Source organism: Paenibacillus solani (genome assembly GCF_050475945.1).
GTDB classification, from domain to species: domain Bacteria; phylum Bacillota; class Bacilli; order Paenibacillales; family Paenibacillaceae; genus Paenibacillus_AQ; species Paenibacillus_AQ solani_A.
In genome coordinates, this window is the sequence record NZ_JBCMXJ010000007.1 from 173,015 (window position 1) to 230,685 (window position 57,671).

Annotated in this window: 42 protein-coding genes (2 of these 42 running past the window's edge); 33 read left to right on the top strand and 9 right to left on the bottom strand. The window is 48.2% G+C overall.

The window, feature by feature from the left end; translation table 11 throughout:
* From ABEQ74_RS08995 to ABEQ74_RS09010, 4 genes are all read left to right on the top strand, one after another.
* A protein-coding gene (locus ABEQ74_RS08995) for a glycosyltransferase family 2 protein (RefSeq protein WP_430121603.1) crosses the window boundary here: on the top strand, positions 1-1,055 show its 3' end. Its footprint begins 1,237 nt before the window's first position; the window shows 1,055 of its 2,292 coding nt (coding positions 1,238-2,292); its start codon lies off the left edge, out of view; it ends in the stop codon at positions 1,053-1,055.
* 11 nt (positions 1,056-1,066) lie between these two features.
* Positions 1,067-2,920: a hypothetical protein gene (locus ABEQ74_RS09000; RefSeq protein ID WP_430121605.1), complete on the top strand. Its 1,854-nt coding sequence runs from the start codon at positions 1,067-1,069 to the stop codon at positions 2,918-2,920.
* 436 nt (positions 2,921-3,356) lie between these two features.
* On the top strand, positions 3,357-5,441 hold the full coding sequence (locus ABEQ74_RS09005; protein WP_430121607.1) for a S8 family serine peptidase: 2,085 nt from the start codon (positions 3,357-3,359) through the stop codon (positions 5,439-5,441).
* A 313-nt stretch (positions 5,442-5,754) separates the two neighbouring features.
* The gene (locus ABEQ74_RS09010; RefSeq protein WP_430122146.1) at positions 5,755-6,792 is read left to right on the top strand and encodes an alpha/beta hydrolase; all 1,038 of its coding nucleotides are present in this window, start codon (positions 5,755-5,757) and stop codon (positions 6,790-6,792) included.
* 119 nt (positions 6,793-6,911) lie between these two features.
* Here the strand turns inward: ABEQ74_RS09010 and ABEQ74_RS09015 are convergent, their stop codons facing one another.
* The gene (locus ABEQ74_RS09015) at positions 6,912-9,542 is read right to left on the bottom strand and encodes a family 16 glycosylhydrolase (protein WP_430121609.1); all 2,631 of its coding nucleotides are present in this window, start codon (positions 9,540-9,542) and stop codon (positions 6,912-6,914) included.
* A 252-nt stretch (positions 9,543-9,794) separates the two neighbouring features.
* Here ABEQ74_RS09015 and ABEQ74_RS09020 point away from each other — a divergent pair, with 252 nt between their 5' ends.
* The 4 genes from ABEQ74_RS09020 (at position 9,795) to ABEQ74_RS09035 (ending at position 19,000) form a co-directional block, all read left to right on the top strand.
* Entirely contained in the window at positions 9,795-10,403 is a 609-nt protein-coding gene (locus ABEQ74_RS09020; RefSeq protein WP_430121611.1) for a hypothetical protein, read from the top strand.
* Between the two features lie 198 nt (positions 10,404-10,601).
* A complete protein-coding gene (locus ABEQ74_RS09025; RefSeq protein WP_430121613.1) occupies positions 10,602-11,459 on the top strand; it encodes an MBL fold metallo-hydrolase in 858 nt (285 codons plus the stop codon).
* A 330-nt stretch (positions 11,460-11,789) separates the two neighbouring features.
* Positions 11,790-13,085: an Nramp family divalent metal transporter gene (locus tag ABEQ74_RS09030; protein WP_430121615.1), complete on the top strand. Its 1,296-nt coding sequence runs from the start codon at positions 11,790-11,792 to the stop codon at positions 13,083-13,085.
* A gap of 272 nt (positions 13,086-13,357) precedes the next feature.
* Positions 13,358-19,000: an S-layer homology domain-containing protein gene (locus tag ABEQ74_RS09035; RefSeq protein ID WP_430121617.1), complete on the top strand. Its 5,643-nt coding sequence runs from the start codon at positions 13,358-13,360 to the stop codon at positions 18,998-19,000.
* Positions 19,001-19,275: 275 nt separating this feature from the next.
* Here ABEQ74_RS09035 and ABEQ74_RS09040 read toward each other — a convergent pair whose 3' ends face one another.
* The gene (locus ABEQ74_RS09040) at positions 19,276-19,827 is read right to left on the bottom strand and encodes a TetR-like C-terminal domain-containing protein (protein WP_430121619.1); all 552 of its coding nucleotides are present in this window, start codon (positions 19,825-19,827) and stop codon (positions 19,276-19,278) included.
* A 154-nt stretch (positions 19,828-19,981) separates the two neighbouring features.
* Between ABEQ74_RS09040 and ABEQ74_RS09045 the strand changes: the two genes are divergently transcribed.
* The 15 genes from ABEQ74_RS09045 to ABEQ74_RS09115 all read left to right on the top strand — a co-directional run bounded on the left by ABEQ74_RS09045 (position 19,982) and on the right by ABEQ74_RS09115 (position 38,944).
* Positions 19,982-20,740: an SDR family oxidoreductase gene (locus ABEQ74_RS09045; RefSeq protein ID WP_430121621.1), complete on the top strand. Its 759-nt coding sequence runs from the start codon at positions 19,982-19,984 to the stop codon at positions 20,738-20,740.
* 220 nt (positions 20,741-20,960) lie between these two features.
* Positions 20,961-21,704 carry a GntR family transcriptional regulator gene (locus ABEQ74_RS09050; RefSeq protein ID WP_430121623.1) on the top strand — a complete coding sequence of 248 codons (744 nt, stop codon included), beginning with the start codon at positions 20,961-20,963 and terminating at the stop codon, positions 21,702-21,704.
* Positions 21,705-21,970: 266 nt separating this feature from the next.
* The gene (deoD, locus tag ABEQ74_RS09055) at positions 21,971-22,678 is read left to right on the top strand and encodes a purine-nucleoside phosphorylase (protein WP_053490859.1); all 708 of its coding nucleotides are present in this window, start codon (positions 21,971-21,973) and stop codon (positions 22,676-22,678) included.
* Between the two features lie 55 nt (positions 22,679-22,733).
* Complete coding sequence (locus ABEQ74_RS09060) at positions 22,734-24,047, top strand: MFS transporter (RefSeq protein WP_430122147.1); 1,314 nt, start codon at positions 22,734-22,736, stop codon at positions 24,045-24,047.
* A 58-nt stretch (positions 24,048-24,105) separates the two neighbouring features.
* Positions 24,106-26,142 carry a sensor histidine kinase gene (locus ABEQ74_RS09065; protein WP_430121626.1) on the top strand — a complete coding sequence of 679 codons (2,037 nt, stop codon included), beginning with the start codon at positions 24,106-24,108 and terminating at the stop codon, positions 26,140-26,142.
* Positions 26,139-27,689 carry a response regulator gene (locus tag ABEQ74_RS09070; RefSeq protein ID WP_430121628.1) on the top strand — a complete coding sequence of 517 codons (1,551 nt, stop codon included), beginning with the start codon at positions 26,139-26,141 and terminating at the stop codon, positions 27,687-27,689. The genes ABEQ74_RS09065 and ABEQ74_RS09070 overlap by 4 nt, the downstream gene beginning before the upstream one ends.
* A gap of 217 nt (positions 27,690-27,906) precedes the next feature.
* Positions 27,907-28,836, top strand: a complete 930-nt coding sequence (locus tag ABEQ74_RS09075; protein ID WP_053490863.1) for an ABC transporter permease — start codon at positions 27,907-27,909, stop codon at positions 28,834-28,836.
* Positions 28,837-28,856: 20 nt separating this feature from the next.
* The gene (locus ABEQ74_RS09080) at positions 28,857-29,804 is read left to right on the top strand and encodes a carbohydrate ABC transporter permease (protein ID WP_430121631.1); all 948 of its coding nucleotides are present in this window, start codon (positions 28,857-28,859) and stop codon (positions 29,802-29,804) included.
* A 117-nt stretch (positions 29,805-29,921) separates the two neighbouring features.
* Positions 29,922-31,445, top strand: a complete 1,524-nt coding sequence (locus ABEQ74_RS09085; protein WP_430121633.1) for an ABC transporter substrate-binding protein — start codon at positions 29,922-29,924, stop codon at positions 31,443-31,445.
* A 129-nt stretch (positions 31,446-31,574) separates the two neighbouring features.
* A complete protein-coding gene (locus tag ABEQ74_RS09090; protein ID WP_430121635.1) occupies positions 31,575-34,355 on the top strand; it encodes an endo-beta-N-acetylglucosaminidase in 2,781 nt (926 codons plus the stop codon).
* A gap of 166 nt (positions 34,356-34,521) precedes the next feature.
* Positions 34,522-35,052, top strand: coding sequence for a DinB family protein (locus tag ABEQ74_RS09095; protein WP_430121637.1), 531 nt, complete (start codon positions 34,522-34,524; stop codon positions 35,050-35,052).
* A gap of 370 nt (positions 35,053-35,422) precedes the next feature.
* A complete protein-coding gene (locus ABEQ74_RS09100) occupies positions 35,423-36,232 on the top strand; it encodes an SDR family NAD(P)-dependent oxidoreductase (protein WP_430121639.1) in 810 nt (269 codons plus the stop codon).
* Positions 36,233-36,280: 48 nt separating this feature from the next.
* Positions 36,281-37,543: an MFS transporter gene (locus tag ABEQ74_RS09105; RefSeq protein ID WP_430121641.1), complete on the top strand. Its 1,263-nt coding sequence runs from the start codon at positions 36,281-36,283 to the stop codon at positions 37,541-37,543.
* A 143-nt stretch (positions 37,544-37,686) separates the two neighbouring features.
* On the top strand, positions 37,687-38,421 hold the full coding sequence (locus tag ABEQ74_RS09110) for an SDR family NAD(P)-dependent oxidoreductase (RefSeq protein WP_430121643.1): 735 nt from the start codon (positions 37,687-37,689) through the stop codon (positions 38,419-38,421).
* 70 nt (positions 38,422-38,491) lie between these two features.
* Positions 38,492-38,944 (top strand): MarR family winged helix-turn-helix transcriptional regulator, encoded by a 453-nt coding sequence (locus ABEQ74_RS09115; protein ID WP_430121645.1) that lies wholly within the window; start codon positions 38,492-38,494, stop codon positions 38,942-38,944.
* Positions 38,945-39,096: 152 nt separating this feature from the next.
* On the opposite strand, the gene ABEQ74_RS09120 is transcribed toward ABEQ74_RS09115, so the two are convergent.
* Positions 39,097-40,266 (bottom strand): ROK family transcriptional regulator, encoded by a 1,170-nt coding sequence (locus ABEQ74_RS09120; RefSeq protein ID WP_430121647.1) that lies wholly within the window; start codon positions 40,264-40,266, stop codon positions 39,097-39,099.
* Positions 40,267-40,474: 208 nt separating this feature from the next.
* On the opposite strand from ABEQ74_RS09120, the gene uxaC reads away from it, so the two are divergent.
* The 3 genes from uxaC to gndA are packed head-to-tail and all read left to right on the top strand — an operon-like array spanning position 40,475 to position 45,176.
* Positions 40,475-41,881, top strand: coding sequence for a glucuronate isomerase (gene uxaC / locus ABEQ74_RS09125; RefSeq protein ID WP_430121649.1), 1,407 nt, complete (start codon positions 40,475-40,477; stop codon positions 41,879-41,881).
* Positions 41,882-41,930: 49 nt separating this feature from the next.
* Positions 41,931-43,730: a beta-glucuronidase gene (uidA, locus tag ABEQ74_RS09130; protein ID WP_430121651.1), complete on the top strand. Its 1,800-nt coding sequence runs from the start codon at positions 41,931-41,933 to the stop codon at positions 43,728-43,730.
* A 33-nt stretch (positions 43,731-43,763) separates the two neighbouring features.
* Positions 43,764-45,176 (top strand): NADP-dependent phosphogluconate dehydrogenase, encoded by a 1,413-nt coding sequence (gene gndA / locus ABEQ74_RS09135; RefSeq protein ID WP_430121653.1) that lies wholly within the window; start codon positions 43,764-43,766, stop codon positions 45,174-45,176.
* A 103-nt stretch (positions 45,177-45,279) separates the two neighbouring features.
* Here gndA and ABEQ74_RS09140 read toward each other — a convergent pair whose 3' ends face one another.
* On the bottom strand, positions 45,280-46,443 hold the full coding sequence (locus ABEQ74_RS09140; protein WP_430121655.1) for an ROK family protein: 1,164 nt from the start codon (positions 46,441-46,443) through the stop codon (positions 45,280-45,282).
* Positions 46,444-46,677: 234 nt separating this feature from the next.
* Here ABEQ74_RS09140 and ABEQ74_RS09145 point away from each other — a divergent pair, with 234 nt between their 5' ends.
* The 7 genes from ABEQ74_RS09145 to larC (ABEQ74_RS09175) all read left to right on the top strand — a co-directional run bounded on the left by ABEQ74_RS09145 (position 46,678) and on the right by larC (ABEQ74_RS09175) (position 53,487).
* Positions 46,678-47,946: a lactate racemase domain-containing protein gene (locus tag ABEQ74_RS09145; RefSeq protein WP_430121657.1), complete on the top strand. Its 1,269-nt coding sequence runs from the start codon at positions 46,678-46,680 to the stop codon at positions 47,944-47,946.
* Positions 47,947-47,970: 24 nt separating this feature from the next.
* A complete protein-coding gene (locus ABEQ74_RS09150) occupies positions 47,971-48,741 on the top strand; it encodes an SDR family oxidoreductase (protein ID WP_430121659.1) in 771 nt (256 codons plus the stop codon).
* A 28-nt stretch (positions 48,742-48,769) separates the two neighbouring features.
* A complete protein-coding gene (gene larE / locus ABEQ74_RS09155; RefSeq protein WP_430121661.1) occupies positions 48,770-49,573 on the top strand; it encodes an ATP-dependent sacrificial sulfur transferase LarE in 804 nt (267 codons plus the stop codon).
* Between the two features lie 72 nt (positions 49,574-49,645).
* Entirely contained in the window at positions 49,646-51,118 is a 1,473-nt protein-coding gene (locus ABEQ74_RS09160) for a gluconokinase (RefSeq protein ID WP_430121663.1), read from the top strand.
* A 42-nt stretch (positions 51,119-51,160) separates the two neighbouring features.
* Positions 51,161-51,934, top strand: a complete 774-nt coding sequence (larB, locus tag ABEQ74_RS09165; RefSeq protein ID WP_430121665.1) for a nickel pincer cofactor biosynthesis protein LarB — start codon at positions 51,161-51,163, stop codon at positions 51,932-51,934.
* Positions 51,915-52,952, top strand: a complete 1,038-nt coding sequence (gene larC, locus ABEQ74_RS09170; protein ID WP_430121667.1) for a nickel insertion protein — start codon at positions 51,915-51,917, stop codon at positions 52,950-52,952. The genes larB and larC (ABEQ74_RS09170) overlap by 20 nt, the downstream gene beginning before the upstream one ends.
* Positions 52,953-53,016: 64 nt before the next feature.
* Complete coding sequence (larC, locus tag ABEQ74_RS09175; protein WP_430121669.1) at positions 53,017-53,487, top strand: nickel insertion protein; 471 nt, start codon at positions 53,017-53,019, stop codon at positions 53,485-53,487.
* A gap of 269 nt (positions 53,488-53,756) precedes the next feature.
* Here the strand turns inward: larC (ABEQ74_RS09175) and ABEQ74_RS09180 are convergent, their stop codons facing one another.
* From ABEQ74_RS09180 to ABEQ74_RS09200, 5 genes are all read right to left on the bottom strand, one after another.
* On the bottom strand, positions 53,757-54,431 hold the full coding sequence (locus tag ABEQ74_RS09180) for a DUF6518 family protein (protein WP_430121671.1): 675 nt from the start codon (positions 54,429-54,431) through the stop codon (positions 53,757-53,759).
* Between the two features lie 139 nt (positions 54,432-54,570).
* Complete coding sequence (locus tag ABEQ74_RS09185; RefSeq protein WP_430121673.1) at positions 54,571-55,281, bottom strand: hypothetical protein; 711 nt, start codon at positions 55,279-55,281, stop codon at positions 54,571-54,573.
* Positions 55,282-55,372: 91 nt separating this feature from the next.
* Positions 55,373-55,753, bottom strand: coding sequence for a VOC family protein (locus tag ABEQ74_RS09190; RefSeq protein ID WP_430121675.1), 381 nt, complete (start codon positions 55,751-55,753; stop codon positions 55,373-55,375).
* Positions 55,754-55,988: 235 nt separating this feature from the next.
* Positions 55,989-56,924 (bottom strand): nucleoside hydrolase, encoded by a 936-nt coding sequence (locus ABEQ74_RS09195; protein ID WP_430121677.1) that lies wholly within the window; start codon positions 56,922-56,924, stop codon positions 55,989-55,991.
* Positions 56,925-56,952: 28 nt separating this feature from the next.
* Positions 56,953-57,671, bottom strand: partial view of a nucleoside hydrolase gene (locus tag ABEQ74_RS09200; RefSeq protein ID WP_430121679.1) — the 3' portion only. The gene runs 229 nt beyond the window's last position; only the last 719 of its 948 coding nucleotides appear in the window; its start codon lies off the right edge, out of view — the gene reads right to left on this strand; the stop codon is at positions 56,953-56,955.

Genomic DNA, 57,671 nt, shown 5'->3' on the forward strand with positions numbered 1-57,671 from the left:
ATATTCGTAATCAGCGCTGGAGTCAAGTCATCGATACGATCTTTATGCCGTATTTGATTATGCCCGTCCTTCTTGAAACGCTCGGCATCCATGAAAGGAAATTCAAGGTTACCAATAAGAACAAGGGCACCGGCCGTCAGTGGATGTCCTCCTTATTGTATGCACTTCCGCATATTTTCCTCCTGGTGCTATCGGTTGCGGCAATTATCCGCTTTGTGGACGGCAAGTACGGCTTGGCATTGTTCTACAGCAGCATCATCATTTTCTGGTTGACCTATAACATGGTTGCATTATTTTACGCTTTATTCTTCATGGTCGGCCGCCGCGCATATCGTGAAACCGAGCGGATTCGGGCGCAGGAGGATGTAACCATCCACCACAAAGCCGGCAATATGCGCTATCAGGCCAAGACGGTTGATGTATCCGAGCAAGGCATTGCTCTGTATGTGTCATCTCCCATATATCTGCCCGAGCAGACGACGGTATCTTTGGTTGTGAAAACGGACCGCTACGAAGCGAATCTCGATGCAGTTATCGTCTATGTAAAAAAGGACGGAGAGGGCTGGCGCTATTCTGCGAAGGTTCAGCCGGTTACGGAAACGGATAAACGCCAATACATGCAGATCATTTATGATCGCAAACACTCTTTGCCAGAGCAGATGAATCTATGGGATACCGCCTATGACGATATGCTTCGCAACGTGAAGAAGCGTATCGTTCAGCCTAGATCGGATCAGCGCACAATGCCGCGTATTCCGCTCCAGCTTCCGGTTGTTTTCACAAACGGTGCCAGCTGTACGCTGTGCAGCTTTAATTATCGCTTCTTTTCCGCTACCGGCCTGCAAGGCGATATTTCAGCAGGAGCTGTGGTTACTTTTTATACAAAAAGTCAGATTGAACTGATATTGCAGCATACAGGAAAAACAGCGGCCGGTCGGGGCGAGGTGCTTCTCTCGGTTAAGAATATCGACGATATTGCTGAGCGGGGCCTGATCGATCAATTGTTGGATGATTTAAGCCATCCGCATTCTGAGAGTATCACTAGAGAGGGTTAGGAGAGATCGAGATGCTGATTATGCTTCAACTTGTGATGGGAATCTTATTGGTATTCTCCTTTCTGGGTTACTTGCTGTTTGTTCGGAAGGTACTCTCACTGCCGTGGGAGTTTACGCCTGTATTCGTGTTCTCATCGATTGCCTGTTTCGTCTTCTTTAGCGGTTTGGCAGGACAGCTCTATATAGGCAGCATGGTTGTTTTGATTCTGGGCTTGCTTGCGTTTGCTGCGATGGTGTTTCTATGGCTGCGTAAGGGAGCAGCCCTTCGTATTTCCTTATCCCTATACCATCTTTGTTTTCTGGCAGGAAGCATCATTTTTCTCTTGGTGCTGTTCCAGAACAAATTGACGCACTACGATAATTTTTCACACTGGGCGATCGTCTTGAAGCAGATGCTAAGCACGGATGCCTTTCCGACGCCGGATTCAAATCTGATTGATTTCAAGAATTATCCGCTGGGGATCTCGTCTTTTCTCTATTACGTTTGCCGGTTTGCAGGGCATTCTCAGTCCATGATGCTATTGGCGCAAGGGCTGCTGATCTTTTCCTGTTTCTATGCCATGTTTGGTGTCGTAACCGAAAAAAGGCGCTTTCTTCTGTTTGCTTTTCTCGGATTAGGCCTTTCTACGCTTTCATTTTTCAATATTACGATCCGCATCAACAATCTGTTGGTGGACTTCTTGCTCCCAATTTATGCGTTGGCGATCTTCGCAGTCGTCCATCGGTATCGAGATGATATGAAGCGGGCATGTATCGTGGTTCTCCCACTAGCCGGGCTGCTGACGATCATTAAGAGCACCGGTATTATTTTTGCGGCAATCGGCCTGATCTTCCTGGTGTATACCTGGTTGACCCATTGGAAGAAGCCCGGCTGGAAAGATGCACTCGCTGTTGTCTTGACGCTTTGCGGCGCATTGCTTCCATACTTCGGCTGGAGCTGGCGGATGAAGACGGTATTTCAGGGGATCGAGAACAAGTTCGATGTTTCAACCGCGGGTCTTCAGATGGAAAAGACTCCTGAGCAAATGCGTGAAATTATATCGTTGTTTCTAAAGTCCAGCATTGATCTTACAACACGGCCGGCGCTCGGGATTGTCATCTTCCAGGTCGTAGTGATTGCGGCTTCTGTATTTGTGGCCGTTGTGCTGAAGAAGAAATGGAATTTGTGGAAAGCGCTGATCGCCCTGGATGTCGTACTGGTGTTGTACTATGCAGGGATACTGGGGCTATATCTCTACTCCATGCCGCTGGATGAGGCGATTTGGCTGGCAGGCTTTGAGCGTTATGCATCGAGTATTGTGGTGCTTTTTGCCGGTGGGCTGGTGCTTTGCGCTGCTGTAGATTTGGAGCGTTCCTTCTATTACAGGATCGGTGAAGTGCCCGATTACCGCGCATTTAAGAGTGTCCAAACGAAAGGTTACTATCAAAAAGGAATTATAGCCTGCACCGCTATTGCCATCACCTTATTGTTGTCGGAATACAACGGCATTGTCTCTATTGCAAAAAGCTACAATACGACGCTACCGTATAAGATTCAGGCGGTTACCGGAGATCGGTGGTACAAAGGTGGCGAGGAGGATAACAGCAGGTATCTGTTCTACGCCTCGGACGCGGATATGCAGGTAACCAATTACTACATGCAATATGTGGGGAAATATTTATTGTATGCCCCGCAGGTGGACGGGATCGTTTTGTTCTATGAGGATAATATGGATAACCTCTTGAGCAGCTATGATTATCTGGTTGTGGTAGAGACCGATTCGGACGCAAAGCGCTTGTTGAAAAAGCATTATGACGTTGACATGCAGGAGGGTATCTACAAAATTACCCGTTCCGGGGATCAAATCAGTCTTTCGCTGCAATAGGGGATATAATAGCAGCCTGCCCCGGCAGGATGATTCATTTCGAAAATTTAAGTAACGATAAACAACCTCTCTGTAAGCATACAGAGAGGTTTGTTTGTTATGGGCAGATCAGCGTGCATATTGCTATGCAGTGAGGCCAGGCCTTGTTAGCGAGATATTAAGGAAAACGCCTGAATGAGCGTTCGTGTTTTACCAAAATAAGATATAAAAGTATGTGATAGGAAGAAAGTGTCATTTATTTACCATGTGTCCCATACTTATGATGATAAGAAGGGGGGATCAAGGGAAAAAAGGACCGCAGTGAAAAGTGGAGTAAGTCATTTGATTTTTTGTATTTCTGTATGCGCTTACTTGGCATCATGGCGAACTCCACTTCATCATGCAGTAAACAAGAGACCAGACAACTGGCTCAAATTTATGCTTGGAGGGGAATTTAATGATGAGGAAGTTGGCAAGTTCTTTATTGGTCGCTATTTTGTTAATGGCAAGTCTCTTTACAGGGGTATCATTTGGCAGTTCAACTCAAAGCTACTCAACGGATTATGTGGAAGGTCAACTCGTTGTGTCGATTGCGGAATCACTGGATGCCAATTCACTTCAAAGCGCTGATCATATCTTGATGAAATCAGCTCCCCTGACGAAGAACGGATTTGCGATTGCCGATTCACTGTTCGGACAAGATGTTGGTACCTTCTCTGTACAGCAGCTAGATTATGACGTCAGGGCTGCAGCGATAGAGAATATGGGATGGGTATACTTGATCGAGTACTCTGTAGATGAGTACAAGTCAATCGATTCGGCCAAAAAAGCGTTGAAGGCAACATTAGATAATCTCGGTCTCGAAGTTCGGTATATCTCTGAAAATCGCAAAATCTACGCGCTTGAAACCCCCGTCATGGATGATATATCAATCCAAGCTATTCACAATAATCAACGTTGGCATTATGACATGATAAAGGTACAGCAAGCCTGGGGGGTCACGACAGGATCAAGCTCCGTTCGAGTGGGCGTGCTGGACACGGGAATAGACAGCAATCATACGAGCTTGAGAAATCTGGTGAACACGAGCTTGGGGCGGAGCTTTGTAGACAATACCACCATAGATCGTCATGGGCACGGCACACATGTAGCGGGTACAATTGCCAGCTATGGATCCGTGTCAGGTGTCATGCAGAACGCGACCTTGGTTCCGATTAAAGTGCTTGGCGACAGCGGTACAGGCTCAATGTACAGCATTCAACAAGGGATCCTTCACGCCGCTAATATAAGAGCCGATGTGATCAACATGTCGCTGGGTGGCGGAGGATATGACCGCGGAATGGAGGAGGCAATTCAAACAGCGGTTAGCCTTGGCACAATCGTAGTGGCGGCCACCGGTAACGAAGGACGCTCAAGCATCTCTTATCCGGCAGCTTACAGCGGCTCGATTGCAGTGGGATCTGTTACATCGAGCAGAACGCGTTCCAGTTTCTCCAATTATGGCCCAGGTCTGGAGGTCATGGCTCCGGGATCGAACATATACAGCACGGCTCCTAACGGTCAATACGCAACGATGTCAGGCACCTCGATGGCGACTCCTCATGTGGCCGGTGTAGTAGGACTCATGAAATCGGTCAATCCGAGTCTTACTCCTGCTGCGGCAAGAGATATTCTCAGAAATACGGCGCAGCCTGCCGGCAACGCTAATCAGTATGGTTATGGCATTGTTGATGCGCATGCGGCTGTACTGGCAGCAGGAGGCGGTGGAGGTACGCCTCAGCCGGGTCGAGAAACCAGAACAACGGTTCAAACGGATAAAACCGTGTACCAGCGTGGGGATAATATTAATATCACGGCAAGAGTTACAGATCAGCAGGGCAATGTGCTGCAAGGGGCTTCCGTAAACTTCACCTTGACTCGTCCCAACGGTACAGTTGTCACCAATACGGCTTCAACGAACAGTTCGGGAATAGCGACCTGGTCGGTAACCTCCAACATGCAAACCGCACTTGGCAGTTATCAGATTGCAGCTGAGACTACACTGTCTGGCTATCAGCCGAGCTCAGCCAATGCATCGATTCTATTCAGCGATGGTGGCGGTGGCGGCGATACGCAAGCCCCGAGCACACCTGGTAATTTAAGGGCTACAGGAAAAACTGCTACCAGCGTTTCACTCAGCTGGAGCGCTTCGACTGACAATGTGGGCGTAACAGCTTATGAAGTATACCAAGGAAGCACATTAGCTGCGACCGTTACGAATACCTCGGCAACAATCACCGGTTTGACGCCCAATACCACCTATACATTTACTGTTAAGGCGAGCGATGCTGCAGGCAATCGGTCTGGAGCAAGCAATGCCGTAACGATTACGACCGATACGGATTCATCACAACCGTCTCCGGCCCCTTGGGCCCAGGGGGTATCCTATAAGATTGGAGATGAAGTAACGTACGGCGGATCAACGTATCGGTGCCTCCAAGCACATACTTCAATGGTAGGGTGGGAACCGCCCGTTGTACCGGCATTATGGTCAAAGAAATAAGATGGATGAATTGAAGTTGACGGCTCATATTTGAGTCCGGTTCATAGGGAGATGGATGTTGAGCATAGACCAGCTATCCTGCTGGGCTGCATCCATGCTCCCATTTCTCTTTTTAACTAAAATCCATTGAATAGGAAGCGGCTTCGTGAACGATAAGATATTGATCTGATCATACACGAGTTGTCACTTTTGGGCTGTGAGAAGGAAGGAGAGGCAATCATTCGCTGGGCTTACGGCGTATGGCCGATGTTAACCTTTGATTATAAGAGTATGATTGTATAAAGAAAAACTGCTCTTATACGGGGGTGAGACTATCAAAAAGATAAAAAAGACTTTGCTATATTCGGGGGCGGCTATTATATTGCTTGTTGGGTTAGCATTCATTTTTCCCACCTGGACTCCCAAAATAGAGGGTCCAAACAGCATAAGCGTACTTGAGCAAGTCGAGATTAATGGCACGGGTCATGAACTGATGATACGAGGCCAGGATAAGAGCAATCCGGTTGTCATTTTTGTACACGGAGGTCCCGGCGTTTCAGAAATCCCCTATGCCACCAAGTACCAAGACCTGTTGGAGAAGGACTTTACGGTTGTCCGTTATGACCAACGAGCAAGCGGAAAATCCTATCACTTTGGAGAGGACTATTCCAATCTTTCGACAGATCTATTAGTGGAGGATTTATTGGCTTTGACGGATTATATATCGGCTCGTTTTGATCAGCAGAAGGTCATACTCGTCGGCCATTCCTTCGGAACGTATATTGGCATACAGGCGGCACAGCAAGCTCCTGACAAATACGAAGCCTATATTGGCATCGGGCAGATGTCTAATATTGTGGATAGCGAATGGGATGGTTTGAATTATGTGATCGATCAAGCCAAACAGAGCGGGAATACGACCGACGTCCAATATTTGCAAGAGTTAACCGAAAAGGTCCAAAACGGCGATATGTTAACACCTCGCCAATATGTCCGCAAATATGACGGCGCCGCAAGACTGATCGATCCTAACGCGGATATGGAAAAGGGTCTATGGTTTGGACCAGAGTATAACTTATTAGATCGTATCCGTTATAACCTTGGCGCAGCTTATTCACAAGATATTTTAATTCAGCAAGCCATTGCCGAACCTCTGCCTACAATCGTCACTGAACTAGATGTACCGGTGTATTTTATTATGGGGCAATATGATTACATGACTTCTGCGAAATCGGCCAAAGCATACTTAGATCAAATTGATGCACGTTCAAAGGAATTTATAACATACGATCAATCCGCTCATTATCCGCAGTTTGAAGAGAAGGAAACGTTCTCCAAGTGGATGGTGGATTCATTCGCTAAAGTCCATTAACCTACATAAAATCAGGGCCCTCTTGGAAACGAGAGGGCCCTGATTTATGGATATGGTATATCATTCGTTCCTGCAATCGGGTGCTGACACCTGATAGGTCCATCAAGGATGGCTTTCGCTTATTCCGGTGTTCCTTGTGTCACCCCATGAACATAGGTCTGCCAAGGGGTGTCCAGCGCTCCTTGGCCCGGATTATAGGTGAAGAAGTATTCGATCGTATCCCCATTCTTTACATTATTGACAGGGTAAGTATAGTTGCCGTTCCCAATCGGGTTCATGGCAACGTTCAGCTGCCCCCCGTTGTTAATCTTATAGTGCAAATCGGCAAAGGTCGCGCCATTGACATAGAACTGCAAATTATTGCCGGACTTCTTCAATCCCTTCACCTCATCGCCGATGACGATCACGGTGGATGGCGCCGGTACCACAGTGATGTTGGCGATGGCGGTTTTATTCCCGTCGGCGGTCTTTGCCGTGACGGTAGTCGTACCTGGAGCGATTCCAGTCACGACACCATTTGGACTAACGGATGCAATGCTGCTGCTTGCAACCGACCAGGTGACCTGTTTATTCGTTGCATTAGACGGTGCCACGCTGGCATTGACTTGCACATTCTGTCCAACTTCCACTTGAGCTGTGACTGGATTTACGGTTACGCCGGTAACAGGCACGTTTCCTGGGTTTTGGCCGCCGCCATTCCCTTCTTTATACACGCGTACATAATCCACCTGCATCGTTGCAGGAATATCGGACGGATCCGGGGTCCGGCCGCCATCAAAGGTGCCGCCGAGCGCCAGGTTCATGATGAGGTAAAACGGCTGATCGAACGGAGCATTCGGATTGTTTGGCGCTGCTGCCGAATACCATTGGTCCCGTGTTACCTTGAAGAAGAATTTGCCGTCGACATACCATTTAATGTTGTCCTCTTCCCAGACAACCGAATAGACATGATAGTCATTGGCAAAGGTCTGCCCTGCCGGGAAGTGATATTCACCGGAAAGATGCCGGTTTGCCGGCCATTGTCCGCCAAAATGCAGGGCGCCGCTCGTTGTGCCAGGCAAGCGTCCTCTTGCTTCCATCACATCGATCTCACCGGTGGATGCCCATACGCCGTATCGATCATCTTTCGGAAGCATCCAGAGTGCAGGCCAGATGCCGTTGCCTGTTGGCAGCTTGGCACGGAAGTCCACTCTACCGTACGTGAGAGAAAAGTGATTTTTGGTCGTAATTTTCCCGGAGGAGTACGGTGCAGACCGATTCGGATCCTGCGGGAACGATTTAGGATCGTTTAAAGCTCTGATATTTAATTTTCCATCCTGTACAAACACATTCTGTGCACTATCTGTATAGTGCTGCAGTTCCGAATTACCCCAGCCCCAGGTGTTAGGATCGTCATTGAGATAATAGCCAAGATCATAATCCCATTTGCTTCGATCAAGCGAAGTTCCGTTAAATTCATCCTGCCAGATAAGATTCATGCCCTCTATGGCCGGATTGCTCGGTGTTCCAATCGGAATATCCTCCTGATCAGTGACATCCGGACGAGGAGCATTCGGGTTGCCAATGAAGGTATAGTTTACGAAGTTGCTGCCCACATTTCCACCTGCCTGACCGTTTAATGGATAACCGATACGGATCTGCATATCCTCTTGGATCGGTTGGAACCACAGACCATAGATATGGTCCGCCCAATATCCCCACTGATTGGCCGCCGACATATTATTGTAGCCACTTGCCGAGTACATAAATCCGCTCTGACTGGAATTATCCAGATCAATCCACTGCCCGTTGATGTTAATCTGGTATACAAAATTGCCAAGCTCCTTAGCGATTGGAGCACTACCATCGATTTTAGGCAGTGGAATACCAATCGCGCCGCTCGGATCAGCCGTAAAGGTTGTTCCTTCATATGGCGTAAGTACATAGGAATTTCTTACAGGCTCATTAAAGGTAATGGTATACACAATGTTAGCTGAAGAGGTCTTGGATTCCAATTTAACGTTGATCGACTCCGTGACGTTAAACCAGTAGCCACCGCCGCCATCGGTGAATTGACCGAAGTTCTGGTCATAAATCCAGCCGCTGGCCGCATTATTGTCGATATCGATCCACTGACTGCTGTTTACAGGCTTTACATACACCTTCAGATCATCGGCAACAGCTGCATAGGTAATGGCTGGATCCTGATTGAATATCGGGTAGGTAAACCCGGCACCGCCTGTGAAGCCTGCCGTGATTTGCGGACCTTGCGTCGGGGTCATCGCAGTGATGGTCGTTTTATTGATGTTTTGAAATACAAGGGTGTAATCCAGCGTCACCCCGTTTGCTTTGGAGAATAGCTGAATTTCAGTCGTTTTGGAGAGGGTGAACCAATAGCCATTAAAGCCGCCATCATTCCAGTGCCCCCAGTTCTGGTTATAGACAAAGCTGCTAACACTGTCGATATCGACCCAGCTGCCGCTCACTTTCACCTTTACACCCAAGTCCTGAACAACATCATTCCAGGTGGCAGAGCCTCCGTTGAAGATCGGCATGACAAAACCATAGCTGGCCTGGCCAACCCCGGACTTTGTAATGACTGGCCCATCCGCTGCCGAAAAATAAGACATCGACGTTATGGTGTCTCCTGCCGCGGCAGCCTGGACCGTTGGCGTTGGCAATAAGCTGATGCCAGCCAGCATGACGATCGCCAGGTACAAGCTTATTACTTTTTGGCCATATCTCCTTTTTAAAATTTGTAATTGCTTCATAAATACCCTCCCTTGATTGATGGATTTTCCCGGGTTATGTGCAGCGTGGGAAGCGCTTACAGATGGGAACATCTTCATTCTATAGAATCTCATCATCGGAAGGATAGGCTTCATTTTTTTGGTTGTGGCCCAATATTTCGGGTAACCTTACAAAGCCTATTTTGATAAATCAGGTGAAAAGTAGGAAGACCCATCTCAAATGTTCACTATAATGGAGATAAGTGGATTTAGTGAATTTGAGGAGGTCAACTTGTGGGCAGAAGTTTTGCGAATTTGCATATCAAGTCCAGCAATCTTGAGAAGACGATTGAAGCTTTAAGAGCGCTTGGCGAGGATTTCCCTGAAGTATTAGGAAGGTCTTCCAACCAAGAGTCAGAAGACACAAAATCAATAGATTCCCCAAATGACTCTCAAGAGAACAACGTTGTCATGTACATAAGCAGAAGCAATGAAAACTGGATCAGCGTGCTTCACGATTACTTCGTGTGGGGAACGGTGAAAAAGGTCGGGAAAGTGTTATCCACACTTATCGAAGAGCCTGTGATGACGGCCGGATTTATCAATGATGAAATTTTCGAGTTGTCTATTTTCGAAGGAGGAACCATCCAAGCTGAGAGAATCTTCTGTCATTCGCTAACGAGAGACGAATACGGACTCCAGGAAGCGCGTCTTCAGGATGATTACCTGCAAGAGACGTTGGATATCCGGAATGAAGATTTTGACGGTCTCATTAGGGCAACGATCCCGGCGGAAGCTGTTGATCAGCTGTCGGCGCTTACCAGCTTGCCTATATGGAGCGATTGGGAGTGGGTACCCTACGAAGAGGATCTTAGAGAACGGTTCAGTAAGTATGAATTTTAGTCGCACGCTTTAGCGGCGATATGTAATTAGGTATGTTGAATGATTGATTTTGAAGGACTATTTCCCCCATGGACTGGGGCAGAGATGGTTCTTTTTTCTTTAATCGGCCAATATGGATAACTTCGAGCAAGAGGATATAATAACAGAAGGCCTGTAGTAATATGCATTTTAAAACTAACTAAAGAGAAGGTAACGTCCATGCTGAAGAAACTTTCAAATCGAGTATACTATATGCCGCATGTTTCAGAGACGGATCGCCCCGCACTCGGATTAATATGTGGAGACAATATGAGCGTGATCGTCGATTCAGGAAATTCACCTGCTCATGCCAAGGACTTTCTCCACCTCGTGGGACAAATGGATATCGCACCCGTGAAATTTGTTGTTATTACACATTGGCATTGGGATCATATTTTTGGGATGCAGACGATGAGCTTATTATCGATTAGCCATGACCAGACAAAAGAAAAGATCGAGTACTTGAAAACTTTAAAATGGGATGACGCCTCATTGGATTCGCGGGTAGCAACCGGCGAGGAGATCGAATTTTGCAGTGAGATGATTAAGCTGGAAATGCCCGTACGGGATCATCTGGTGCTCAAGGCGCCAGACATCACGTTTAATGATAAGATTGAGCTGGATTTGGGCGGCGTGACCTGTATCGTTGAGCATGTTGGGGGAGTCCACGCACCGGATTCGTCCATTGTTTATGTCCCTGAAGACAAGATCATGTTTCTAGGTGATTGTATTTATCAGGACTTCTATAGCGGGGAATGGAGTTATCACCTGGACGAGCTCACTTTATTGCTAGACAAAATTAAAAAGTATGATGCAGATTACTATGTGACAGGTCATCAGGATCCAAAAACGCATGCAGCCATGTGGAGCTTCCTGGATGAGCTCGTTCGCATCGGGGAAATCGTCGACCAAGAGGTTTCTTTGGATCAGGCTGTTGCCCGATTTCATGATGTACAGAAGAACATGCCGAATGAAGAGCAGCTGGAGTATATACAGAATTTCGTAGCCGGAAATCAGAAGCGAAGCAGAGGATGTTGACCCGCAAATCTTGAGTGAAAACAAACCGGACCCTCTGCACTTCATTATAGGAGTCTCTCTTAGATCATCGTACTGGCCGGAGGGTGCGCTCTAAATGTCGTTTGTCCAGAGTATGAGCCGTGACCCGTAAGCTGGACCTTTTAAAAAAAGGTGCCTTCTTCCGGGTCTCTTGTTTTTAGCCAAAATGTATTCAGATCCTTTGAAGTAAAGGGGTTTGATATTAGGCGAATCAATATGGTCAATTTGGGTAATCTATTCTTAATGCCTACCTCTAGTCATTTATTCACGAAATAAAGATGGATGGTAGGTAAGGAAACTTAAACAATAGGGATGATTATATTGAAGGATCGTACGCAAACGAAGAGCCCACAATTAAATAAAACGTCCCGTAAGGCGCAAGCAGCGTTAGAAGGGGAAGTGTCGGGGGTAAAGAGGTTCCTTCCATTCTTAGGTCCGGCATTCATTGCGGCCGTTGCTTATATTGATCCTGGTAACTTTGCTACTAATATCACGGCTGGCTCGAAATATGGATATCTCTTGTTATGGGTAATATTCGCTTCTAATTTAATGGCAGTGCTCATTCAATCCTTGTCAGCAAAACTTGGTATTGCGACAAGTAAGAATTTGCCTGAGATAGCCAGAGAAAGGGTGCCTAAAGGGGTTTCTATTTTTCTATGGATACAAAGCGAACTCGTCATTATTGCAACAGATTTGGCTGAATTTATAGGCGCGGCGTTAGGGCTATATTTGATATTTGGCATTCCCATGGTTGAAGCTGCTGTGATTACGGCTGTCGCGTCATTTGCCCTGTTGGAGTTTCAGCGACGAGGGTACCGCTCATTTGAGGCAGTCATTGGTGTAATGGTTCTAGCAGTGGTCATGGCGTTTGCGGTCCAAATCTTCTTAGTCAAGCCTGATCTAGCTGCTATTGGTAAGAGTATGTTTATTCCGAAGTTTCAAGGTACAGATAGTATCCTGCTTGCAGCGGGTATATTGGGAGCAACCGTTATGCCACATGTTATTTATCTGCATTCTTCGCTTACTCAGAATCGCGTCATAGGAAAGAATGATAAAGAGAAGAAACAAATCTTTAAGTTTGAGTTTATCGACATACTCATTGCCATGATTATTGCAGGGGCTATTAACATGAGTATGCTGGTGGTGTCAGCGGCACTGTTTCATAAACACGGTTTATTCATAGAAGATCTAGATATAGCATTCAACAAATTGAATGATTATGTCGGTCCGGTCGCATCCATTTCATTTGGACTTGGCCTGCTGATAGCTGGATTATCAAGCGCCTCAGTTGGTACGTTATCAGGCGATATTGTCATGCAAGGATTTATTAAGAAAAGAATCAACTTATATATTCGAAGAGCAATCACGATGATCCCGCCGCTGCTCATCATTATTCTAGGGGTAAATCCGACAAATGCATTAGTGATGAGCCAGATCATTCTCTCATTTGGGATTGTATTTGCGCTTGTACCGCTCATTATGTTCACAAGTAATAAAAAAATAATGGGCGGATTGGTGAATCATCGGGTGACGACCATTTTAGCCTGGATTGTTGCTTCTTTAGTCATCATCTTAAATATATTTCTTCTATGGGAGTCAATCCTTTAATCATTGCCAATGATGAAGTCTGGATATGAGGATGTAATAAAATAGGTATTCAAAAGAAACCAAGGAGCTAAGCGATCTATTCTCGCTTAGCTCTTTAATTTTTGGCGAGTTGAAAGAGCGATTTTAGGGGGATTTTGCTAATTCACATCTTGACGAAGTTGGGGTTAGTTATAATATACTACTCATGAGTAATATAAATGGATAGAAGGAGATCGATAGATACAGGACAGATAGGAATAAAGGAGTACAGGGGATAACAGGACCATAGAAATATGTCTTGGGAGGGGAAGACGATTCGTAAACAGGTAAGAAGGCTATTAGCCAGTATGCTGGCTTTTCTATTGATTACATCATTGCTCCCAGAATGGCTTGGAGGCAGAGTCTATGCTGCAAGCGGCTTCATCATCAGCACGGTAGCGGGTACGGGTACAGACGGCTATTCGGGGGACGGAGGAGCAGCGACGTCTGCCCAATTAAATTACTCGTCTGGAGTGGCGGTAGACAGCATCGGAAATCTGTATATCGCGGATACTGCCAACCACCGGGTCCGAAAAGTCGATGCGTCGGGAAAGATTAGCACGATAGCGGGTACAGGTACTGACGGCTATTCAGGGGATGGGGGACCGGCGACATCGGCCTCTTTGAATAAACCAAGTGGAGTAGCGATAGACAGCATCGGAAATCTGTATATCGCGGATAGCTATAACCACCGTATACGGAAAGTTGATGTATCAGGGGAAATCAGCACGGTAGCGGGTACGGGTACAGACGGCTATTCGGGGGACGGAGGAGCGGCGACGTCTGCCCAATTAAATTACTCGTCTGGAGTGGCGGTAGACAGCATCGGAAATCTGTACATCGCAGATACAGTCAGCCACCGGATTCGGAAAGTCGACACGTCGGGAATAATAAGCACGGTAGCGGGTACGGGAGTTCTCGGCTCTTCAGGAGACGGAGGAAATGCCACATCGGCCAAATTAGTCTTCCCGATTGGAGTAGCAGTAGACGGCATCGGAAATCTGTATATCACATCCGATTTTAGAATACGGAAAGTCGATGTATCGGGGAAGATCAGCACGGTAGCGGGTGTGGGTATACCGGGTTATTCGGGAGACGGCGGACCGGCAACATCGGCATTATTTAACGAACCTACTGGAGTAGTTGTGGACAGTAGCGGAAATCTGTATATATCGGATATGTACAATTTCCGAGTCCGGAAAGTCGATACATCCGGGAATATTAGCACGGTAGCGGGTACGGGGCGACAAGACTATTCGGGAGACGGTGGACCGGCGACATCGGCAGATCTGAATAGCCCCAATGGATTGGCGATAGACAACAGTGGAAACCTGTACATAGCGGAAGCTTTTAATAGTCGTATCCGAAAATTAAGCTTGTCCGCACAAACCGTCAGCGCATTCGCCGCTTCGTCCATCCCCGGAGTCGGGATGGATGATACAATCACGCTGACAGTGAAGAATGCGCAAGGGAATACGGATACATCGTTTAATGGTGTGCATGAAGTAACAGTTTCCGGGTTCTTGCAAGCACCAGATGGCTCCTATGGCAGCCTGAATGGGACGCCCTTAAACGCCTCATCGGGCACGGTCAGTGTCACATTCACTAGAGGAATAGCCACCATAAATGTGAGACTGAACAAAGCAGAGACGCATAAAATCAATGTACGAGTAGCGGACGTTGCATCACCAGCGGCCAATGAGTTGATTCTCTCGCCGGTGGCGGGAAGCGCAGCTACGATGTCGCTGACTACGGACATTAAAGCTCCAGCCAGCAACGGAGGCATGTTCGCCCAGCAGCCGGTCATCACGCTTTTGGATGCTTACGGCAATTGGAGTGCGGAGGACAATAGCACGTCGGTGACGGCATCCAAGAAGGATACAGGGGGGTGGACCCTTACAGGAGCGGTGACCGCGACGGCCCGTAGGGGTATTGTCACCTTTTCCGACCTTGGTGCAGCCAATGCAGCCCAAGTGACAGGAGCCAAGGTTTCGTTCGAAGCGGCGGGTTTGACGCCGATTGAGAGTACAGCTGTATTGCTTCCTTGGACTGCACCTTCAGTGAAGGCCTATCGCCTTGGGGATATGCCCATCGGAACGAACATCCGTGATAGCGTGGACTGGAATTACTTTACGGGTCAGAGTCCTGGATGGAATCCTTCAAACAAAGAAGTGTACAAGACAGCTCCGATCTCCTGGGTTCTGGTGGATAAAGATAAACACGCGTCGAATACAAGCCTTTTCGTCTCAAAGGATATTGTGGCTGAATTTGATGTGGAGCATGAATTTCCATACCTGCAGGTATGGGATGGTTCAGAGCTTCAAGCTTGGTTGCGAAATACATTTTATCCGGAAGCTTCACCTTTGTTCCGAAGCGCAATCGCAGTCACCAATACAGGGACTTTTACGGACTATTTGGATAGCGATACCTTTTTTGTCCCATCTGCGCCAGAATTAGTATCTATTAATGATCCGCTCATTACGATGGGGCAGACTGTCATTCCTTACTTCAATAATGTGGATAACAGGAAGGCTAACGGCAACAAGTCGGAATATTACTGGACAAGAACGAATTCCTATTATCAATCTATCTTTTATCTGGTGAAAAATGCTACAGGCGAAGTCAGCCCTTTTTACACGGATCGCCCTCTTGGTGTGAGACCCGCCGTCAATCTGAGATCGGATACGATCGTGAAGGGACCCTATATAGATTCAAGTGACGGTAGTTATTTCTACAGACTCTCGAATGAGAAAAACCGGGGAACGGCTGAGATCGAACCGTCTGTCATTAACGCAGGAGAGGCAGCAAGTGTGCGTTTCCAAGTGCGGAATGCGGATGACAGCATTGATACTAACTTTAACGAGCGGGTGGAAATAACGATCAGCGGCTATGTTTCCGCGCCGAATGGAACAGCAGGAACATTTGCCGGACAGGAGCTGACCCGAACGCAAACCATGATCCGGGTGCCGTTTACTAACGGTGTCGCAACCGTACCTCTCGTTCTGAATTCAGCATCGCGGCAGACTCTGCGGTTTCATATTAAGGGACTGGTGGAACCAAACACATCGGCCATTGAGGTGCAGCCTACGCCACACGTCGATCGGTCGGTGAAGATAGGTCGGCAACCCGCAGGACCAACAGGGGACGGGGGCGGGCTGCTTCAAGTTCAGCCTGTTCTGAAGGTTACAGACAAATTCGGCAATCCCATTTCTGGAATAACGGTTCATGCCGTGAAAAAAGACAGCTCCGGCGATTGGACTTTAATTGGTAATACATCAGTTGCAACTGATGCATCAGGAATCGCTTCATTTACCGGTCTTGGCGCCCTCAATGCTAGTACCAACGAGGATATCCAAGCAGCGGTTATCCAATTTGCAATCGAGGGCCAAACCTTAGCAGAAAGCGGGCCATTCCAAATCACAAGAGATTTTGGCAAAATGATTACAAGGCTCTGGCCGGTTCCACATGACCGCAATTATCCAAATGTCGATGACAATGGAAAGTTTAAACGAATCGATGCGTCTGCCTATATTACAAATGAATCTCTTGCAGATGTATTGTTGTCAACAAAAGGAGCTCACCAGATTGATGTCTCTATCGATGGAAATGTAATCGCAAGTGCGCAGAAGGGGGCATCCGGTTTTTTGGAAGTTACTCAAAATTCAGGAGTTCTATCGATTGATTCTGCGGATCCGTTTATCGATACCTATACTCTTCGATTAACTTCACAATCGGTTCCCAAGGAAGGCAAACGGATCGAAATCTCGGCAACATCGAGCACTGGCAGTGACTTGGAATCTATCATATTGCTGCAAGCGCCAACCGTAATTTCATTAGATGTTCCTGACAAATTGGAAGCAGGTAAAACCATAACAATCAGCGGAAGCATCGATACAAAGGCTAACTTACAGATCATGTTCACCACTACTGAAGGAACGTCCATTGTTAACACAGATAGCCAGGGACATTTCTCTATCCCATTCACTGCGCCTGCTTCCGCCGGGAACACAACCATAACAGTTGAAGCACCAGGGGTTGAGCAGCCACTGATCAAGAGCTGGGACATTATGATCGAGGATACGCCAGCGCCGCCGCAAGACAGCATGGTCGATCCCATCCCGGGCAGCTTCGATAAGAACCCGGCCAATCAGGCCGACATAACGACAACAATAACACTGAACGGCAATTCGCTGGTTAGTATTAAGAACGGGTTGGAGGAGCTAACGGCGGACAAAGATTATACAATTGCCGGTGACCTGCTGACGATCAAGAAGGAATACTTGGCGTCGGAGGCAGTCGGTACGCTCACATTGACATTCACGTTCAGCGCGGGTGCACAGCAGACGCTGGTCATTCCGGTCGTGGATACCACCACGTGGTCACCTGAGGCTCCCGTACTGGAAGCTCCGATCCTTGGAGATGGGCAAGTCGCACTTTCCTGGAATTCGGTCAGTGGTGCAGGGGGCTATAAAGTATTCGTAAGCGAAACATCCGGCCTGTACGGGAAGGAAGTCGCTACGGTAGGCAGCTCCGTCTACGAGTACGAAGTCACGGGACTTACCAATGGAGTTACGTATTTCTTTGTCATCAAGGCGGTTAGCCAGAGCGGAGACAGCAGAGCTTCCAATGAAGTGAGTGCAACACCGCAAGAGCTGGCAGCCGAAGCCCCGGCATGGCCGGAAGGCAGCAGGTTGACCATCTCGGACATCACGGAGTCGAGTTTGAAGTTAATCTGGCCTGCTGCACAAGACGATGCAGGTGTACTGGGGTATCGCCTCTATGTGCATGGTGAGAAGAAAGTGGACCAAGCAAGCAGTAAGTATGAATACTCGGTTACGGACGATGTCTATTCGTATACCATAGCGGGTCTGGCTCCGGGGACGAGTTATCCAATTACCGTTAAAGCCTATGATGCGGCGAATAATGAAAGTAATCCTGGATTAAGCAAGACCGCCAGGACGCTTCCGCCTTCGCCTCCGCCCATATCCTCCGGCAGCAGCAATTCAGGGGGAGAATCGTCAGGCGGCAGCCCGTATGTATCCAGCAACGCTAATCTGAAATCGTTGGAAATTTGGCTGGATGGCAAACGTATTTCCCTTACACCATCATTTAGTGAAGATATGTTTACTTATAAAATCTACACGGAAGCGAAGCAATTAGAGATAAAGGCAGCTGCAGCGTATGTGGCGGCCAACGTGACATGGAAGGGCAAAGCGCTCAGCAGCGGTATCGTAATTGACTTGGCGGAAGGGGAGAATGTGATTCCGCTGATCGTTACGGCCGAAGACGGCACCCGGCATACGTACACGATCACGATTGTAAGAACCACACCGGAGCAGGAGGAACCTGAGCTGCCCTTCACGGTGTTTACCGATATAATGGGACATTGGGCAGAGGACTACATCAACCGTGCCGCGGCTAAAGGATTCACCAGCGGTTATCCGGATGGGACGTTCAAGCCCAATCATCCGGTTACACGCGCCGAGTTTACGGTGATGTTAGCGGGTGCGCTGGAGCTGAAAGGGAAAGACACAACCATAGCATTCACCGACAAGGATCAAATCGGCACATGGGCGAAGGGAGCGATCGTCCAAGCGGTACAGGCGGGCATTGTCGGCGGATATGAGGATGGAAGCTTCCGTCCGAATGCGCAAATTACCCGTGTGGAAATGGCGGTTATGATCGCCCGTGCGCTCAAACTGTCATCTGAGGCCGAAATCGTGACTGGCTTTGCCGATGATAAAGCAATTCCTCAGTGGGCAAAGGGCTCGGTGGAAGCGATGCGAAATCTTGGCTTTATAGACGGCCGCGGCGGTAATCGTTTCGTGCCGAATGACCGCACAACAAGGGCAGAAGCGATGGTTGTGATGCTAAGAGTGCTTGAACCTAATGGTTGAACCTAAAGAAATGGCGGACACAAGTGGGGATCCACTCTAACCCTATCGCCGCGAATACAAGAGGAACCAGGGACGTAACGAATCCTGACTCCTCAATACACGGAAGCCATCCTGTACAGGATGGCTTCTTCTATTTAGCATGTAGTAAGTTGGCAGGAATGAAACCGTTCCCAGAAAGGGTTGCATATACGACGAATAAAACGAATTGATTCTTATCCGCCCATCTATCTCTCCTACAACTGGGAACGGTTTCATATCTCAGGAGGAGGCTTGTTTCATTTCATTCGAATATAACGCATTAAGTACTCATTCATCGTTTGAGGAGGCAAATCATAATCATTCTCGTCCCATTGCATAAGGATGCCAATAATGGCATTTGTCTGATAGCTCAGGAGATAGTCCAGCTGCAGATCGGTGAGGTTGTGTGCGTGACCCTGCACAAATTCCTTCATAATGGAGCGGAGCGTCTGAAACAGCTGTTTATAATAGATAAGGGGCACTTTCTCGTTAAATACGATGCGATAAAATGAGTTGTACTTCTGGACATGATCGAATATTTGAATCATCTCGGGCTGCAGTTGGTCAATATTATGATTCGTCACATCATATGGATGTTCAAATGAACGCTTCAGATCCTCCACGATTTCAGAGAAATAACGTTCGAACACGCCATGTACATTTTTGTAATGTAAATAGAAGGTCCCTCGATTGATCTTGGCCAGCCGGGACAGCTCAGCAATCGAAATCTCATCTAGCGATTTTTCTTTTAAGAGAATGAGCAAAGCTTGCTGCAAGCGCTCATGCGTTTTGATAATTCGTAGATCCATAAGAAAATTTCCTTCCCCTATTAAACATAAATTTAGGAATGTGTTTAATAATCAACGTTTTATCATGTTTCTGTTGTTTGTGCTGTGATTTTCATTCTACTATAATTTTATTGAACAGATGTACAATAAAATTGAACATTGAGGAGACACGGCTATGAAATTAGAAAACAAAGTAGCGATTGTTACAGGTGCCGCATCAGGTATGGGTAAAGCTATTGCCGAAGGCTATGCAGCTGAAGGAGCAAAGGTCGTTGTATCCGATTTGAACTTGGAAGGCGCGAAGCAAGTCGTAGATGGCATTGTTGCTAATGGTGGTACAGCGTTTGCTATCGAGACGAATGTAACCAATGATGAGGATCTGCAGCGTCTATTCGATGAAACCATTGCGCAGTATGGCAAGCTGGATATTTTGGTGAACAATGCGGGAATCATGGATGGTATGGAGCCTGTTAATGAAATTGAAGATGAACGTTGGGACAAGATTTTTGCTGTGAATACAACCTCAGTGATGAAATCCATGCGCCTTGCTAGCAACCTGTTCCTTGAACAAGGCCATGGCGTCATCGTAAATAACATCTCGGCAGGCGGATTATACGGTGGACGTGCGGGAGGAGCATATACAGCTTCCAAGCATGCCGTTGTTGGCCTGACGAAGAATACAGCGTTTATGTATGCGGATAAGGGCATCCGCTGCAACGGTATTGCACCGGGAGCGGTCATGACGAATATTCAATCTTCCATGACAAGCGTCAGCCAGTACGGCATTGGCAGACAGCAATTAGGCATGGCATTGAACCCGCGTATCGGTCAACCCGAGGAAATCGCCAAGCTGGCCATCTTCCTGGGCTCCGATGACGCGAGCTTCGTGAACGGACAAATCGTAACGGCCGACGGCGGCTGGACTACTTACTAAGTTTCACTTCAAGCCGCTAAAAAGGGCACCTGGATGGGTGCCCTTTTCTTTCGTTCTATAGGGTGACCTATTATAAACAACCGCTCTCCGAATGTTTAGTGCTGGTTTCATGGTATAATACCTTTGTTATACTTTCATGGCATATTCCATGGCATAGCAGAGAATAGACAAGCGCAACGACATATAAATACCCATAGGGAACAATTAGGTGTGTGAGAAAATGGAGATAAGGTTTGATGGTCTGCAACGAGGAAAAAAACCTCTGTATATTGATGTATACGATAAACTTTATGTGCTCATCCAGGACGGCACGTTTCCCAAAGGGAGTAAATTGCCTACAGAAACGGAATTGGCCAAAATGTTTGGCGTCAGTCGGATGACGCTTAGGCAGGCCTTGGCCCTGCTTCAGGATGATGGATTAGTTAAGAGTATTCATGGAAAAGGGAACTTCATCACAACAGCCCAAGGCAATCGCGAAACGACAGTGGGTTTAGAGAAAATCGGACATCCGTTATATAAATGCCATACCGAAGCCATAGATGAGGTAGAAATGTCTTTTCGATTGGATTTGGAAAGCGACTATACGCAGCAAGTACTGGGGAGAAAAGCGGCCGCAGTTGTTGCCTTTGAACGTTGGTACAAAAGTGGAGGCAGTATCGTAGCCTTTGCCTTTACATTTATGGCGATCGAAACCGTATCAGAGCTGAATTTTGACTTGCAGGACAAGAAGCAAGTACTGGACATGCTTGAAGAGAAAGTCTATGAGCTGGCGAATACCGCCACGATTGAAATCAAGCATTCAACTGTGGCTAATCCGTTGTCTCAGGATCATAAGTTGTCTGGTGGTCCGGAATGTGATCTAATACTTGAAAGTGTGTTTATCAATAATAAATATCCGCTGATTTATAACAAATTCTATATCCCAAAGGAATTTAGCCAGATCCGAATTAATGCCACTAAATAGGATAAACCAAGGAATGACGGTAAAAATAAGAAGAGCAGAGTAACAGGCAATGCATCCGGATGATGTATTGCTTTTTTTGTGCCTGGAATCTGGTTTAATTATCCAGTTGATCAAGATGAATAATTATAGTATGTTTTTCATGTACTAATTAGACAACTAATTAGACCACTATACAATACTTGTTGGGGACACCGTCGCCGTTATTTTTTTTCACCATCAAGAAAGCGGTAACAACCAACAGCAATAAACATAAGGGGAGAACGAATATGCATAAAGAAACACCACACATTAAACCTAACGGAGCCGAAATCGCGGAGACGATCCTGCTGCCAGGAGATCCACTGCGTGCCAAGTTTATTGCAGAAACGTATTTGGAGGATGTCGTCCAGTTCAATGAGGTTCGCGGCATGCTGGGGTATACGGGCACATTCAAGGGAAGACGAATTTCTGTTATGGGTACCGGCATGGGGACTCCTAGCATGAGCCTGTACTCATGGGAGCTGATTAATATCTTCGGCGTAAAAAACCTGATTCGCATCGGTTCTGCGGGAGCGATACAGGATCATCTGAACTTGTACGATATCGTTTTTGCGATGGGCTCTTCAACTGACTCCAATTATGGATCTCAATACAATCTTCCGGGACAGTACTCAATCACGGCATCGTTCGAATTGCTGGAGAAAGCCAAGAAGATAGCGGATGAGAAGGGACAGCGCGTTCATGTTGGTAATGTCCTTTCCAGTGATATTTTCTATCATGCAGATCCAACGGCACTGCAAAGATGGAGTGAAATGGGCATATTATGTGCTGAAATGGAATCGGCAGGTCTGTATATGAATGCAGCACGCGCAGGCGTGAATGCACTTTGCATCTTAACCATTAGTGACCATATTTTCAGACACGAGCAAACGACGCAAGAGGAAAGACAAACAGCCTTTACGAACATGATGGAAATCGCATTGGAACTTGCTTAGTCAATAAATTTGAACCACGAAAGGAAAATAACAAGTGGCGACCATTACATCAGAAATGCAGCAGAATAATGCGAAGAAAGCCATTCCGGTCATTTTATTCTTTTTTGTATTTGCTTTAATTGTTGATAACTCGTTTAAACTCATTTCTGTTGCCATTGCAGACGATCTCGGTGTTTCAGCAGCAACGGTAAGCTGGCTGGCGACATTGGCCGGCCTGATCATCGGTATTGGGGCTGTTGTATATGCATCGCTGGCAGACTCGATCAGCATTAGAACGCTCTTGAGTGTTGGTATTATCTTAATATGCATAGGCTCCGTCATTGGCTATGTATTCCAAGACTCGTTCCAACTCATTCTAGTATCTAGAATTATACAAACAGCTGGGCTGGCCTCGGCTGAAACCTTATATGTCATCTATGTCACGAAGCATCTGCCGAAGAGCGAGCATAAAAAGTTCCTGGGCTTGAGTACAAGCAGTTACTCTTTATCGCTGGTCATTGGCTCCATAACGGGCGGATATATCTCAACCTATTTGCATTGGACCACATTGTTTCTGGTTCCATTGATTACCCTGTTCATTCTTCCTTTTATCCTAAAGTATCTTCCGAAGGAAAAATCGAAGAAAAGCCATGTTGATATCATAGGCTTAGTATTGATTGCTGCCATCGCTACCTCGGTCATGCTGTTCATCAGTAATTTTAATTGGCTGTATATCGTGATCTTTGCGGTGGCCCTAGCTGCCTTTATTGCCTATATCAGTAAGAGTTCCAAGTCACTCATCAGTATTTCCTTTTTCAAAAACAAGCGCTTTGTATCCCTGATTACGGTGGCATTTGTCATCTATACCGTACAGCTAGGCTATATATTCATATTCCCGTTCCTGCTTGAAAGAGTATATGGCTTGGAGCTGGATACCATCTCCCTCTTGTTGATTCCGGGTTATGTTACAGCTGTACTGGTTGGCGCCCTATCGGGGAAAATTGCCAAAGCTTTAAGCAATAAGCAGACGATTTCGTTAGCTATGCTCCTGATTGCGTTAAGTGTATTGATTCCAGGACTGTTTGTAGAAAGCTCATATATCCTGTTTGTGATCTCCATGATCCTGTTCTCCGGCTCTTTCGCGTTGATGTATGCCCCGATGCTTGATGCATGCATCAGTACCATTCCGAAGGAAAAGGTCGGAACAGCGATCGGGTTCTACAATCTGGTCCTAAATGTAGCCGCATCGATCGGGATTGCCTACACCGCAGCTATGATTGATACCCTCTCATTCAGCGTTGTATTGATTGTACTGGCGATTGTTGCAGCCGTTTCGCTATTGTTGTTCTGGCTGCTGTTAGGCCGTGAAAAAATCAACCAACAGGCATAGAAAGCCATGTGAAATCAGGGGAATCCTCCCTATAAAACAATAACCAAGCCGTCCATTCATGGACGGCTTTTCGCTGTTGCTCAAAGAGTCCCCCTATGCGGAAGTGGAAGGCTCAACGCCGCCAGCCCGTTCGATCCAAGCGAATGAAGGTCACTCCTCTTATCTGTGTACCTGTGAACAGGGCAAATTTCATTTGCCGGGTTTAGGGAAAGGGTGTACACTGAGTGCCGAAGTGACCTTTATAGAACAGGGTGTGTTGCATATTTTCAGACTGCGCCAATTCTATTTAAACCATCTAAAGCGAAAAATGTTCAATAAAATCGTCGTGCTCTATTCAGCTGTCATGATCGTACTGTTCGCGATTGCCGCGACTCTGGTGTATCAATATCAGACGCAGCGCATACTTCGTGAGCAGACGGACGCGAATCTCAAATCCGCACATGTCCTGAATATATACCTAAGTCTGCAGTACGAAGGCATACAGAATATATTTCAGCAGATTTACGGAGATGCCTCGCTGAGCGATGATCTGATCTATTTCTTGAATCACGAATATGAGAGTTATCTGAAGTATCGCCTCGATTTGTACGCCAAAACGGGGGAGCAGCGCTTACGTTCCTTCAACCCCCTGCTGAAAAATTATCTGGAGCAGGAGTCAAGCGCCAAAAGCGTGTCCATCTACAGCTATCCTAACAATTTTTACATGCATATCAGCCGGAACAATCAGCAGCTCAATAATGACTCCGGCTCCAAGAACAAGTGGGAGACCTGGTTCGCCCGCAGGGAGCAGGACAGCTGGGATACCATGCCTCAGAACGAGGCTTCACCCTCATCTGATGGCTCCAGCCCCAGATCGTATTCCTATTCGAGAGAGATTAAGGACCCGTGGACCCTGGAGAGGGTAGGCATGATGAATGTGGAGTTTGATGCCCGGCAAATTTCATCCTGGCTGGAGAGCCGTGCTTCGGTTAAGGGCCGAATTCTCGTATTGAACGCACAGCAAACCGTTATTTATGATTCGGAGGATGTGCTGTACGGGCAAACCTATCCCTATCAGTTAGAGCATGAGAAAGCCGGGGACTGGGTACAGTTGGATGAACCCTCCAAAGTGAATATATTGAACGTCGGCAACGCAGGCTTGTCCGTTGTAGGGATTGTCTCCCAATCCATGATTAAGGAGAGCACGAAGAGTTTGCGGACCGGCATGATTCTGGTGACGCTGGTGTTTATGGTGACCAGCTTTGCGATTACGTTTACGATCGTGCGCAAGTTCTCCAAGAAAGTACAGCGGATCATCCGCTCGATGAACCGGATCGGCGAAGGTGATCTGTCGACGCGTATCCAGATGTCCGGCGAAGACGAGCTCCAGCAGATTTCCCGCCGTTTCAATGATATGGGCGACCGTTTGGAGCAGTATATCGATAAAATGTACACTTCGGAGATCAAGCAGAAGAATGCGGAGCTGGTTGCCCTGCAATCGCAGATTAATCCTCATTTTCTATACAATACGCTGGAATCCATTCGCATGAAGGCCTATTTTGTCGGGGCCAAGGAAGTGGGGCAGATGATATACAGCTTGTCGGTGATGTTCAAGAGCATGGTCAAAAAAAGCACGATTGTGACCATCGAAGAAGAAATCGACATGTGTTCCGTTTATCTCGATTTGTTCCGCATCCGCTATGAGGGCCGGCTGGAGACGGAAATTGAGATGGACCCCGAAATCCAGAATTACAGCATTATCAAGCTGCTGGTCCAGCCCATCGTGGAAAACTATATCGTTCACGGATTCCGTCCGCTGGAGGACAATAATAAAATTTCAGTGCGAGCCCAAGGGGTCGGAGACCGGATCGTCATCATCGTCTCGGACAATGGAACGGGCATACCGGAGGAGAAGCTGACTCAAATCCGGCAGACATTGGACAAGATCCTTCAGCCTCCTGATAAGGGTTATCGCTCCATTGGGCTGATGAATGTGCATGAACGGATCGTGATGAATTACGGAAATGATTATGGCGTATTCATAAACAGCACAGAGGGAGTGGGGACCGAGGTCCGCATGGAAATACCGATGCTTCGCAAGGGGGAGACGACATGAGAAAGGTATTTTTTGTTGATGATGAGCCTTTGATCGCTCAGGGCCTGGCCAACATCGTGGAGTGGCAGGATTACGATCTGCATATATCAGGCTCGGCCAACGACGGATTGCAGGCGCTGGAGAGATTGCGGGAGGAGCCCGTGGATCTGCTGATCACGGATATTATGATGCCCAGAATGAACGGTCTTGAGCTGATCAAGAAGGTGAAGGAAATACACCCGAATACGAAATTTATTGTACTGAGCGGGTATGAGGAATTCGAATATGTGAAGATGGGGATCACGCTCGGCATTCAGAATTACATTCTGAAGCCGATCAATATCGAGGAATTGGAAGCGACCATCAAGCATATCAAGGGCGATTGGGAGCGTGAAGAATTAAGGCGGTATCGCTCCGAGGAGGATTGGAAGATTCTCCGCAGCAATATATTACAGCGATGGGTAAGCGGCGACATCCGAAGCTCGGAATTGAAACAACGGGCTGAGCTTCTCGGAATCCCGCTGAACTATGCATCGTATCAGGTGTACGTCATGCGGATCATCTCTGATGAATGCGCAATATCGCAGCTCTACCGCTTGACCAGCCTGGCCGATGAATTGTGCCGGGTGTTCTCGGAAGAGCTGGGGGAAGGCCAGGAGGTGATCTGTTTCCCCGATGCGGATGATGATATCGTAGTCATGTCGGTCTCCATGGATGAACAGAAGGAGGCTGCGCGGAAGGGAATGCAGCGGTCCATGACCAAGCTGCGGCAGTTGACCGGTCTTCGGATGTGGTGCTCTGAAGGAGAGGCTGAAGGCCATGAATTCAAGGATATTCAGGAGAATTACAGGAAGGCCAAGAGCCAGTTCCAAGCCTGCCTGATTGCTGGGGATGACATGACACTATACAGTCGACCGGAGGATGCGGAGCCCGTTCAGGCTTCTTCGCCATCCTTCCGTCCAGATACCTTCGCCAAGCTGCTAATCGAGGGGGACAAATCCGCTTTGCAGGCTTTTATAGCATCTGCTCTTGGCTGCGGCGGCGAGGTATCAACCGTTCCCCGGGGAGCCTGCATGAATGCGGCCGTCCAGCTGATGATCGCTGCCAAGGATATGGAGAAGGCCCCTGATTACAGCGAGGTGTTTACGCCCATGCACCGAATCAATACGCTTCAGGGGCTCCGGAATCATGTCTGGTACATCGTGGAGCGCAGCCTCCAGCGCCTACAAGAAGCAGAGCAGGGATACAGCATGCATGTCTCGTTTCTTGTAGACCAGGTGCGGCACCATTATCCGGAAGAGTTATCGCTGAAGACGCTGAGCCAGCGCCTGCAGATGCATCCGAATTATTTGGGACAGCTCTTTCAGCAGGAGGTGGGGGCAAGCTTCTCGGACTATCTGAACCAGTACCGCATCGAGAAAGCGACACAGCTCCTGCTGCATACGGATCAGAAGACGGCAGATATCGCTTTTAATGTAGGCTATACGGACAGCTCGTATTTCTACAGGCAGTTCAAGAAATATACAAGTGTATCTCCGACCGAAATGCGGTCCATGTACCGGGTCTAAATGAATGATAAATCTATGGAACAGGCTCTGACTTCATACGTCATGGCCTGTTTTTTGCTGTTTGCAGACGATCTTTAATTTTTCCATCCCATTCTAGTATTTTTCAACTTGAGGGTGACAGCGCTTTCTAGGCACAATAAAGGTAGGTTAAAGATGAGTGAGAGAACGATCCCATGGACGCATCACTCGGATTTAACAGGAAAGAGGAGGAATGTTCATGTCGGGGTTCATCAAAAAGGTGATACGCAACAGGTTTATGCTGCTGATGATACTGCCGGGAACCATTTGGTTTCTTATTTTTGCTTACTTGCCCATGTTCGGTACCGTTCTCGCTTTTAAGGATTTTCGCATCAGCCCGGACGGATTTTTTGCCAGCGTGTTCAATAGCGAATGGGTAGGATTTAAAAACTTCGAGTATCTGTTTACGACCAATGATGCTTATATCATTACGAGAAATACAATCCTATACAACCTGGCCTTTATTATTCTGGGCCTAGTCATTGCGGTCGGCTTTGCGATTATGCTCAGCGAGCTCGTCAACAAGCGGACGGCCAAAGTATATCAAACCGGCATGTTTTTGCCGCATTTTTTGTCGTGGGTTATTATCAGTTATTTTGCGTTCACCTTCCTCAGTGTGGACAAAGGAACGCTGAATCAGATCATTACCTATTTCGGAGGAGATCCGATCAGCTGGTATTCCGAAGCGAAGTATTGGCCCTTCATTCTCGTTTTTGTCGGCATCTGGAAAGGCGTGGGCTACAACAGCGTTATTTACCTGGCCGCGATTACCGGGATCGACAAGTCTTATTATGAAGCGGCTGTTATTGATGGAGCCAGCAAGTGGAAGCAGGTGCGGTACATTACAATTCCGCTCTTGAAGCCACTTATGATTATATTGACGATCCTGGCGATCGGGGGCATCTTCCGCTCCGACTTCGGATTGTTCTATCAGCTTCCGAAGGATTCCGGCGCCTTGTATCCGGTCACGAACGTTATCGATACCTTCGTTTACCGTGGACTCATCAATATGGGAGATATCGGAATGAGTACGGCGGCGGGCTTGTACCAATCGCTTGTAGGCTTGATTCTGATTCTCGTTGCCAACTATATCGTTCGTAAAATTGAAAAAGATCATGCGATTTTCTAATCCGAGGGAGGTGTTTCATCATGTCGCAGCTATCAACGCAGCCTGCCGGCAAGCCGGCAAAGCGTTCAAGAAAGAGAGACTATAATGCCATCTCCCCTGTGTGGAATACGATTTTTAATATCGTGATCGGCCTTTTCTCGTTCTCTTGTATTTTTCCGTTCCTATTTGTTATTATTATTTCCCTGACCGACGAGCAGACACTGGTCTTGGAGGGCTTTAGGCTTCTCCCGAGCCAGTTCAGCACGCAGGCCTATGAATATATATTTGAAACCGGAAGCAAGCTGTTCTCCTCATTCGGCTTAACGCTCCTGGTCACGGTGCTGGGAACGCTGGTGAGTCTGGCACTGGTTACGACCTATGCCTATGCATTGTCTCGCCGAAATTTCGAATTTAGAGGGTTCTTCAGCTTTCTGGCCTTCTTCACCATGCTGTTCTCGGGCGGTATGGTACCGGGGTATATCGTGATGACCCAGTTCCTGCATCTGCAGAATACGATCTGGGCGCTCATCTTCCCGTTATCTCTGAGTGCGTTCTCCATCATCGTGATGAGGACTTTTTTCCAAACGACGATTCCGGACGAAATTATCGAGTCTGCGAAAATAGATGGAGCCGGCGAATTCCTGACCTTTGCCCGCATCGTGCTGCCAGTCTCGCTGCCGGGGATTGCCACTATCGGCTTGTTCAGCTCTTTGGGTTACTGGAACGACTGGTTCAACGCCTTGCTGTATTATAACAATCCGCAGTCGACGCCTCCGCTGCAGTTTATGCTGATGCAGATCGAGAAGAACATGGACTTCCTGACGCAGAATGCGCAGAATATCGGTGGATTCGATGCAGCAGCCGGTCTGCCGACAGAGACGGTAAGAATGGCAATGGTCGTACTCGCTACGCTGCCGATTGTCATGGCATATCCGTTCTTCCAGCGGTATTTCGTTCAGGGCCTGACCGTAGGCTCAGTCAAAGGATAATTTCATATGGTTGAACCCGCATTAACACACGGCCGGAGAAATCCGGCTTTAATGCAACAGGTGTGTAAGCGGTCTCAATATAGCATTACCAACAAAAGTGATACAGGGGGAAAACACATGTTTAAGAAAAAAGTTTCGGTATTGTCCCTTGCGCTCGTGCTTATGCTGTCAGTGGTACTGTCGGCCTGTGGCGGCAGCAAAGAAGCCAATAAGCCGAATGAACCTGCGAAGGAAGCGGAGGCTGTGCAAAGCGACGGTACGATTGATGCTTCCAAGCTGGATCCGGTTAAGCTCAAGATGTACATGATCGGGCCTAACCAGAAGGATCTTCCTAAGGTTCAAGAGGAAATCAATAAATATCTGACAGAAAAAATCAACGCTACGCTTGAGATCAATATGATCGACTGGGGCGATTACAGCCAGCGGATGCAGGTTATTACCAGCTCCGGTGAGAACTACGATATTGCCTTCACAAGCTCATGGGCATTCGACTATCTGCCAAATGCGGCTAAAGGCGCGTTTAAGCCGCTGAATGAATTGCTGGATCAGTATGGAAAAGGCATTCAGGAAGTGCTTGATCCTCGTTTCCTGGAAGGAACGAAGGTTAACGGCGTGAACTATGGTATCCCTGCCAACAAGGAGCTGGCACAGCAGTTTGTGTGGCGCTTCAACAAGAAGTACCTGGATAAGTACAACCTGGATATCTCCAATGTAACAACGCTTGAAGATCTGGAGCCACTTCTGAAAACGATCAAAGAGAATGAGTCTGCAGATATTACGCCACTTGCCGTACCAAAGGGCTTTAAACCGTACATGCCGTTCGATTATCCGCTTGGCGATGAAATTCCAATCGGGATGTACCTCGATACAGAAGACTTTAAATTTGTGAATTTGCTGGATTCGCCTGAACTGAAATCTGCTCTGACTACCATGCGTAAATACTACAAAGCAGGTTATGTGCGTGAGGATGTTGCTACACTGGACGGCATTGATAACATCAAGACGGGCAAATGGCTTGTAGACCGCGAAATTACACAGCCATACGCTGAACTGGGCTGGTCCAGAAACGCCGGCTATGACATCGTGACAAGACCGATGCATGATCCCGTTATTTACACCAGCTCCGCGGCTGGTTCGATGATGGCAATTTCCTCCTATTCCAAAAATCCGGAGCGGGCGATGATGTTCCTGAACCTGCTGAACACGGATGCGAAACTACGGAATATGATCCAATATGGTCTGGAAGGAACTCATTATAAGAAGCTTGAGGACCCGTACATTGAAGATATGCCTGCCATGCAGGAGAACTATGCAATGCCTGGATTTGCACTCGGCAATATGTTCCTGACATACCTTCATGAAGACGAGCCTAAGGACAAGTGGGAAGCATTCGAGAAGTTTAACAGCTCCGCCGTGGTAGCCCCTACGTTCGGCTTTAACTTCGACACAGCTCCTGTGAAAACAGAAGTTGCAGCTATCACGAACGTCGCGAAGGAATTTATTCCTGCGCTGTATACAGGCTCCGTTGATCCTGAAGAATACTTGCCAAAAGCAAAACAAAAGTTCCAGGATGCTGGAATTGATAGAGTCATCGCTGAAGCTCAAAAGCAATTTGATGAGTGGAAAGCACAGAACAAGTAAGGCATAAGAAGTGGTTGAAAGAGTAGAAACGGCTGAATTATCACGGCCGTTTCTCTCTATTTAATATGTTTCTTTGTGGAAAAGATTAGCATCGCAATACGAATTCATCATCTTAGGAGGTTTTTTCCGATGAAAAGAATCAAACCGGATTATGTCATGAAAGCTAAGTGGAGACGCAGAATGACGGTATGGATGAGCACAGCCTTGCTAGCTGCATCCCTGACGGGTCTTGCAGGTGAAGCCGAAGCAGCCCAGCCTCACTCGTCCTATTGGTACCCGAACAGCTTGCTGGAATGGTCGCCGTCCAAGGATCAGGATGCACGCTTTAATCAGGGAACCGTGAAGCTGGAATCCAAGCGTGTCCAGGGCAGCAAGGTCAACAGCCATGCCAAGGAGGAAGTGAAGGTTCTATCAATTGCTTCCATGTATCCAAGCACCAGCGGAGCTCCTTCCCAAGGCTCTGAGAAGTTCCATACGTATACCTTCAGTAACTGGCAGTATATCGACAAGCTGGTAATGTGGGGTGGCTCAGCAGGTGAAGGATTGATTGTTCCGCCAAGCGCCGATGTCATTGATGCGGCTCACAAGAATGGCGTTCCTGTTTTTGGAACCGTTTTCTTACCGCAAACGGAGCATGGCGGCAAGATAGAGTGGCTGCATGATCTGCTGCGACAGCGGGAGGATGGGTCCTTCCCGGTTGCTGACAAGCTGATTGAGGTTGCTACATACTACGGATTTGATGGCTGGTTCATCAATCAGGAGACCCAGGGCGGAACTCCGGAGGATGCCGCCAAGATGGCTGAATTCTTAACGTATCTTCAGCAGAAGAAAGCACCGGGCATGGAGGTGATCTGGTACGACTCCATGATCAAGGAAGGACCTGTGAAATGGCAGGGGGCTTTGACGGATCAGAACAAGATGTTCTTCCAGCAGGGAAATCAGCGGGTGTCTGATAATATGTTTATCGATTTCCGCTGGCAGTTTAAAGACGAGAAGAACGGAAAATACGATTATATTACCCCATTCCTGAACTCCCCGGCGAAGGCAGCGGAGCTTGGCCGCAGCCCGTATGATCTGTATGCCGGAATTGATGTGGAGGCAAACGGCTACAACAGCAAGTTCAATTGGCCGGTACTGTTCCCGGAAGGTGAGAAAGCAACGACTTCACTTGGCATTTACCGTCCTGACTGGGCGTTCAACAGCTCTGAGACACATGAGGAATACATGAAGAAGGAGCAGATCTTCTGGGCGGGACCCGCCATGAACCCGGCGAATACCTCCCAGCCTGAAGGAGCCGATCCGCTCGCCTGGAGAGGGATTGCCCATGATGTCGTTGCCAAAACGGTGCTGACCGGTTCCGAGTTTGTTACTCACTTCAATACAGGGAATGGCCATATGTTTGCAGTAGATGGCAAAGAGATGCGAAGCAGCGATTGGAGCAACCGAAGTCTGCAGGATATTTTGCCGACCTGGCGCTGGATCACGGAAACCAACGGTAAGGGGGAAGCCCTTAAACCTGGCTTTGATTTCAGTAAATCATTCTACGGGGGCAGCTCGCTTCAGGTAGCAGGTCCTGTTAGCAAAGGCTCTTCTACTCATGTGAAGCTGTATAAGGCGAGTATTCCGGTAGAAGCGACGACAGAAGTATCGCTTGTTTATATGGACAATGCGAAGAATGCCAAGGTGAAGATCGGTTTGGCCTTCGCTGATGCGCCGGATGAATATGTGCTCTTCGAGCCGACCAACTGGACTCAGGCAGGTACGAACAAGGATTGGAAGCAGGGCAGTGTCAGACTGAACAAGTTCAAAGGTCGTACGATTACGGGAATTTCGCTTCAGTTCGAATCCGCGGCGGATATGACGAATTACCAAGCTAACATCGGCAAGCTGGCCGTTACACAGGTGAATGATAAGGCGAAGAAGCCGCACCAGGTGACCGATCTGCGGGTTATAGACAACGACTTCCGTGACGGGATCTATGGAGATGCACGTTTGTCGTGGGAGGCACCGAAACAGGCTGAAGACGTGATGTATTACCAGGTGTACCGGGTGCATCCGGACGGCAAATATGACTTGATGGGTATGACGGGAAATACCGTATATTATGTGCCAGAAATGAAGCGGCTGCAAAAAGAGCAGTCCACCAAACTAGTGGTGATTCCGGTGAACCGCCATTACGAGCAAGGCAAGGCGTCGTCGATCCGCTTCGACTGGCCGGAATATCCAAAACCGACTGCAGCCTTCCAGGCGGACAAAACCTTGATTGCGCCAGGGGAAACGGTTCGATTTACCGATCTTTCTTCGGAGGTGACGGAGTCCTGGAACTGGAGCTTCCCGGGCGGACAGCCTGCGTCCAGCACGGAGCAGCATCCAAAAGTGACGTATGCCGAGGAAGGAACGTATGAGGTGACGCTTACTGCCAAGAATAGCGTAGGCGAGGACAAGGTACAGAAGAAGCTTATCACGGTTACACGGGAAGCGGAGAACGGCGTCGGCAATCTGGCCCTGGGCAAGGAGGCATCGGCATCCAGCTTCGTGAACGAAAAGGAATCTCCTCCATTTGCGGTAGACGGTAATGTCGCTACCAAATGGTGTGCGGTCGGAGACGGGCCTCACTCGCTCACGGTAGACCTCGGAGCTGAGCACAAGATCAGCGAATTCGTGATTAAGCATGCGGAAGCGGGAGGCGAGCCAGCTGCGTTTAATACGCGGGCATTCTCCATTCAGGTCAGCATGGACGGCAAGGAATGGAAGGATGCGGTATCGGTTAAAGACAATACGAAAGCAGTCAGCAGCCATGCTATCGAGCTTACCTCCGCGAGGTATGTGCGTCTGCAAGTAGAGAAGGCGACGCAAGGCGGCGATACGGCAGCCCGAATTTATGATTTTGAAGTGCTGGGCTTGAAATAATATGAATGAATACTAGAGCGTTTCCTCTTAGGGGGAGCGCTCTTTTTTAGGCTTCCCGCCAAGTTTAGCGAATAACCTATTGAACGATCTGTTAGCTGTGATTATGATGAATTTATGAACCATAGGGATGAGAGAAACCTATAACCAAGGGGGAGGGAATGCCAGGATGCTGTACGATTTACGAGGGGAAGCGAACATGTCACCGACTGTAGGCATGCTATATTCGGCTGTTAAGGAGAATTACGAGCGGTTGCGGTCTATCACAACAGGCATGTCGCAGGCAGAAGTGGACTACAAGGGTCCTACCAGCCATTTTAACAGTACCGCTCAATTAATCAGACATATTATGTATGTGGACCTAAACTGGGTGTACAGGATCAAGGGAGAGCCGCTACCACGTTCTTTCATAGAGCAGTATGGACCCATGATTGATGAACATAACAGGCTGCCGATGGTTGAGGGAGTGTCGCTCGACACACTGACGTCTAACTATGAAGATGTGATGAGCATGCTGCAGGATGTTTGTTCCCAATTGACCGATGCCGATCTGGAGCGAGTCGTCACATTTGGCCATCAGAACGAGAAACAAGCCAGCATACGCTGGGGAATATGGCATATGGCTGACCACAGCCGCTATCATCAGGCTCATATCAACTTGCTAAGAAAATGGTATAGCGAAAGCTCCCGCGCACTTTAGGAGAGGCAACAATTATCCTTATCGACGTCATGAATCCATATGAAAAAGGTTCCCACTACGGATCATGGGAACCTTTTTTGTATCTTTTTGGAAGAGGAAACATGGACTTAGGTGGTCCCCCTGACCCCGTTAACACCAATTACAGGAAGTGTTTACGGAAGAAAGTGGGTATATCGGAGACTCGCAAATCCATTTTGCCTAAAAAGTTAGTGAAATTTAGCACATGTCATACTTGTTGTCAAGCAACTATCGCAATATTTTCGTTGCAATTGTGTCTATTTCTTGATAATATTTAGAACTGTAATATTTAGAAGACTAAATATTAAGTATATTACTCATTATAGAGTGCAGGAAGAAAGGAGCCTGAAAAATGGCAAGAATGAATAATAAGGTAGCGCTGATCACGGGAGGCGCTTCAGGTATAGGCTTATCCTCAGCCCAATTAATGGCTAAAGAAGGAGCAAAAGTGGTTATCGCTGACTTCAATGTCGAAGGGGCAAAGGAAGCGGCAGAGAACATTAAAGCTCAAGGCGGCGAGGCAGCAGTCGTATTCGTGGATGCCGGTAACGGAGATTCCATCAAGGAAGCCGTTGAATTCACCGTCAAGGAGTATGGCAAAATCACGACACTGTTTAACAATGTCGGTTTGACCAATCTCAAGAAGGACCTCGACGTAGTCAATATGGACCTCGATGAGTGGGATCGTCTCATGAATATCAATCTGAAGAGCGTATTGCTCGGCACGCGGTATGCAGTTCCTCATATGATCGAAGCAGGTGGCGGCTCTATTATCAACACGGCTTCTATGGCTGGCTTCGCTTCCGATGCCATCCGGGCAGCGTATGGGGCTTCTAAAGCCGGCGTGGTAAATCTTACAAGATATATCGCAACCCAATATGGAAAATATAATATTCGTTCTAACGCAGTCGCTCCGGGATTGATCCTGACACCAGCGGCTAAGAATAACATGCCCAATGAGGTGCTGGACTTATTCGCGAAATACAATGCACTGCCATACCATGGTGAACCGGAAGATATCGGTTATACGGTTCTGTTCCTGGCTTCCGATGAATCCCGGTTTATTACTGGACAGACGATCAAGGTTGAGGGTGGTCACTATATCGCCAACCCGACCGTTCCTGAGTTTGAGCAATTTTCTAAGATGGCACAAGGAAAATAACTTCTAACGATTCAAACATATATTACTAGAATGGGAAGTGAAGTAAGTATGGGCCACAAAAAAGGGGGAATCCACTACGCTTGGTGGATTTTGCTGGGGCTTTGTATCATGGTTGGGTTAGGTAAAGCGGGTCTGAATAACTCGGTAGGTCTTTTCTTGAAACCCGTTTCCACTGACCTCGGAGTAGGACTTGGCAGCCTTTCTCTTTATGTTAGTATTTCCGCTATCATTACGATGTTCTTCCTACCAATTGGCGGTAAATTAATGGCGAAGTATGATACGCGTATGGTATTGGTTACTGCCATTGTTCTGCAGGCTGGTGCTTTTGCCTTGTTTGGCTTGATGAATTCGGTATGGGGCTGGTATATTCTCGCGGTTCCGCTTGCTGTGGGCGGTGTCTTCATTACCGTGCTGGCAGGTCCAGTACTCATCAATCAGTGGTTTAAGAAAAGCAAAGGCTTGGCGCTTGGGATCATGGGAGCTGCCGGGGGTGCGCTGGGTGTTGTTGTGCAGCCGGTTGTTGGTACCCTGATCGCTACTTCCGGTTGGAGAAACGCCTATATTTTTGTCGGTGTTGCGGTTCTCGTGATTGTTGTCCCGATCGTGCTTCTCCTGATCAGAAAGTCTCCTGCAGAGAAGCAAACGCTTCCTTACGGATCGGAGGATACAAGTGAAGCGGCGATGGCTGCCGCTGCGGCGGATAATAAAGGAGTAACTTTATCAGCTGCGAAGAAATCATCATCTTTCTATTTATTGATAACATTCTTCTTCATGATCACTTCCATCGCAAGCTTTGCTATGCACATTCCGACGTATCTGATGGACAAGGGATTCGATGTGACCTTTGCAGGTAATGTAATGGCTACGAATATGGTCGGTGTATTGATCGGTTCTCTGGTTATCGGTTATGCGAGCGACAAAATCGGCAGCAAAAATACGGCGCTGATTGTTATGGTTTTGGGCATTATATCCATCGCTATGATGCTGTTCTCAGGGTCAAGTACGATCATCATTTCGATCGCTGTGGGACTATTCGGCTTTGTTACTTCCGCTATCGGAACCTTGGGACCTGCTCTTACTTCGAGCTTGTTCGGCAATAAGGAATACAGCCAAATCTATTCCATAGCTTCGCTCGGCTTGGCGATTTCATCCATCGTTGCCATACCGGCTTACGGTTATGTGTTTGACCTCACAGGAAGCTACACGACTGCTCTGTATGCGATCATTATTATGCTCATCATTAATATCATCTGTATTGGCTATGCTTTTATCGGGAAGAAGAAGATGGAGCAAGCAGGTCTGTGGAATTAAGAGAGCATTTTACATTCGTACTATGTTTTAGGAACTAACCGATTACTTGATATCAACTGCAGCCGCGGTTGCGGATGACGAATGTACCCGCTCACCGTTTTGGTGATGGCAGTTGAAATATATAAACGTCAGGAGCATTTGACATGGGAAAATTAGATAATAAAGTAGCGATCATTACAGGCGGAGCCTCAGGCATCGGTGAAGGAATGGTTGATCTGTTTGCCAAGGAAGGCGCCATCGTTATTGCTGCGGACATCAATGAAGCAGCGCTGGAGAAAGCAAGCCAGAAAGAAAATGTCCACGGCATGAAATTGAATGTAGCTTCCGATGAGGACTGGCAGGCACTGGCCAAAGAAGTGAACGAGCGTTTTGGCAAGATCGATATCTTGGTTAACAACGCAGGCATCTCTTCAGAGAAGCCATACGCAGAAATCAATGCTGAGGATTGGCAGAAAATGCTCGCTATCAACGGTTTTGGTCCTTTTGCCGGCGTGAAGCATATCGCTCCTTACATGGCTGCTCAAAAGAAAGGCTCGATCGTTAATATTTCTTCCTACACAGCTATGATCGGACAAGGCTTCAACCATTACTCTGCATCCAAGGGTGCGGTAAGAGCAATGTCTAAAGCGGCAGCTACGACCTTTGGCCGTCAAGGCGTTCGGGTAAATGCCCTGTTCCCGGGGATCATTGAAACTCCGATGACTCAAGCACTTAGCACCTCGAAGGAACTGCTGGGTCAATTGATTCAGGCAACACCTTTGCAGCGTTTGGGTAAACCTGAAGATATCGCTCAAGCGGCATTGTTCCTGGCTTCGGATGACTCTTCTTATATTACAGGCGCAGAATTGGTTATCGATGGTGGATTCTCAGCTCAATAGGGTGTAGAATGACGACAGCTCTTATTTTTATTAGGGCTGTCGTTTATTATACCAAGGAGGTACAGGTATTATGGAGGAACAGACGATATTCGAGCTCATACATGATATGGATCAATTCACGAACCAGTTGATTATACAGTGGAACAGAACGTTTAATGAAGACCTGGGTGTGTCCCATGTCCTGGTGTTAGGTCATCTGAGTGTTAATGGAAAGAGCCGGCCATCGGATATTGCAAGAAGACTAGGGCTGTCCCCCCCAACGCTCAGTTACTTATCGGAGAAGCTGGTGAAGCGGAAGCTGGCTGTAAGATTGTTCGATGAGTCGGACCGGCGGATTGTGTATTTGGATATTACCAGTAATGGACTTGCCATTCTGAAGAGAGCCATGGAGGAAGGGGTAAGGCTCCGCCGAGAATTGCTCGGGACATTAACAGAGGAAGACCGGGCGCAATTAGCCAAAATATATCGAAAGCTGAATACTGAAAATTTGACGCTCAGCTCCGGTTTAAGGCAAACGGAATAACGGCTTTCCTGGCGGAAGCCGTTATTATACATTTTATGGATTGGCAGTGGCAAAAACGCCTTTACCGCCAGCCAAAACTGCAGATAATGCGGAGCATTCGCTAGTTAAGCAAGGCTTTACATAAAGAAGATGACCTCTATTGTCACTAGAGGTCATCTTTTTTCTTCGTAAGGTAGATTGAGCATAGGTACATCCAGAAAGTGAGTGATGGCTAGAGCACACGCTCCGAGCACGCATGACTTTTTCCCAATCGTTGATAAGGTTAGCTGGCGATAATGGCTGATCTGGGAATGAAGGTTCTGGTGAATTTTCTGTAAGGCATCCGGGTACATACGTAGCAGTTCACTGTCAACGACCACAACATCAGGATTATTGATATTGATCAAGTTATTCAATCCGATCGACAGATAGTAGATGAACTGTTCCATCACTTCATGCACATCGACATCCTTCTCGTTTAGCCATTGGCGGACCTGTTCATAGGTAATATTACGGATATTCTTTCTTTCGGACAAGCTTTCGAATACGCTGGTTTCAGAGGCATATCTCTCCCAGCAGCCTTTATTACCACAGTTACAGGGCTTGCCGCCGGGAACTACGATCATATGACCAATCTCCCCTGCGAACCCATCGTGACCGCGGAAAAACTTGTTATTCATGATCATCCCTAGGCCAATGCCGGAATAGAGGGTGGCGCAGAGCAGATTATCCGTCTCGTGATGAATAAATACCCTTTCTGCAAAAGCGCTGAGATTGGCATTATTCTCAAGGTGAACTTCGGTTCCAAGAGCCTCTTCCAGATCGGATTTCAAATTCGTGTTTACCCACTGAAAGCGGGGGACGTATTGAATGGTTTGCTCATTAGACACCAGACCGTGGATGGCGATCACAATGCCAACAATGCCATATCGACTGTTCGAGAATTCCTCTTGGTACCTCGTAATATATTGAATGAGTTGCTTCAAAATGTCTGCATAGTCATGGGTATGTAACTCGATCGTTTCCGAGGATATCGGCTGGCCTAGCAAATTGGAGAGCGTGAACGAAATTTGTGAGAAATCAAGATCTATACCAAGAGCGTATCCGGCCTGACCGTTCAGGGAGAGCATGATCGGCTTTCGGCCGACGGAATTATGCTCGAGCTGGGTTTCGATGACGAGCTCTTCTTCCAGCAGATCAGCGACCTGAGAGGAAATCGTCGCTCTGGTTAGGGCCGTAATCTTTGATAGATCGGCTCTGGATATCATTCCCTCTTTGAGAATCTCTCTAATGATTAAAGAGCGATTGATTTTTTTGATATATGAGGCGTCACCGGTTATCATCAATACCCTCCAAAGTAGCAAATATAGTAACACGTTTCATTATATCATTATCTCATCATAAAGACGTGTTATACGGGTAGAAACTCGTGAATTGACAAAACGAAATGAAATTGATAAGTTACATATATAATTAATTTGTTCAATAAACAAATTAAAAGTGTAAATGCTTACATTGAAGTAAACTTATCATGCGAAAGGAGCGTGTGGAATGAGAAAATTTATGGATCACGACTTCCTGTTGAGTACCGATACGGCTATCCGTTTGTATGAGAATGTGGCGGAGCAGCTGCCGATCTTCGACTTTCATTGCCATCTCGATCCAAAGGAAGTGTGGGATAATAAACCGTACCGGAATATTACGGAGCTATGGCTAGGCGGAGACCATTATAAATGGCGTGCCATGCGGATGCACGGTATAGGCGAGGAATATATTACGGGCGATGCGGATGATTGGGATAAATTCAGAGCTTGGGCTGACACGGTGCAGCATCTGATCGGCAATCCTCTATATCACTGGACGCATCTGGAATTAAAGAATGTATTCGGCATCGAAAAGATACTCGGTCCAGATACAGCGCGCGAAATATGGGACGAATGCAATGAGAAGCTTAAGGAGCCTGACTGCCTGCCCCGGTCGTTGATTGAAAGAGCACGTGTCCAATTCATCGGCACAACCGATGATCCCTTGTCTACGCTGGAATATCATCAGCTCTTGAGCAGCGACGATTCCTTCTCTACGATCATAGCCCCGACATTCCGGCCTGATGGAGCTCTTTTCATTGAACGGCCTGCGTTTGCAAGCTGGATCGAGAAGCTCGGTGACGTATCCGGACGGCGGGTGGATTCGCTTGATGCTTTCCTGCAGGCATTGAGAAGCAGAGTGGATTATTTCCATGAGAACGGCGGCCGTGCTTCTGATCATGACATCCAAAGCATGGAGTATATCCAATCGACCCGGGCCGAGATCATGGCTATTTTTAATAAGAGAATGCAGGGTGAGGAATTAAGCCATAGAGAAATTGCAGCGTACCGCTCGTTCATGCTCAAGGAGCTGGGCAAAATGTATGCCGACAAGCAGTGGGTCATGCAGCTGCATATGGGTGCACTCCGCAACAATAACACGAAGATGAAGAATCGGATCGGCGCGGATACCGGATTTGATTCCGTTGGCGAGACGAATCTGGCCGAAGGGTTGTCCCGTTTTCTTGATGACCTGGATCAGGAGAATGCACTGCCAAGAACCGTTTTGTTTAACTTAAATCCGAAAGATAATGCAGTTCTCGCGGGCATGATGGGGAATTTCTACGAGGAAGGCATCCCGGGTAAGATTCAGTTTGGCTCAGGCTGGTGGTTTAACGACCATATCGATGGCATGGAGAAGCAGATGCGGGATTTGGCAAACGTTGGTTTACTCAGCCACTTCATCGGTATGCTCACCGATTCGCGGAGCTTCCTGTCCTATGCGCGGCATGAATATTTCCGGCGGATCCTATGCAATATGCTGGGCGATTGGGCAGAGAATGGCCTTGTGCCCCGCGATATGAAGCTTTTGGAGCAGATGGTCCGCAATATCGGATACGACAATGCTCAGGAATACTTTTTAAGCCGGCCTTGAGTAAAAAAGGTTGATTTCATATCACATATGAACAGGGGACGATTATTCAATGCTATATCCAATCGTAACATCCACTCGCAGTATCCTTGATTTGAATGGAATTTGGAATTTTAAGCTGGACCCAGGAACCGGATTACAGGAGCAATGGCAGCAAGCTCCACTAACTGAAACCATGTCGATGCCTGTTCCAGCTTCCTATAACGATATCGGCGTGCTTGCCAAAGTCCGTGATCACATCGGCTGGGTATGGTATGAAAGAGAAGTGGTCGTTCCGGAGCTGCTCAAGTCCGAGCGTGTAGTCCTGAGATTCGGTTCAGCTACTCATGTAGCCAAAGTGTACATTAACGGGGAGTTTGTCATGGAGCATAAGGGCGGATTTCTTCCTTTTGAAGCTGACATTAACCATTACTTGAAGCAAGGCAAGAATCGTCTGACCGTAGCTGTAAACAACATCATTGATCATTCAACGCTGCCGGTGGGGAACTACTCCGAGAAGGAAGTGCCAGGGCTAGGGAAACAGGTGCGCAACGACCCGAATTTTGACTTTTTCAATTATGCGGGACTCATGCGTCCGGTCAAAATCTACACCACGCCGCAAGCTTATATTCAAGATGTTGAAATCGTGACAGAAACTGAAGGCGAGACGGGGCATGTTACATATGCGGTCAAGGCATCGGCAAACTCGGATATCAGAGTTCATGTGATTGACGAAGCGGGAGAGACCGTGGCTTCAGCAGACGGGGCAGAAGGGAAACTGACGCTCTCGAATGTAAAGCTGTGGGAGCCTTTGAATGCCTATTTATATACACTCCAGATCGAGCTGCTACAGGATGGACATACAATTGACGTGTATGATCAGCCAATTGGTGTCAGAACAGTTGAGGTGAAGGACGGCCAGTTCCTGATTAACAACAAGCCGTTTTATTTCAAAGGATTCGGCAAGCATGAGGATACAGCGATCCATGGCCGTGGTTTCGATGAAGCTGCCAACGTGCTGGATTTCAATCTGATGAAATGGATCGGGGCCAACTCCTTCCGCACGGCTCATTATCCATACTCGGAAGAGCTGATGCGCCTTGCAGACCGTGAGGGATTCGTGATCATTGACGAGGTGCCAGCTGTAGGGCTTCATTTGAACTTTATGATGATGTTCGCGGGCGGTGCTGAGAAAAGACAAACGTGGAAGGAAATCCAAACTTTCGAGCATCATCAGGATGTGATCAAGGAACTCATCGCCCGGGATAAAAACCATCCATCTGTTGTGATGTGGAACGTGGCCAATGAGCCTGCTTCGGAAGAAGAGGGAGCCTATGAGTATTTCCAACCGCTGATTGAACTGATCAGACAGCAGGATCCGCAGAAGCGCCCTGTCACACTGGTTACACATCTGGGATCTACGCCGGATCAAGACAAAATCGCGGAGCTGATTGATGTGTTGGCCCTGAACCGTTATTACGGTTGGTATGTGGACGGAGGCGATCTGGAAGCGGCCAAAGTGAAGCTTCGCGCTGAATTAAACGGTTGGCTCAAACGCTGTCCTGGCAAACCGATCATGGTCACTGAGTACGGCGCAGATACCGTAGCCGGCCTTCATGATGTTGAGCCTGTGATGTTCACCGAGGAGTATCAGGTTGAATTCTATAAGGCTAACCATGAGGTGTTTGATGAATTTGATCATTTCGTTGGTGAGCAAGTATGGAATTTTGCCGACTTCGCAACCAGTCAGGGAATTATTCGTGTGCAAGGCAATAAGAAGGGGATTTTCACCCGCGAGCGCAAGCCGAAGTATATCGCTCATGAGCTGCGCAAACGGTGGACGGGAATTCCAGACTACCATTATAAAAAATAGACGGTAGTTAAAACTTATGGGGGAGTGGTAGACATGAGCAAACAGCAAATCGGTGTGATCGGCTTGGCCGTGATGGGAAAGAATCTGGCTCTGAATATTGAAAGTCGCGGGTACTCCGTGGCTGTATTCAACCGTTCTTATGAGAAAACAGCTGACTTCCTGGACAACGAGGGACAAGGTAAACAGTTTGTCGGCGCTAAAACGATCGAGGAGTTCGTTCATGCTTTGGAGAAGCCTCGCAAAATTTTACTCATGGTCAAAGCCGGGACGGCAACCGACATGACGATCCAATCGTTAAAGCCCTATTTGGAGCAGGGGGATATTCTGATCGACGGCGGCAATACATTCTTTCAGGACACCATCCGGCGCAACCGTGAGCTTGAAACGGCAGGCTTCCATTTCATTGGAACGGGAGTGTCCGGCGGGGAAGAAGGCGCACTGAAGGGTCCATCCATTATGCCAGGAGGGCATGAAGAGGCTTATGAGCTGGTTAAGCCAATCCTGGAAGCCATCTCCGCCAAGGTGGATGGTGATCCTTGCTGCACCTATATCGGCCCCAGCGGTGCCGGCCATTATGTGAAGATGGTCCATAACGGAATCGAATACGGCGATATGCAGCTGATCTCTGAGGCATATTTTATCCTCAAGAATCTTCTGCATGTAAGCGCGGAGGAGCTGAGCACCATATTCGCTAAATGGAATCAAGGTGAGCTGGACAGCTACCTGATCGAGATTACCGCGGATATCTTCGCGAAGGTGGATGAAGACACAGGCAAGCCGCTGGTGGATCTAATTCTGGATACGGCAGGGCAGAAGGGCACAGGTAAATGGACGAGTCAGAATGCCCTGGACTTGGGCGTATCACTGCCAATCATTACGGAGTCGGTATTCGCGCGCTTCATCTCGGCCATGAAGGAAGAGCGGGTGAAGGCGAGTAAAATTCTCAGCGGTCCACCGCAGAAAACTTACGAAGGCAATAGGGAAGAGCTTATCGAAGCGGTGCGCAAAGCGCTGTATATGAGCAAGATTTGTTCCTATGCGCAAGGATTCGCCCAGATGCGTGCGGCTTCTGAAGAATATGACTGGAACTTGCGCTACGGTGACATCGCCATGATCTTCCGCGGCGGCTGCATCATTCGCGCCCAATTCCTGCAGAAGATCAAAGACGCTTACGACCGGGATGCGGGACTTGAGAATTTGCTTCTTGATCCTTATTTCAAGGGTATTGTGGAAAGCTATCAGTCTGCCCTTCGGGACGTTCTGGCAATTGCGATTCAGCATGGGATACCGGTTCCTTCCTTCTCAAGCGCCATCGCTTACTATGACAGCTATCGTTCGGAGGTTTTGCCTGCCAACCTGCTGCAAGCGCAGCGTGATTACTTTGGCGCGCATACGTACGAGCGCGTGGATAAAGAGGGCATCTTCCACACTCAATGGATGAAGTAACATTGTCATTCCTAATGTAAAAAATGGCCGGACATCATCGTAACTGATCATGATGTCCGGCCATTTGCTGTTTAAGGCGATATGCGGCGGGGAGATATGATGCTTATTTCCGAACGGCCGTAAAATTGAGGCGGGGGGTGCCCCAGAATTGCTGAATAACATAAGCGCAAGCGCCCATGACGCATGCCTGGTTCCCAAGCTCCGATATCAACAGCTCGTGCGGATTGCTTATGGTAGAACGAAGTCGTGATCTTAAATCCTGGGCCGCATTGGAATGCAGCCGCAGCAGCTCGCTGTTAAGGATCGTGATCTCAGGGTTGCATAGATTAATGACGTTGTTGAGGCCGATCGCAATATCATCGTAATATTGGTCCATCAGGCGACAAGTAACGGGATCGGAGTCCTGCATCCAGCCTTTGATGTTTTCATAGCTGATATTGGATCTGTGCTTGGTGGCGGATAACTGCTCCATGAAGCTGCCTTCGGAGGCATACTGTTCCCAGCAGCCCTTGTTGCCGCAGCTGCACGGCCTTCCTTCGGGTTGTATAATCATATGCCCGATTTCCCCAGCGAAACCATGATATCCGGTGAGGGTTTCGGTATTTACACGAAGGCCAAGGCCAATGCCCGAGCCTAAATGGATCGACAGCAAATGGTTGCTGCGGGGATGGCCGTAGACCGATTCGGCAAATGCGCACAGATTGGCATTATTCTTGAGATGAATACGAAGGCCGGTCTGATTTTGCAGATCTTGCTGCAGATGACGGCCCTGATCGATCGGAGGCTGTGCGAACGCGACCTGACCCTGATGATCAACCAAACCATGGATGCCTATGGTGACACCGATTAATCCATGAGGAGCTTGATCATATTCCCCTTGATAATGGCGTATATATTGAGTCAGCAGCCGCACGATGTCGTGATAATCCATGGTCGCAAGGCCCACCGACTCCGTGTGGATCGGCTTTCCTAATAAATCGGTAATCATGAACGCAGCGTGATTCCGATCCAAATCGATGCCTAAAGCGTAACCCGCGTCCGGGTTGATGGATAGCGAGATGGGTCTTCTACCCAGCAGATTATGTTCCTGGGTCGTTTCAAGGAGGAGCGCTTGCTCCAGCAGCTCCCCCGTTTGAACGGTTATGGTCGATTTGTTGAGACCGGTCACTTTTGCTATTTCGGCTCTGGATATTTCACCATGCTCCATGATGCTGCTGATAATGAGCGCCTGGTTCATTTTTTTGATATGAGCATTGTCTTTGGCCATGCGTATTCTCCTTCTTCTACATGTCGTCCATTTCCATTAATGAAGCAGGATTACGTGCCTGGAAATCTTGACGAGTGCCTTATGGAATGATATTATACACTTAATTAGTTTGTTTGGTAAACAAATTAAAGTGAGCGAGAGAACAAATTCATGGATTTAATAGACCATCAACCTATAAACATAACTGGAGAGAATCGAAAAACCCGTAATCTAACCTAAAGGAGCGAATCAAGTATGGGAATTTTGCAGGAGCTGCTAAGGGATATTCCAATTCCGAAGATGGCCAGGGTGAAAGTGCACTTTGACAATCATCAGATCGAAGACCTTGGAAGCGAGCTCTGGGCCAAGCTGCAGCAGGAGCATATCCGGCAAACGGTGAAGCCTGGCATGCAGATCGCGGTTGCGGTTGGCAGCAGAGGGCTGGATCGTATCGTCGAACTGACGGCCGTCACGGTCAAAGCCTTGAAGGAAGCCGGGGCAGAGCCGTTCATTGTACCGAGCATGGGAAGCCATGGGGGTGCTACTGCGGAGGGGCAGCGTGAGGTGCTGGCGCATCTTGGCGTGACGGAAGAGAGCGTCGGCTGTGAAATTCGATCCTCGATGGAAGTGGTTCAACTAGGCGAATTGCCAAATGGTCTCCCCGTTTACCTGGACCGGTACGCGGCAGCGGCTGACGGCATTATCGTCATCAATCGGGTGAAACCGCATACGGCTTTTAGAGGGCCAGTTGAAAGCGGCATCATGAAGATGATCAGCATCGGGCTTGGCAAGCAAAAAGGGGCGGAAGCCTGTCATCAGCTCGGTTTTAAATATATGGCGGAGAATGTTCCGGCTATGGCCAAATTGATCATGCAGCAGAAGCCCGTACTCTTCGGCGTTGCCACTGTCGAGAATGCATTTGACAAAGTCGCTGTCGTTGAAGTGCTCACGCCTGAGGAGATTATCGCCAAAGAGGCGGATCTGCAGAAGAAAGCCAAAGAGCTGCTGCCTAAGCTGTTTTTTGACCAGTTGGAGGTTCTTGTTGTTGATCAGATCGGCAAAAATATAAGCGGCGACGGCATGGACCCGAATATAACGGGCCGCTACCCAACGCCTTACGCCCACGGCGGGCCGGACGTAAACAAAATCGTTGTCCTGGATTTGACACCCCAAACCGAGGGCAATGCCAACGGCGTGGGAACGGCGGACTTTACAACACAGCGTCTGGTGGATAAGACGGATCTGGAAGTCACTTATGCCAATGGGCTGACCTCAACCGTCGTGGCGCCGACCAAAATCGCCACCACGCTGCCAAACGACCGCGAAGCCATTCAAGCGGCGATCAAGACGTGCAATGTTTTGGATTTTAACCAGGCCAAGCTGGTCCGGATCAAAAATACACTGGTGCTTGGCGAAATTGAAGTTTCAGAGGCATTATTCGACTACGTGAGGGAGCATCCTTCCATGGAATTATGTTCGGAGCCTTATGATTTTTCTTTTGACGAGCACGACAATCTAATCTGATATCTGACAAGGGAGAGTAAAGAGATGACAAACCTATTCGATTTAACAGGAAAAACAGCGGTTGCTATCGGAGGAAACAGTGTGCTGGGCTCTGCCATTGCTGAAGGTTTTGCTGAGCATGGAGCCAAAGTGGCGATCGTGGGGCGTAATCTGACCAAGGCGCAGGAGGTTGTTGACAGCATCCAGAGTGGTGGCGGTGAGGCCAAGGCTTTCCAGGCGGACGTGAGCTCCCGGGAATCCCTGCTGCAAGTTGCGGCTGAAATTGAAGCATGGTCTGGCGGTTGGGACATCGTTCTTAACGCGCCTGGCAAGAATAGCTCCACTCCGTTCTTCGAGCTGGGGATGGACGAGTGGGACGATATTATGGACGTCAATTTAAAGGGTATAGTTGTTACATGTCAAATATTTGCTAAACGGATGATTGAGCAGAAGCGTAAAGGAAGCATCATTAATATATCTTCCGTTTCTTCTACCACGCCATTGTCCAAAGTGTTCACATATTCCGTCTCCAAGGCCGGTCTGAACAGTGTTACTCAGTTCTTGGCCCGCGAGTTTGCTCCTGAAGGTATCCGGGTTAACGCCATCATACCGGGTTTCTTCCCGGCCGAACAAAACCAGAAGATACTAAGCCCGGATCGGATCGAATCCATTATGAAGCATACTCCGATGAACCGTTTTGGTACGCCAGAGGAACTGAAAGGCGCGGCTGTATTACTGGCTTCGGACCAAGCCTCCAGCTTTATGACCGGCTCGCTTCTGCGCGTGGACGGCGGCTTTGGAAGCATGACGATATAAGGATCCTAAATTGAAGGGGGAACAGACCTTGTTAAGCCAAAAATATGAACAATTACAGTCCATCCTTCGAGAAATGAAGTCCGTTGTTGTTGCATTTTCGGGAGGTGTTGACAGCACTTTCTTGTTAAAAGTAGCTGTCGATACGCTGGGGCCCGAGCATGTGCTTGCCGTTACAGCGGATTCCGAAACCTACCCCTCCACGGAGCTGGAAGAGGCCAAAAGCCTGGCTGAGCTGATCGGTGCAAGGCATCAGGTGATCGAAACGTCCGAGCTGGCCATTCCAGGGTATGCGGAAAATACACAGAATCGCTGTTATTTTTGCAAAAGCAGCCTGTTTGACCATTTAGTGCCCGTATTGCAGGAGCGATCCTTCAAGAATATTGTATACGGTGTCATCGCCGATGATATGAATGAGTTCCGTCCTGGCATGCAGGCGGCCAAGGAGCGGGGAATCCGCGGCCCGCTGCTGGAGGCGGAATTGTATAAAGAGGAGATTCGGGAGCTGTCCAAAGGTTTTGGGCTGCCTACCTGGAATAAGCCGTCCTTTGCCTGCCTGTCTTCACGAATCGCTTATGGAGAACGGATCACGAAGGAGAAGCTGACCAAGGTTGAAAGAGCAGAGGCTTATTTGAAGTCCCTCCACATCCGGCAGGTACGCGTGCGGACACATCAGGAAACGGCCAGAATTGAAGTGGAGCCGGGTGACATGCAGACTGTCCTGACCCATCATCATCAGATTGCAAGCAAGCTGCAGGAATTTGGATACAAGTACGTAACGCTGGATCTTACCGGTTATCAGAGCGGAAGCATGAACAAGGTGCTCTCCGTATAAATTTGCAGTGAAGAGCCGTTAACGAAGCAATGGCAGTTTACATGAAATGTGAAGCAGAAGAGGAAGATGAACATGTTAAGAGAGCTGGTCATTGGACTGGATATCGGTACGACAAGCGTAAAAGCCTGCGTCTTTAATATAGAAGGCCACATGATCGCAGAGACCGAGGAGATGATTGTCTCGGATTATCCGCATCAAGGCTGGGTGGAACAGAATCCTGCAGCCATTGAAAGATCGGCTGTACGGGTCGTCAGGGAAGTGATCCGCAAAGCGGATGTCCGCTCCGGCGAGTTGATCACGCTGGGTTTGTCGGCGGCGATGCATTCGCTTATCGTGCTGGATGAACAGGTAAGGCCATTGTCTCCAGCACTGATCTGGGCAGACAGTAGAAGTGCCGGGCAGGTCGATCAGTTGGATAAAAGTTTGAAGAGCGAAATATACGCACGGACCGGGACGCCGATTCATCCCATGACGCCTTTGATGAAGCTGTTATGGATGAAGGAAACGGACAATGAGCCTTACCGGAACGCTGCCTATTTCATGTCAATTAAGGAATATCTGATATATTGCTGGTTCGGTGAGCGTCTAATCGACTATTCCATGGCATCTGCAACTGGTTTGTTTAACCCGGTGAAATTGGCCTGGGAACCGGATTTGCTCGAGATGGCGGGGATTTCGGAACATCAACTGTCGACGATTGTAGCACCGACAACGGTGCTGACCGGGCTTAGTACGACGATTGCCGACGAGATGGGTTTACCGGACAGCATGTCTTTCGTGATTGGTGCGGCAGACGGCCAGCTGTCGAACTTGGGCATCGGCGCAATCTTGCCGGGAGAAGTAGCTGTATCGGTAGGAACGAGCGGAGCCATCAGACAATTCACGAGACATATCAAAGCAAGCGAGAACGAGGAAACCTTCTGTTATTCCTTTACGGAGGATACGGCCATTATCGGCGGTCCCACGAATAACGGCGGGATTGTAGTACAATGGGTAAAAGATTTGCTCGGCGATGATGGAGACTTTGGCGAATTTCTAAGCGCGGCAGATAGGGTGGAGCCAGGGGCAGAAGGCCTCCTGTTTCTTCCTTACGTGAACGGCGAACGGGCGCCGCTGTGGAATCCAAGGGCCAGAGGGAACTTTTTTGGCATCAGTATAACGCATACCAAGGCGCACTTTATTCGTGCAGTTCTGGAGGGTATTACCTTCAACCTGTATCAAATAGGGAAGGCTCTGGAAGCCATAGCCGGTGAGCCGAAGAAAATCTATGTCAATGGCGGTCTGTCCCGGTCGACCTGCTGGCTGCAGATGATGGCGGATGTGTTCGGGGCGGAAGTCTGCGTTTCCGAGAATCATCATAGCGCTGCTTGGGGAGCGGCATGGACAGCATTGGTGGCTACTGGGAAGGTGGCCTCCTTCGAAGACATTAAACAGAACATCCCTTGGGGGGAGACGATTGTTCCGAATCCGGAGAATAGCAAGCGCTATCAGGAAATCTACAGCAAATATGAAGGCGTCGCCAAAACGATAACAGGACTATTTTAATTTCATTTTCAATACCAGATTGATTTTTAGGGGATGAGAAAAGTGCTTGATAACATATTGGAGCAGGTTCGAACAGGCGCTTTGAGCGTCGCAGAAGCGAAAGAAAGACTAGCCACATACGAAGATCTCGGCTTCGCGAAGGTAGACTATCACCGCAAAAAGCGCCAAGGCTTTCCCGAGATTGTGTACGGGGAAGGCAAAACGGCTGCACATATCCTATCGATTGCCCAATCATTGCAAGCCCGAAATCAGAGCGTTCTGGTCACGAGAATTTCTAAAGAAAAGGCCGGGATTGTTCAAGAGACATGCCCGGAGTATCAATATGATGAGACAGCTCAGTTATTATATTGGAAAAAGGGTGATGACGAAGAGGAAGCATTACCGGGTTATGTGGTCGTCATTGCAGCAGGCACCTCCGATCTGAGAGTTGCAGAGGAAGCGGCGGTTACAGCAGAAGTACTGGGCAGCCAGGTACGCCGCATTTATGATGTGGGGGTCGCAGGCATTCATCGTCTCCTGAGTCATGCGGAGGAAATTCAGCAAGCGACCGTATCTGTTGTCGTGGCCGGTATGGAGGGGGCACTCCCTAGCGTTGTCGGCGGACTGGTCTCTCATCCCGTGATTGCGGTCCCGACGAGTATTGGATATGGGGCAAGCTTCAACGGCCTCTCGGCCCTGCTCACCATGCTGAATTCCTGTGCTTCCGGAATCAGTGTAGTGAATATCGATAATGGATTCGGCGGCGGGTATAACGCGGCACTCATTCATCAGCTTGCACATAAAGGGGGAAACCGGATTGAAAATACTTTATCTTGATTGTTTCTCCGGCATTAGCGGAGATATGTTCATCGGTGCGCTGATCGATGCAGGTGCCGATCCATCCAAGCTGCAGGACGAGCTGAAGAAGCTGCGAATCGAGGAAGAGTATGAGCTGACATGGAATAAGGTTGTGAAAAATGGGATCACATCGACCAAATTCGATGTTCTCCTGACAGGTGATGCGAGCAAGCATGAACATGCTCACCAGCACGACCACAGCCATGGGCATAGCCATAGCCATGAACATGCGGAGCATGAGCATGGTCATGATCACGGACACGATCACAGTGGTAGCCACGACCATACGGATCATGTGAACGTACACGAACACGGAGATGATCACAACCACAGCCATGGGCATAACCATGAGCATGATCATACTGATCATTCGCACATACATGCTCATGGCCACGACCACAGTCACGAACATAGCCATAATCATGAGCATAGCCACCCTCATGATCACAGTCATAGCCATGCCCACCAGCATGGACATCACCATCATGATCACCGGTCCTACAAGGACATTGTGAAAATGATCGAGCATGCCGGGTTTGAGCAGCGGGTACAAGATATCGCGCTCCGGATATTCAAGAAAATCGGTGAAGCGGAAGGACATATTCATGGCGTCCCTCTGGAGAAGGTGCATTTTCATGAAGTAGGAGCCGTGGACTCCATTATTGATATTGTCGGTGCAGCGATCTTGATTCATCAATTGGAAATCGACATGATCCAATCCTCGCCTGTACCAGTTGGGAAAGGAAAAATACGCATTGATCACGGCATATATCCTGTACCTGCGCCAGCCACGCTCGAGATTCTAAGAGGAGCGCCTCTGGAGCAATCGGATATCCGCGGGGAGCTCACCACGCCTACGGGCGCAGCGATCGTCTCCGTGCTGGCTGAAGCATACGGTCCGATCCCTTCTATGCGGGTAAGATCCATCGGCTACGGCGCAGGCACCAAGACCTTTGCCGAGCATCCGAATGTGCTGCGGGTTATCATCGGAGACTAACCCGCGAAATAGCGTCAGATGAGCGAAAGGAGATAGGAGCAGAACTTCCAAAGGAGAGATGCGCGTGAGTGCGAATAAGCCCCCGAATCATGAACATATCGACCATGACATGGTCAAAATGGAAGTGAACTTTGATGACATTCCCGGCGAATGGCTCGGATACGTTATGGATCTGCTGTTTGAGAGCGGAGCGAACGATGTATACTACACACCGATTTACATGAAGAAGAACAGGCCGGGAACACTGCTGCAGCTGCTCTGCTCTAAGGATAGCGTAGACCAGATGAAGGATATCCTCTTTCGCGAGACCACGACGCTGGGCGTGCGGTATTACCCTTTGACTGTGCACCGTTTGGAAAGAACGTTTGAGAAGGTGTCAACCGAATGGGGAGAAGTCACGGTTAAAACAGGAATGCATGACGGGCAGAACGTACAGTGGGCGCCGGAGTTTGAAGATTGCAAGAAGATCGCCGAGAAGCATGGTATCCCCTTGAAGAGGGTATACGAGCAGGTATGGGCAGCTCTTGGAAGGTGATTCTGGAATTATATTGGTACTGCTTTAAGGAATATGCAGTTGACCGCATGTGTCCGCACACAAATAAACGTAGAATATGAAAGACCCTTCCGCAGAAGGGTCTTTTGCTGCTAGGATGCATTGAGTTTCGAGGTGCCGCATGGCGATCGAAGATGATCTTGGTGCCGCTTCATTCGATCAACCCCATTTTTCTGAAACATTACAGTAAGATTGCTATGAAATGAATAGCTTTAAACTTGAGTCTCTCTATGTATCTTAGATCAGTACATCTACAATACCCCGTTCATTCCACCAAATATCCGGCCGAGAACATTAAAGTACACCATGATTATAGATAAAATAATAGCTATCGGTACAATACTCAGAAGTTTCCGTCTGTTGTTCGGAAGGAGTAGCAGCAAGACAACGATCATGAGGAGATATATTCCCATAAGCCATGGTATTAAATAGTAATGATGGTGAATGGGCAAGTAAGCGTTACGGAGTTGAAATCCTTCTACCAGCAATACGGTGACGGGAAGAGCCGAAATGATATTAGCCAACCATCCATTCCCGTGCGCATACCACATGATATAGGCACAGACTGGAGATACCACCGCCACTATACCCCAGAATAAAATGGCTTTTCCCGGAAAAAAATGCAGCACAAACGTAGTGTAAACATAATAAACGGTAAGCATGGACCCAAAAAAGGCGAAGATTCTAATAGCCGCTAATTGGGGCGAATAGCTGAAAACGGATAAAAGTGAGGCCACAAAGATCCATATACCCAGACGATCGCCAACACTCGTAAAAATTGGGTTCACACCTGGAGTATCCACGAGCTTTGCCGCTAGACCTAGAATAACACCGATAGTCATTGCAGCCACAACGGACAAGACTTGTTGTTTGGTGGTGGCTTCTCGCGGGATTCTGACTTGAATCAACTTATTAGATAATTCCATAATATCCTCCCGTGTTAGGATTTGGAGTGCAGGGAGCGGGGGAGACTTGCATCTTCCTGGAAAACCAGAAGCCCCTACCGCCAATCTCGCGGGAGGGGCACCCATAGGCAATTCAGTTAGAAGTTTTGAGTAGAGGGCTCTAGTTCTCCCTCGTCCATTCAGAAGCACCAAAGGCCTCTTTGGAGCCGGGAATTCGAAGGGTATGATCATCAATGACAATCTCGAATACATAACTCTCGTCACTTGGGCGAGAATTCTTATAGCCTGAATCGAGTTCGATGGTCCATTTCTCGTATTGGAGCTTTAACCGTGTATTGCTGCTGAACGAATACGTTCCCGCAAATTCATTGTAATCGTTCGGGGCATGATAATTGCCTCTTGTAAATGTGCCATCCCGAAAAAATTCAAAGCGCAGATTGGGATTATTCACAGCTACCCAACTGCCCATGAGGAGTGTACTCGGATCCTGGATTGAATTTGGAGCGGGTGTGGGCTCTTCCGACACCGGTTTGGAAGGTTGTGTGCTGACTTCTATAGTTGCACTTGGAGCCGATGGTGGCTTTACCTCTTGGGCTTTTTCAGATTTCGTGTTCGATGTAACTGCAGCTGGCTTCGAAGGCTTGGACTTGTCAGGCTCAGGCGCTGTCGCCGGCTTTGAAGGCGTTTCCGATTCATTTTGTTGATCAGCGGAATTGTCTTTGTTAGGGGTTTCGGTTGAAGATGTCGCTGCAAGCGTCTTGTCATTCGTCTTTAGCAGATCCGGCTCAGCCAGTAGTATGTATACGACAACCCCCGTAAATAATACAGCGAATATGGATATGGTGATGGCAAAAACCTTTAATACTCTCATCCGACACCTCTACTTGATGTAATTATTACCAATCTGAATGCCACAATAAATATTATCACTAGAGAGTCGGATCTTCAATGCTAAGTAACTTTTAAGACCGAAGCCACTCTAGAAACTCAAGTCGATTTCCAAAGGGATCGTTTAAATAGAAACGACGAACTCCTTCATCCGCTCTTGCTTCGTCATCGATAACTAGAATATCCCGTTGCTGTAAATACTCACGCAGCTCATCCAAGTTCTGTACATGGAATGCCGGGTGGGCTTTGGTAGCGGGAACAAAATCGGGCTGGACTCCAATATGTACCTGATGCGTCCCGCATAGGAACCACACGCCACCGCGTTTCTTGAGAATTTCAGGCTTCGGAATCTCCGTCCAACCCAATAGATCCTGGTAAAAATGCCGTGCTTCTGTTTCACAGCCTTCCGGAGCAGCCAGTTGAACATGATCCAGACCATAGAAATGAAAAGCCATTGGTTCTTCTCCTCCTTGGTGGTTTCAACTAGTGAAACTTTGTTTCGCTACATGATTCCATTTTATAGGAGGTTTCCCTGAAAGTCTAGTGTTATGTATGCCATCCCGCCGCAACCGGATGAAGGGAATTAGCGAATAGAATGTCCGCCTTGCAAAAGGCACCGCGAGCTGATCGGTGTTTGCAGCCAACACAAAAGGAGTGAACGCTTCCCGCGTTCACTCCTTATGCTGTCGCTTATATCATCAGCGTTTGCATAAAATGCTCCTCGAACCGCTTCGCATCGACACCAACGCACACATTGACATTCGGCTGATCGGTACAACGCGGCCGCAGATCAACAATGGTTCTGCCATACGAATGGATGCCTTCCAGATCGACCTGGAGCACCATCGGCTGAACCTTGACCAGGCTGTGATCAATCGCGACTGCGACTGCCAATGGATCATGCAGAGCACAGCTTGCGCGATCGCGATAGGCTTGCCGGTAGCCTTCGATATAATAAGAGGTCATATCGGCCAAAAAGCGGGTCAAATCCGTATCCAGCTCTCTCCAGCGCTGGATATCCTCCAGCCTGAGCTTAGTCTGTAACGTTACATCCAGTCCAACCAGCGTGATTGGAGCGCCGGATTGGAAGACGAGCTGGGCTGCTTCCGGGTCAGAATAGATATTCGCTTCCGCATGCATCCGGCGGTTGCCCGCCACGCCCACAGCGCCGCCCATCACGATGATCTGCCGCACGAGTGATACAATTTCCGGTGCTTGCAGAATGGCAGCGGCAAGATTAGTTAAGGGACCAACGCAGATCACCGTTACTTGCTTCGGATATCGTCTGATCTGATCCACCATAAAGGCCGCAGCAGGTGTGGATACAGGCTTGCCTGCGGGATAGGGAAAAGTCAGGTTGCCGAGACCATTCTCACCATGAAACTGGGTAGGATAAGTCTTCATGGAAGGATGGAATAACGGGGCGGCTTCCCCCATGGCAACCGGAATTCCGGTTGCTCCTAACTGCTGCAGGACATGGAGTGTATTACGCGTCGCATGATCTACCGATACGTTTCCGAAGCAGGTCGTAATCCCGATAACGTCGAGCTCCGGAGACCGAACCGCATAGGCAATCGCCAGCGCATCGTCAATTCCTGTATCCACATCCAATAATATGGGGTTCATTAATGATGCCCCTCCTTCCTCTGACGGGTTATGACAACACCGTACGAATATAATGCTGAAGGAATGCCTCTTCACGGACTCGCATGCAGACGGAGGCATTGGTCCGTGACTGCGGCCGTCTGAAGTCAACCAGCGTCGCGCCGGAGGATAGTTGTCCTTTCGTTTCTATATAGACGTAATAGTCCTCCATCTCCACCAGGGAGGGATCCTCAACAACAGCCAATGCCAGCGGATCATGCATCAGCCGGTACTTACCTTCGTTCAAGCGTTCGCTTGCCTCGAAGCTGAAGGTGAATATATGATGCATGAATGATTTCAATGCTGACTGTTGATCTAAAAAACCATTCATGAGCGTATGATAATGAGCCTCGCTGAACTTTGCTTTTCCGGTCACATCGAGGCCGACCATCGTAATAGGAATTCCGGACTCGAACACCCGGTGCGCTGCTTCAGGATCACCATGGATGTTGGCCTCGGACACGGGCGTGACATTGCCCGGTACCTTGATGGCGCCACCCATTAACACCAGCTTGGCCTTCTGAGCAATCGATGGGTCCTTGGCAAGTGCCACCGCCAAATTAGTCAGTCTGCCGGTACATACCAGCGTGATATCATGCGCCTGTTCCCGTACCTTTCTAACCATGAAATCGGATGCTCTCTCCTCCACCGGCAAGCGACCGGACGCTGGCAGCTCATATCCAGCCAGCCCATTAGCCCCATGAATAGCGGTTACGTTCTCCCGGCGCG

Excerpts from the sequence above, each read along its gene's own strand:
- ABEQ74_RS09000 (WP_430121605.1), top strand. The coding sequence starts at position 1,067 with ATGCTGATTATGCTTCAACTTGTGATGGGAATCTTATTGGTATTCTCC.
- ABEQ74_RS09005 (WP_430121607.1), top strand. The coding sequence starts at position 3,357 with ATGATGAGGAAGTTGGCAAGTTCTTTATTGGTCGCTATTTTGTTAATG.
- ABEQ74_RS09015 (WP_430121609.1), bottom strand. The coding sequence starts at position 9,542 with ATGAAGCAATTACAAATTTTAAAAAGGAGATATGGCCAAAAAGTAATA.
- ABEQ74_RS09025 (WP_430121613.1), top strand. The coding sequence starts at position 10,602 with ATGCTGAAGAAACTTTCAAATCGAGTATACTATATGCCGCATGTTTCA.
- ABEQ74_RS09030 (WP_430121615.1), top strand. The coding sequence starts at position 11,790 with ATGATTATATTGAAGGATCGTACGCAAACGAAGAGCCCACAATTAAAT.
- ABEQ74_RS09035 (WP_430121617.1), top strand. The coding sequence starts at position 13,358 with ATGTCTTGGGAGGGGAAGACGATTCGTAAACAGGTAAGAAGGCTATTA.
- ABEQ74_RS09040 (WP_430121619.1), bottom strand. The coding sequence starts at position 19,827 with ATGGATCTACGAATTATCAAAACGCATGAGCGCTTGCAGCAAGCTTTG.
- ABEQ74_RS09045 (WP_430121621.1), top strand. The coding sequence starts at position 19,982 with ATGAAATTAGAAAACAAAGTAGCGATTGTTACAGGTGCCGCATCAGGT.
- ABEQ74_RS09050 (WP_430121623.1), top strand. The coding sequence starts at position 20,961 with ATGGAGATAAGGTTTGATGGTCTGCAACGAGGAAAAAAACCTCTGTAT.
- deoD (WP_053490859.1), top strand. The coding sequence starts at position 21,971 with ATGCATAAAGAAACACCACACATTAAACCTAACGGAGCCGAAATCGCG.
- ABEQ74_RS09060 (WP_430122147.1), top strand. The coding sequence starts at position 22,734 with ATGCAGCAGAATAATGCGAAGAAAGCCATTCCGGTCATTTTATTCTTT.
- ABEQ74_RS09065 (WP_430121626.1), top strand. The coding sequence starts at position 24,106 with ATGGACGGCTTTTCGCTGTTGCTCAAAGAGTCCCCCTATGCGGAAGTG.
- ABEQ74_RS09070 (WP_430121628.1), top strand. The coding sequence starts at position 26,139 with ATGAGAAAGGTATTTTTTGTTGATGATGAGCCTTTGATCGCTCAGGGC.
- ABEQ74_RS09075 (WP_053490863.1), top strand. The coding sequence starts at position 27,907 with ATGTCGGGGTTCATCAAAAAGGTGATACGCAACAGGTTTATGCTGCTG.
- ABEQ74_RS09080 (WP_430121631.1), top strand. The coding sequence starts at position 28,857 with ATGTCGCAGCTATCAACGCAGCCTGCCGGCAAGCCGGCAAAGCGTTCA.
- ABEQ74_RS09085 (WP_430121633.1), top strand. The coding sequence starts at position 29,922 with ATGTTTAAGAAAAAAGTTTCGGTATTGTCCCTTGCGCTCGTGCTTATG.
- ABEQ74_RS09090 (WP_430121635.1), top strand. The coding sequence starts at position 31,575 with ATGAAAAGAATCAAACCGGATTATGTCATGAAAGCTAAGTGGAGACGC.
- ABEQ74_RS09095 (WP_430121637.1), top strand. The coding sequence starts at position 34,522 with ATGCTGTACGATTTACGAGGGGAAGCGAACATGTCACCGACTGTAGGC.
- ABEQ74_RS09100 (WP_430121639.1), top strand. The coding sequence starts at position 35,423 with ATGGCAAGAATGAATAATAAGGTAGCGCTGATCACGGGAGGCGCTTCA.
- ABEQ74_RS09105 (WP_430121641.1), top strand. The coding sequence starts at position 36,281 with ATGGGCCACAAAAAAGGGGGAATCCACTACGCTTGGTGGATTTTGCTG.
- ABEQ74_RS09110 (WP_430121643.1), top strand. The coding sequence starts at position 37,687 with ATGGGAAAATTAGATAATAAAGTAGCGATCATTACAGGCGGAGCCTCA.
- ABEQ74_RS09115 (WP_430121645.1), top strand. The coding sequence starts at position 38,492 with ATGGAGGAACAGACGATATTCGAGCTCATACATGATATGGATCAATTC.
- ABEQ74_RS09120 (WP_430121647.1), bottom strand. The coding sequence starts at position 40,266 with ATGATAACCGGTGACGCCTCATATATCAAAAAAATCAATCGCTCTTTA.
- uxaC (WP_430121649.1), top strand. The coding sequence starts at position 40,475 with ATGAGAAAATTTATGGATCACGACTTCCTGTTGAGTACCGATACGGCT.
- uidA (WP_430121651.1), top strand. The coding sequence starts at position 41,931 with ATGCTATATCCAATCGTAACATCCACTCGCAGTATCCTTGATTTGAAT.
- gndA (WP_430121653.1), top strand. The coding sequence starts at position 43,764 with ATGAGCAAACAGCAAATCGGTGTGATCGGCTTGGCCGTGATGGGAAAG.
- ABEQ74_RS09140 (WP_430121655.1), bottom strand. The coding sequence starts at position 46,443 with ATGGCCAAAGACAATGCTCATATCAAAAAAATGAACCAGGCGCTCATT.
- ABEQ74_RS09145 (WP_430121657.1), top strand. The coding sequence starts at position 46,678 with ATGGGAATTTTGCAGGAGCTGCTAAGGGATATTCCAATTCCGAAGATG.
- ABEQ74_RS09150 (WP_430121659.1), top strand. The coding sequence starts at position 47,971 with ATGACAAACCTATTCGATTTAACAGGAAAAACAGCGGTTGCTATCGGA.
- ABEQ74_RS09160 (WP_430121663.1), top strand. The coding sequence starts at position 49,646 with ATGTTAAGAGAGCTGGTCATTGGACTGGATATCGGTACGACAAGCGTA.
- ABEQ74_RS09180 (WP_430121671.1), bottom strand. The coding sequence starts at position 54,431 with ATGGAATTATCTAATAAGTTGATTCAAGTCAGAATCCCGCGAGAAGCC.
- ABEQ74_RS09185 (WP_430121673.1), bottom strand. The coding sequence starts at position 55,281 with ATGAGAGTATTAAAGGTTTTTGCCATCACCATATCCATATTCGCTGTA.
- ABEQ74_RS09190 (WP_430121675.1), bottom strand. The coding sequence starts at position 55,753 with ATGGCTTTTCATTTCTATGGTCTGGATCATGTTCAACTGGCTGCTCCG.
- ABEQ74_RS09195 (WP_430121677.1), bottom strand. The coding sequence starts at position 56,924 with ATGAACCCCATATTATTGGATGTGGATACAGGAATTGACGATGCGCTG.